Genomic DNA, 52,856 nt, shown 5'->3' with positions numbered 1-52,856 from the left:
CCGCCAAGCAGCCGGCACAAATCCCGGAGCATGGTGGTCTTGCCACTGGCGGGCGGCCCCAGCAGCAGTACACTTTGCCGGCTCTGTGCAAAAAGCTTCTCATAAAGAGCCTGTCCGCAGCCAAGCACCTGTTTTGCAATCCGGATATTCAAACTGCTCACATACCGAATGGTTTCCACTTCCCCGTCCCGGATCACCCCATTGCCGCAAAACCCGATCCGGTTACCGCCTTCTACCGTGACAAAGCCCTGGGATAGCTCTCGCTGAAAGCTGTACAAGGAATCGGCGCAGGCAGTTTTCAGACACGCCTGAAGCTGCGCCTGCCGCAGCGGCTCACAACCCGGCAGGGGCTGCTCCGTTCTTCCGTCATATACCCGGGGCAGCTGCTGTACCCGAAGCCGGATCTCCTGGATCTGCGCCTGCTGATGCTCCGGCAGCCGCCGGATTCCCTGGGCGGTGCTCTCAGGCACATACCGAAGCCCAAGGTTCAGTCCTGTTCCTTTCTGCATGCTCATCGCCTCCTGTCACACTATATGCTGCACCGGACAAGGTTATGCCGGTTCTGTAAAGCTGCTCCGGCGCATAGAATGCATACAGAATACAGCCATTATGAGGAGGAACACTATGCCCCGTATTTTTTTAAGTCCGTCCACCCAGGAGTGGAATACCTATGTAAACGGCGGAAACGAAGAACAGTATATGAATCTGCTGGCGGATGCCCTGGAGCCCTATCTGCTTGCCAGCGGCATATCCTTTGTACGGAACGATCCGGACCGGAACGTACTCGGCGCCATCCGGGATTCCAACGCCGGATACTATGATGTGCATCTGGCACTGCACACCAATGCGGCACCGGAATCCCTGGCAGGACAGCTCCGTGGTATTGACGTGTACTATTCCCCGGTCAGCTACAACAGCGAACGGCTGGCAACTATTATGGCAAACAATTTCAAGAGCATCTATCCCCTGCCCCAGCGGAGCAATGCGCTTGCCACCACAAGTCTTGGGGAGGTAACCCAGACCAGAGCAGTTGCAGTGCTGGCGGAAATCGGCTATCACGATAATCCGGAGGATGTAGCCTGGATCAAAGGCAATCTGCAACCTATAGCCGCCAATATCGCCCAGTCCCTGGCGGATTATTTCGGCATCCCCTTCAACAAACCCTCCGGCATCCGTACCGGCATCGTCACGGCAGACGGTTCCGCCCTGAATCTGCGGGGATATCCTTCTATGGAAGGCAGCATTCTGGGCAGCATTCCGGACGGCAGCGCCGTTCAGATCTACGGAGCGGTGGAAAACTGGTATGTGGTGTCCTACGATGGACAGCTTGGCTATGCCAACGGGGATTTCATCACCCTCACCAACGGAGAATCCGCATAAATAAACAGCCGGCGCAGGTGCACGCACACCTGTTCCGGCTGTTTTAAGGCAACACCGCACAAAGCCCGCTTGTCGGCTTTGCGCAGCATCTGCTGACGAAAAATCTGTTGGTACATCTACCACGCATTCTTTGTGCGGTGTTACCTTAAAAAAAGAAAGCGCCTCAAATGAGGCGCTTTCTTCGTTGGTTGGTATTACTTGAATACCGGCAGTTCGTTTTCGTCCGGATCAAACGGATCGCTCGTGGTGATCACATCGTCACATGCAAACTCTACGATTTCCAGTTCCGGCTTGCTGTAAGCTTCCTTCATGCTTATTCCCCTCCTTTATTCAGATTGTAGGTGTATACCTCATTATCATACATGTAAAGAGATTTTACCAATGCGATCAGTTTTTCATCCTTAGACTGCTCGCACGCCGCCTGTACATAGCTTAACGGCATGCAGGCAATGCCCCAGTCTCCCACAACGATTGTTTTGTCTGTCCGCAGCTCGGACATGCTGTAATCCACTTCAATCATGTAGTACTTGCCACTTCTATGCTTCATGTTATACTGCTCTGCAAGGGCGGGGTCCTCCACAACGAAGTAATGACGCATGGTCACCTGGGAATTCAGCACCAGACTGAAGCCGTAGTAGGAGATGCCCTCCGGCAGATCGTTCAGTGTATAAGGCCGACAATTCGGAATGGATAAGTGCTCCATTTCCTCCGTCATGGGAATCGGATCCGCATCCGGATCAAAGTACGCCTTTGCATAAGTACCGTAGTTGGACAGTGCCTGAACCAGGTCTGCTGCAGCTGCGTATTCTGTATTGTTGTCTTTGTTTTTCAGGATTGTGTTCAGATAATCCTCAACGGAGCAGTGATAAATCTTACCCTCTCCCTTGGCTGCGAATATCTGTACCGTGTATTTCTCGTGAATGTACTGTGCTGGTACCATGCAGTAGAAGGTATAGCTGCCGTCTGTATTTAGTATTGCATCGCGCAGGTATTGCTTTTCCACCTTGCCATCTGGCGTGGTAAACTGCATGTAAGTTTCTTCCGGGTTCTGAACGGATTCATCCAGCCCCATATACACATTCAGTCGGATTGCACTGTTGTCGATGGTCAGGCTGTTACCCAGCAGCTGTGCACCGATGCCGTCCTCAAAGTTACCGCATACGCTGCACTTATCGTCTTGATACACATGTGCCGGGCGGACGTCCTGATTGATATTGGAATAAGCGGTAGTGGGTACGGTATCTGCCTTGCAGTCCGCATACACATTGATCTGATACACTCTGGAACCACCTACCCGAGGTCTGCTTTCCTGACCCAGCACCTGTCCCCAGGCTTCTCCCAGCCGATAAGCCGCTTCACCGCCGGAAAGCTGCTCCTCAGTCAGTCCATTACCCTGCTCTCTGGTAAATGTCAGACCGGAGTCGTAATAAGATGCCAGCGTACTTGTGCTGCAGAATCCATAAAACGCAGAGGTTTCATCTCCCTCATTCCCCTGCACCGTACCAAGCATCAGGCAATTGGTCAAATAAGGACTATATGTTGAACAGCCAGAGAATCCTGCCAGATATGCCAGACTATTCTCCATGCTTTCATGGGTCACCGTTCCGTCAAACAGGCAGTTGGTAAAGTACGCTCCGGTATCTGAACTGCCCACAAAGCCGCCTGCTTGTACCGCTACGACACTGGATCCTGATTGTGTGCTGTTACCCAGCAGCTTAACATTCACACTGCTGGTGCAGTTTTCAATCAATGCGTTATTATTAGCAGACAAAGCAATACCGCCCGCACATCCAACTGCCGTCACATCACCATCTACATGCAAATTACGGATCACACCACCGTTACTAAGAGCACCAAAGGGTGCTGCTGCATTTGCGCTTTCATCCGTATATGCCACCGTCATGGTATATCCGTTCCCGTCAAAGGTTGCAGTGTATGTATTGTTCCCATTGCCGATTATAAGATCCGAAGGCATGGTCACATCATTCAGCAGCAACGCATTCGCATTGACATCTTTGTTCAGCAGCGCATTATATGCCCGGATATCCTCCTGGTTTTCAATCGCAACGTAGGATTCATTTTCCTTCACCGCTGCCTTAACCGTATACAAGGTCATAGGCCCCTGTATCACCAGACGTTCCGTGTAGACCTTGCCGTTCTGATCTGCATAACCCTGTCCATCCGGCAAGGTAAACACCGTGCCATAAAGCACCGGCTCCTGAACCACACCGTCGATGACGATCGGACAAAACTGCTGAACATTGACTGTATAGTCCTTGGTGATGTTCTGTCCGTCAAATTCGCCGTCCTCAGTGGAGTATGTAACGGTACAGCCCTCCGGCACTGCGGGCAGCTCCACGTTGCCACCGTCATAAATCTGAATCAACCGGGTAGAACCATCCGGCATATTGAAGGTTACAGTATGTACTGCTGCATCCAGCTTTTCAGCAGCAACCCCAGAATTTACCATTGATAGCTTGTAGCAAGTATCCTCAGTGTAGAAGTAATAAGCCTCGTCATAAGTAGTGAATGTCTCCGGCGTCCACAGGGTCACCTTACCTGTTTCGTCCGTATAAAGTCCTGACCAGGAAGAACCGCCCACCTGGGTAATGGCTGTGGGAGCGGTGATATCCGGCAGGGTAACCGTGTAATTGTGCAGCTCCTGTCCTGCTGCATTTCTCGCAGGTCCACCCCAGTCATACGTAACATCATTGATCAAATTCCCGCCAGTGAGCACAAAGTTCGTGGGAAGATAGAATGCTTTTAAATAGAGCGTTCCGCCGGACATATTGTACTTTGTATAAAACGGTAAATTATTATGACTGCCCACATCAAATGCAACGTTGCCTCCAAACATGTTGAACAATGGGCCATTCATGTCTTCATTGAAGCTTATAGCTGCACCGTCAACATTCGTCAGAGTCAGCTTTCCGCTCTGCTCCCCGTAGCTTTGAAAATTCATTACACCGGCAAAGGAGCAGGCTCGGAATGCCAAGGTGGAATCCGCCTTGGTGTACACGTTCATAGTACCTGCAATGTTCAACAGATCCACCGTGCCGTAATTTCCGCCGCAGCCGATTTCTCCGTCATCATTTTTTATGTCCACACCGTCAAAAATCACATGGACTGTTGTGCGACCTGGTACAGTAATCGTTGTGTCCACATAAGCGTCATTGATGTAGTTGCTGCCGGAGATGACATAGGTTGCCCCGTCCTGATCCAGGTTCAGACTGATCTGGTTGTTTTCGATCAGATCCGCTCCCAGGGTGATCTGGATGGCGTTTGCCTCATCCATCACAGAGGTGGACGCATACTGAGGCAGAGAAACAGCCTCAGTCACGATTTCCGGAACTGATGTCTGTTCCGGCACAGCCATAACAGACATCGCCATGCCGGTAGCAAGACTTGCTGTCATAGCGGCAATACAGAGAATGCCGACGATCTTTTTTCTGAGTGTGCTGCGTTTATTTTTTTCCATTCTCATACGCTTCCTTTTCTTTTTGATAATTATGGTAAACATCTCCCAGTGGAACTTCAGCATTCCAGGGTTTGTTCGCACTGATGTAATGCACGATTGAGTAGTTATCCCGCAGATAGGGTGCCACAATTGCCTGTCGTTCCGGATCCCTTCGCTCCATGGCTATGTTATTGGTGTAGTTCCAGGACACATCCAGCAGCTTTACATGCTCATGAAACAGAATGTTCAGCACATCCTGGTCATTATAGTATAACTGGTTGCTGTGCAAAGTCCGGCAAACCTGTTCAAAGGTCACAAGCTCCCGGCATGCGGCAAGATCCAGCAGCAGCACCCCTGCGTTGAAATATCCGTCCGTCCCGGGCAGATGCAGCACCTGCTTGACATAATCCGTGATATTGTAGGGCATATTGCCGCAGAACACCGCCCGCTTGGTGTGCTTTAAGATCTGCACGCCCACATCCGGTGCCGCACCCAGCGCACAGCCCTCCAGCGGAAGGTCAAACAGCCTGGAAATATCCCCGGTAACCACCGTGTCCGTATCCAGATAGATCATACGCCGATAGGATGCAAACAGCTCCGAAAGCAGGAACAACCGGTAATTGGTTTCAATGGTGTAATAGCTGCCCAGGTCAGAACGCAGCGCTTCGTCATACCGGTTGAGATTCACAAACCGCAGCTTGACATTCGGATACCGGCGGGCAATCTGACGGATCATGACCCGGTTGGACGCCTGAATCTCCCGGTGGAGAACCAAAATATCGTACAGCCGCTTGGGGTTTGCATTACGCAGCAGAGAATATAAACTGACCCCCAGATAGGGTGTGTAGTGATCGCTGCATGCATAGCAGATATTCACTGGCGCAAAAGATGGTTGTATCGCTTCCATTGCTGTCACCGCCTTATCAAGATATAAAATTGGAGCATATTCTGATAACCTATTGTAACACATTCTATTAAAAAATGCAACAGCATCCTGTGAATTTTTCAAGCACTCCCCTATATGATAAAGCATATAAAAAGTCCTGCATCTGAGGATGCAGGACTTTTTTCATCATTATGAATCCAGCTTCTTTCCGCACTTAATGCAGAATTTCTGCACGCCGGGCTGGAGAATCTGTGTTCCGCATTCCTTGCAGAATACAGGGGCAGGCGCCTGTGCTGGAGTTGTTTCATCTGGAGATGCTGCTGCCGGCTCAGTGGGCAGTTCTTCCGCCGGAGCAATCGGTTCCCCTGTCGGAGCGGCCGCCTCCTCTGACACGGATGTGCCCCCAGTGGGTGCATCGTCAAGCATCTCAGCAGGCGATTCCTCCTCTGAAGCCGTAGACGTTAGCGCTTCCCCAGTCGGTGTCTCAGATGCAGCGGACAGAGGCGCAGGCTCATCGGATACTCCGGCTGCAACAGGCACAGACTCCTGCACCGGTGCTTCCACACATTCAGGTGCTGCTGTCGGAATCTCAGAAAGGATCTCCGGCTCTGCCGCAGGCTTCTTGGTCAGTGACAGAATCATGGAAGCCAGAATCAGCATAAACACGGCAGCCAAGACGCCAATGCCGCCGAACATCAGCAGGGGTGCTGATGCACCGGAGGTGATGTCCGCCAGAACAGGCAGTTCCTGAAACAGATACTTTGCAGCCACATATCCGCCAACGCCGCCCAAAGTATATATGCCGGAAGGAACCAGCAGCGTGATGGCAAACGCACGGATACCATGTGCTGCCCGGCCTCTGCCGCTGCAAAACAGCACGCACCAGCGAACCAAAATCACAACCAGCAGCACCAGTTCACCCAGCATGAACCAAAGATTCAGCTGCAACCGGTTCCAGAACCTTCCGATTCCGGTGTTGTAGTACCGCACCACACCTTCATTGTATGCGGTACAGGAATCCTGCATTTCTGCCACCAGCGTATCCTTGTCCGCCTGGGTGATTTCAATCTGTAGCTTCTCCTGGATCATTGCCTGATTCTTGTCGAGTATATCCACGATCTCCTGGGGCGTAATGGTCTCCAGCGTATCTTCCGTCCCCCGGTAGTAATTCTGATAGTTGTCCAGCTTGCGCATCGCCAGGGCTTCCAGGTTCATCTGGTTCAGCACAGCCTCCACATCTCCGGTGGTGACTGCCGGATCTGTTACATATTCCCGGCGTATGTACTCTGCCAGAGTCATTTTTTCTTCATCATGCATCACATCCACCGTAGAAAACTTCACATTCTCCAGCGCTTTGTGGATTACATCCTTATTCAGCAGCACCCGTGCAGTGGCACATGCGATCAGATGATTCACCAGGATCAAAGTTGCCAGCACCAGCAAAAAGGAATGCCCTACAACGTACCCCTTTGAACGTCGTTTCTTTTTGCCGCACACATGGCATCGGCCCTTCTCATTCAGTTCACCACCGCATTTCTCACATTGCATATTGTTCCCTCCAAGCATTATTTAATTTATTATATCATACCTCTCCCGCAAAGTCAAACGAATCCAGGCAAGCAAAACGGATACAATGTAAACTTATTGCTTATAATCTGTGAACACAAAAAAAGCGGAGAGACCCAAAAAATCTCTCCGCAAATTGAGACGAATTAATCAGAGAATGATGGACTTCCCGGTCATTTCCTCCGGCTGTTCCATATTCAAAAGCTTGAGCATGGTGGGAGCAATGTCCGCCAGTACGCCGCCTTCCCGCAGCTTTACATCATTTCTGCCCACTACGATAAAGGGAACCACATTGGTAGTATGCGCAGTAAAGGGAGAACCGTCTGCCTCATACATTTTGTCTGCATTGCCGTGATCCGCAGTGATCAGTGCAACGCCGCCGTGATCGGTCACAGCCTTCACAACAGCTCCAACGCAGGTATCCACAGCTTCCACAGCTGCCTTTGCCGCATCAAACACGCCGGTATGCCCAACCATATCGCAGTTTGCAAAGTTCAGAATGATCACATCCAGCGTATCTGCATTGATGGCATTGATCGCCTTCACTGCAACCTCATAAGCGCTCATGGACGGCTTCTGATCGTAGGTTGCAACTTCCTTCGGAGAGTCAACCAGAATCCGGGACTCACCGGGATACTGCTTTTCCACACCACCATTGAAGAAGAAAGTAACATGTGCATACTTTTCAGTTTCTGCAATCCGCAGCTGGGTCAGACCATGCTCGGATACATATTCACCAAAGGTATTCTTCAAGGACTGGGGCTTGAATGCGATCTCCACGTTGGGCATGGTGGCATCATACTGGGTAAAGCATACGAAATACACACCCAGCTTCTCCCGTGCAAAGCCGTCAAATGCCGGATCAACGAAGGTACGGGTGATCTCACGGGCACGGTCGGGGCGGAAGTTGAAGAAGATCACGCTATCACCGGAATGCACCATCCCATCCTTGTTGATGACGGTGGGCACAACGAATTCATCGGTCACCTCAGCAGCGTAGGAATCCTCCATCGCCTGCTTTGCACAGGGGCACTGGTTGCCCTTGCCGTTAACCATGGCGTCATATGCCTTCTGCACACGATCCCAGTTGTGATCCCGGTCCATTGCGTAGTATCTGCCGCTGATGGTTGCGATCTCGCCCACGCCGATCTCCTGCATCTTCTCCTGCAGCTCCACAATGAAATCCTTGCCACTGGAGGGAGGAACGTCACGACCGTCCATGAAACAGTGTACATACACCTTGGTCAGACCTGCACGCTTTGCAAGCTCCAGCAGACCATACAGGTGGGAGTTGTGGCTGGGCACGCCGCGGAGTTGTGGCTGTGCACGCCGCCGCTGGACAGCAGACCCATCAGATGCAGAGCGCTGCCGTTCTTCTTACAGTTCTCCACCGCTCCGGTAAGAGCCTCGTTGGTAAAGAAATCACCATCCTGAATGGACTTGGTGATCCGGGTCAGCTCCTGGTACACGATACGACCGGCGCCAATGTTAGTGTGACCAACCTCAGAGTTGCCCATCTGCCCATCCGGCAGACCAACACACATGCCGGATGCGCCGATGGTGGTATTAGGGCAGTTTGCAAAATAGCTGTCCAGGTAAGGGGTTGCAGCTGCCTTAATGGCATTGCCGTAGGTGTCCGGGTTGATGCCGAATCCGTCCATGATAATCAGTGCAATAGGTTTTTTGCTCATACTTTCCATCCTTTACTCAAATGGGGCGAACAACGTCCGCCCCACTGCAAATTTACTTAGAAGCCTCAGCCAGCAGAACGCCGAACTTTTCAGCCACCAGGGAAGCGCCGCCGATCAAACCGCCATCGATGTCCTCCTTTGCCAGCAGCTCAGCGCAGTTCTTTTCGTTCATGGAACCGCCGTACTGAATGGTCATGCCGTCTGCAATCTCCTTGCCGTACTTATTGGCTACCACCTTGCGGATGAAGCCGCAAACCTCCTCTGCCTGGTCAGCAGTTGCGGTCTTGCCGGTGCCGATTGCCCATACAGGCTCGTAAGCGATGATCACGTTCTTTGCATCCTCAGCGGAAATGCCGGTGAATGCTGCAACAGTCTGGAGCTCTACCACATCCTCTGTAATACCATCCTCACGCTCCGCCAGCATTTCGCCAACACACAGAATCACCTTCAGACCGGCAGCCAATGCAGCCTTAGTTCTTCTGTTGACAGTCAGATCCGTTTCAGCAAAGTACTGTCTGCGCTCGGAGTGACCGATGATTACATACTCCACGCCCATTTCCTTGAGCATATCAGCGGAAATTTCACCGGTGAATGCGCCACTCTTCTTGAAGTGGCAGTTCTCAGCGCCGACCTTGATATTGGTACCCTTGGTCAACTCCAGTGCGGTTTCCAGATTGGTGTACGGAACGCAAATGATTACACCGCAGGTCTTGTCAGCAGCAATGGGCTTGAGTGCGTTGATCAGCTCAGCAGCCTCTGCTCTGTTCTTGTTCATCTTCCAGTTACCGGCAATAACTGCCTGTCTCAATGCTTTATTCATGATGATTATGACTCCTAATCTATAGATTCATCCAGCAAGGGATTACTTGTCAGCGATTGCTGCAACGCCCGGCAGAACCTTGCCTTCCAGGTATTCCAGGGATGCGCCGCCGCCAGTGGAAATGTGGCTCATCTTGTCAGCAAAGCCCAGCTGCATAACGGCTGCTGCGGAATCGCCGCCGCCGATGAGAATCGCCGCCGCCGATGATGGTAGTAGCGTCAGTTTCAGCCAATGCCTTAGCCACTGCAATGGTGCCCTTTGCCAGTGTCGGGTTCTCAAATACGCCCATCGGTCCGTTCCATACAACGGTCTTTGCGCTCTTCACTGCGTCCGCAAACAGCTGCTGGGTCTTGGTGCCGATATCCAGACCCATCTGATCAGCCGGGATCTTGTCAGCGTCAACCACTGCAACCTCGATCTCAGCATCGATGGGATCCGGGAAGCTCTTTGCAATGGTGGTATCAATGGGGAGCAGAAGTTGCTTGCCTGCCGCTGCAGCCTTGTCCATCATATCCTTGCAGTATGCAACCTTCTCATCGTCAACCAGAGAAGTACCAACCTCGTAGCCCTTTGCCTTCAGGAAGGTGTAAGCCATACCGCCGCCAATGATCAGAGTATCACACTTTTCGATCAGATTGGAAATTACGTTCAGCTTGTCTGCCACCTTTGCGCCGCCCAGAATTGCAACGAAGGGACGAACCGGAACCTCGACAGCATTGCCCAGGTACTGAATTTCCTTCTGCATCAGATAGCCTACAGCGGTCTCCTTCACAAACTTGGTCACGCCGGCAGTAGAAGCATGCGCACGGTGCGCAGAACCGAATGCGTCCATGACAAACACTTCATCATTGACCAGATCAGCCAGCTCCTTAGAGAAAGCTTCCCCGTTCTTGGTCTCCTCAGCACCGCGGAATCTGGTGTTCTCAAGCAGAACGATCTCCCCGTCCTTCATTTCTGCAACAGCCTTCTTGGCATTTTCGCCAACAACGTTGTCGTCCTTTGCAAAGATCACCTTGGTATCTACTAGCTCAGCCAGACGCTTTGCAACCGGTGCCAGAGAGAACTTATCCTCCGGACCGTTCTTCGGCTTGCCCAGGTGGGAGCACAGTACAACCTTACCTCCGTCAGCAATCAGCTTCTTGATGGTGGGAAGAGCAGCCTGAATCCGGTTGTCGTTGGTGATAACCCCATCCTTAAGGGGAACGTTGAAATCGCAGCGCACGAGAACGTGCTTGCCCTTTACGTTGATATCATCCACGGAAACCTTGTTTAAACCTGCCATTGTAAGACATCCTTTCTGTTTATGATTGTGAATAGCCGCTGTTAGTTTTTTAACAACCCTACCCCATATTTTACACTATTCCATTGGAATTTACAAGACCCCGACGCGAAATTTTCTGAAAAAAAAGCAGAAAAACAACGGACGAATTTGTTCAATTCGCCCGAAGTCTCCGGCATATGCTGCATCGGAATCCGGACTCAGATGCCCGAACCGTTTAGGCAACACCGCACAAAGAATGTGTGGTAGATGTGCCAACAGATTTTTCGTCAGATTGCATAGAAACGACGCAGGAATACTGTCGTATTTCAAGGAATTTTTGTGTGATATGACGGAAAATTCGTCAGCAGATGCTGCGCAAAGCCGACAGGCGAGCTTTGTGCGGTGTTGCCTTTATGCCTCCTGATTCAGGAGAATGTTCTTGAGCAGTACCAGATCGATTGCATTGATCTTGTTATCCGCATTGAGATCCGCCGTTACGGCTGCATCCCCTGTCAGATCCGGCTTGCCGATCAGATACCGCCGCAGCAGTACCATATCCGCAACGCTGACCTGTCTGTCTCCATCCAGATCTCCCAGAACAGGATCTGGGGTCGGCGGATTTGTCTGTTCCAGCTGGATTCCATAAATTACACCCTCAGTATTGGGCTTTTCGTTGATAGAATACCGTAAATAGCCGGTGTGATCCACCGTTATGCCATAGATGCTGCCCTGGTCAGCTTCCTGCTCCGTAAGCGTATAGAATGCCTGTTTGTCAGTGCCGTCCGGCAGAATGCTGTAAATGGTATTCGCTGTACCGTAATACAGCCGACCTTCCCATGTGCCAAGTCCGCTGTACACACTCAGCCAGTAGGAGCCTGCGTTCCCGCTGACATACCACTTTTCGTCAATGGTGGTGCAAAGCGTTTCCCCGGCTGTGTGATCCTCGCTGTTGTAACGATACAGATTCAGCTTACCCTCATAATTTGCCGAATCATACAAAACTGTCGCCCAGCTGCCGTTGATGGGCACGATGGGTGCAACGGAGTCATCCCAGAAGGAATCCACAAACCGGGTGTCGGAGGCCTTCGGCGGGACATCAAAGCCGGTGACCTGCCAGTCGGAAGCGTCATGCTCCAGTGCCCGGATCTCCTCGTCCGTACACAGGAAATTCTTGTGGCGTACATACCCTAGCTGATCCGGCGTCGGATCGTCCCAGGTGGCATCTACATGATAGTAGCTCCCATCGATCTCCACCATATTCCAGGCGTGATTCAGTTCATCGCTGGCAAGGTAGTAGCAACCCACGCCAGCCTCCCGCATCAGATCCATATACGCCAGTGCATATCCCTGACAGACGGCTTCATGGCTCACCAGCACATCATAGGCATCATAGTTGCTGTAGGTCAGATCATAACTGGTGGTGGCAACGATGGTATCGTGCAGAAACAGTGCCTTCTCCACATCAGACCAACCCGGATCCACCTGATTCAAGATTGCCTGTTTTGCATCATCGTACTCTGCACGCTTCTTGGCAACCTCATCCTCTGTGCAGTTGTAAGTAAAATACACCTTTGTGATGCATCCGCTGGAAGAAGAATAAGAAAATTGATAGCTGTGCTCTACAAAAAAGTATGCAGGCGTGTCCATCATCAGCTGTCGCATGGCCGGTTTGAAATCATCCCGGCGGATCTTCAGCTTGGTCAGATCTGCTGACTCCTCCATGGAATCCCACGCAGCAGTCACGATCTGCCGCATGGCATCATAGCTGTCCGAATCCACAGCCTTTGCTGATTCAAAGCCTGTTACACGGATCACACCACTGGTTTGTAAGCCGAACGCCTGCATAGGCATACAAACATTTAACACACACGCTGCCGCTCCCACAGCAGCGATCCGGGCAAATTGCTTGGTCAATCGCATAAATTACCCTCCCCATCAAGGTTCATTCCGCATCAATGCGGGGCTCCGAACGAATGATAATGCCAACCACATCCGGACCGGCATTACAGGATACTGTCGCGCCGATATGGAACAAATGCTCCGGCTGATAGCCCAGCTTCTTCACCAACTCCTTTTTCAATTCATTTGCAAAGGTATCGTCACAACCCGCAACCAGCGAATAAGGGGTCCTGGGAATCATCCGCTGCTGGATGTATTTAGACATGGTGGGAATGATATTCTTGTCCCCCCGGATCTTGGTTTCCACCTTGGAAACCCCGTCCGTAATGCGGATCAGGGGCTTAAGTCCCAGCAGCTCACCGGCAAAGGCTGCTGCTGCCGAGATTCTGCCGGATCGCTTTGCATATTTCAGCGTCAGAGGCACAAACAGCACCTCTGCGCTTTGAAACCATTCGGTCAGATAATTCAGCACTTCTTCCACAGAGGCGCCCTTCTTGATTTTAGCGGCTGCCTGCATGACCGGATACCCGTACACACCGGTATAATTCTTAGAATCCACTACATGAATCTGCAGCTTTTCCGCATCAGGCACCTGGGCGTAAAACGCATCCCGTGCCATGATGGCATTACTGTATGTGGCAGAGCCCTGGGACGCAATGGTCACATAAATTAAGTCGGTATACCCTTCCTGTAGTGCCTGCTCATAGGCCTCCTGGATCTCAAAGGCGGTCAACTGTGCCGTAGTCGGAAATTCCACGGCATGCTCCAGCATCTGATAAAATTCTGTATTGGTAAAATCCTGTCGTTCCCGATAACCGACTCCATCCACCGTTACCGGGAAGCACAGGATCTGAATGTCCAGGGACTGTTCCAGCTCCGGATCGATATCACTAGTAGAATCTGTCATCAATTTGATTTTCTGCATACTACACCTCTTCGCAGTTGGTATCTTCCCAACGGTACGCCCGCAGGCTCCCCGTCCGGGTAAGATCAGGATAATCCCACTGCCGCAGCGCTTCATATACTGCAATGGCAACGGAATTGGAAAGATTCAGACTGCGCAGCTCATTGCGCATCGGAATCCGCACACATTCCTCCGGATGTGCAAACAGCAGATCCTCCGGCAAGCCCTGATCCTCCCGCCCGAAAATCAGATAGGCGTTGTTGGGATACACGGCATCGCTGTGAATCTTTCTGCCCTTTGTGGTAAAAAAGAAATACGCGCCCGGATTCCTTGCAGAAAACTCCGCAAAGGAATCGTAATATGTAATATCAAGCTTATCCCAGTAGTCAAGCCCCGCCCGTTTCAGATGCTTATCCGTTACAGTAAAGCCCATAGGACGGATCAGATGCAGCCTGGCACCGGTCACCGCACAGGTTCGGGCAATATTGCCGGTATTCTGGGGAATCTGGGGTTCAACGAGTACAATATTTAACTGGTGCATGATTTACTCCATTATAGCACATTCCAACCAGAAACGCAACTGTTTTCTATAAGCAACACCGCACAAAAATTGTATATCCTTGCGTTTCCGGGCACATGTCCGGGAATACGAGCATGGCTTTTATCTATTATAGCGCAAAACCGGAAACATTGCAAGGGCTTATGCACAAACAAAAAGCCTCCGGGATCCCAGAGGTTAAGATGATAAAATAACGTGCATATTTCACGCATTCGGTCAGATACTAACAGCAAACCCATCAAAGGAGGTGGAAACATGCAGATCAAAGCAATGGTCACCGGCATTGCCGCCGGGGCAGCAGTGGGCACTGTCTGCTATATGCTTACAGGCTCCAGTGCCCGGCAGCGCCGTCATCTCCGGCATGCCACCGGCCGTGCCCTGCGGGCTGTGGGAGGCATGATGGAAGGCATGTCCGATATGTTGTTCAGATAGCTGTATTTTTACGATAGGCAAGATAGCTTTCCAGAATGATGGTTGCCGCCACCGCATCCACCACTGCCTTTCGCTTCTTTCCTCTGGTATTGGTCTGGTTCAGATAACGGTGTGCCGAAACCGTGGTACACCGTTCATCCCAGAGCACAGTTTCAATTCCCGCCAGTGTCCCCAGTTTTTCTGCAAACAAGGCGCATTTTTCTGCCCGCTCCCCGATGGTGCCATTCATGTTCTTCGGATACCCCACCACGATCTGCTCCGCACGATGTTCTCTGGCAGCCTCTGCGGTTTTTTGGATACATACTTCAAAATCCGTTTCACTGATAACGCCTGCCGGAGAAGCCAGCAGCTCAGAACGGTCGCAGCATGCAAGCCCGGTGCGTGCATCGCCGAAATCTACTGCAAGAATGATCATGCCTGCGCCTCCTGTTCCCGGTGTATCCCCGGTGTATAGGTCTGATCCGTCAGATACGACTTACCGTCATGTCTGCACCACCTGGACTTTGCCAGAGTGGAAAGCTCCGGCGGCAAATGGGATGCATCATTCTTAAAAATCAGCCGACAGTGTCCGGATACGTCAAATTCCACCTTGGACACGGCGGTATTGTCCGCCCAGCCCACCTGATCCAGGTGACTGATATCCTCACCTGCTGCATAGCAAAGGAAATTCCGGATGGCACAGCCGTGGGATACCACAGCAATGGTCTTGCCGCAATGCCCGGCAGCAATGCCGCATACTGCCTGCCGCATCCGGTCAAATACCTGTTGCATGGACTCCCCACCCTGTACATGAAACAGATGCATCTGCTCCTGCCACAGCCTGTAGGACTCCGGATACAGCCTGGGTAGATCCGCCCAGGGTTTGCCTTCCCACACGCCGCCGTTGATCTCCATCAGCTCGTCCAGATACTGTACCGGCAGTTGGTGATACCGATTCACTGCCGCAGCAGTGACACGGGTGCGCTTCAAGGGACTTGCATACAGCACCTGAATGGGAATATCCCGGAACCGTTCTGCCAGGCAATCCAACTGCCGCATGCCCTTTTCCGTGACCTCCGTATCCACTCTGCCCTGGAAGGTTTCGTTCACATTGCCTTCTGCTTCCGCATGCCGCACCAGATAGACGGTGGTTACCACGGCTTCACACTTCCTGTCAGTTCTCTTGCAGTGGCAATGTGGTTTTCATCCAGCCACTGGTTCATTTCCCGGATGATCCGGATGGGCGCATAGGGATCTGTAAAGATGGCTGCACCAACCTGTACGGCGGATGCCCCTGCCATCATCAGTTCAATGGCGTCCTTGCCGGTGGTAACGCCCCCCATGCCGATAATGGGGATCCGCACCGCATTGGCACACTGCCACACCATGCGAACTGCAATGGGGAAAATCGCTGCACCGGACATGCCGCCCATATTGTTTTTGAGGATGGGACGACGGCTGCGGATATCGATCCGCATGCCCAGCAGGGTGTTGATGAGGGAAAGCGCATCCGCACCGGCTGCCTCCGTTGCCTTTGCGATTTCCGCAATATTGGTCACATTGGGAGAAAGCTTGACCACCAGGGGCTTGGTGGTTGCCTTCCGCACTGCCCGGGTAATGGACTCGGCTCCGGCACAGCTTGCGCCGAACGCCATGCCCCCCTGCTTTACGTTGGGGCAGGAAATATTCAGCTCGATCATGTGTACATCCGTCTGCTCCAGCTGCTGTGCGATGGTCACGCATTCCTCCACCGTAGAGCCGGCGATATTTGCCAGGATCACTGTATCCTTCTGCATCAGATAGGGCAGCTCCTTCTTGATGAAGGCATCGATACCCGGATTCTGCAAGCCAACGGAATTCAGCATGCCCCCTGTGGTTTCCGCAATCCGGGGTGCATCGTTGCCGTTGCGCTTTGTGATGGTGGTTCCCTTTGTAGCGATACCGCCAAGCTCCGACAGGGGGAACAGCTCCTCGTATTCATGGCCATAACCGAATACACCGGAGGCGGGGATAATGGGGTTCTTGAAGGATAACCCTGCTACATTTACAGACAGATCAGCCATTCCAAGCCACCTCCTTTGCATTGAATACCGGGCCGTCCTTGCACACATGGGCTGCATGGATCTCTCCGTTTGCCAGCTTCATTTTGCATGCGCATACCAGGCATGCGCCTATGCCACAGCCCATACGTTCCTCCATGGAAACCTCACAGAAAATACCCTGCTCCTCTGCGATCCTTGCAATGGCACGAAGCATGGGGGTAGGGCCACAGGCACAGATCATGTCCGGCTTCTCCTGTCGGATCTCCTCCAGCAGAGGTTCTGTCACCATGGCATGCAGACCCGCAGTGCCATCATCGGTACAAAGAATGGTTTTCGCTCCGCTCTTTGCAAATTCCTCCTGGAGCATCACTGCCGGCATGCTCCGGAAACCGGAAATGACAGTTGCCCGCTTCCCGTAAATCTCTGCCAGTGCCAGCATGGGAGGTACGCCGATGCCGCCGCCCATTAAGATCACCCGGTTTGCATCCGGCTGGATCGTGAAGCCATGTCCCAAAGGAGCCAGCATATCCACATAATCCCCTGCACGAAGATCCGCCAGCACTGCGGTGCCTTCCCCACGAACCGCAAACACCAATGTCAGAGTGCCTGCCTGTCTGTCGATCTGGCATATGGAGATGGGGCGGCGCAGGGTGCTGCCCTTGGGAAGAATGTGTACGAACTGACCCGGTGCAGCAACGGCCGTGATCTCCGGGCACTCCAGTACGAACCGATACAGATCCCGACCCAGATTATCCTTGCGGATCAGCCGGTATTCTCCTTGCGTATATTTCATAGGATACCCCTTTCCAAACACAACGGGGCGGGATGTGCCCGCCCGTTGCCGTAAGGCTGCATTGCACAATCTCTCTGCGATGCCGCCTTAAATCTTTGTAATATCTACCAGTTCCACATCGGACATCTGACGGCCGGTTTCCAGCACATTTGCCAGTGCCCGGGCGGTATCGATCGCCGTTACGGAGCAGATGGAACGCTCCACCGCTTTCCGGCGCATCTTTACACTGTCTCTTGCAGGCAGTCTGCCGTTTGCAGAAGTGGAGATCACATAGTGGATCTTTCCGCTTTCCAGCAGAGTCAGCACATTTGGCTCCGGCTCGGAAATCTTGTTGATTACATTCGTAGCAATCATATTCCGGTTCAGCACGCTGGCTGTACCCTCCGTACCGTAGATCTCAAAGCCCATACGGCTGAACTTATCCGCAATGGGGATCAGCTCTTGCTTGTCCGTATCCCGCACGGAGAACAGCACGCCGCCCTCGCATTTCAGATCATAGCCTGCTGCAACCAGTCCCTTCAGCAGTGCATCCTCAAAGCTGGTGGCAATGCCCAGGCACTCGCCGGTGGACTTCATTTCCGGTCCCAGCATGGTATCCACGTCCTGCAGCTTTTCAAAGCTGAATACGGGAACCTTGACCGCAACGTACTTGCCCTCCGGATACAGACCACTCTGGTAGCCCAGCTCCTTGAGGGTATGTCCCAGCACCAGCTTGGTGGCAATGTCCACCATGGGAATGCCGGTCACCTTGCTGATATAGGGCACCGTTCTGGAGGAACGGGGGTTCACTTCAATGACATAAACCTGGTTGTTGTATACCACATACTGAATATTCACAAGGCCCTTCACATGCAGTTCCATTGCAAGACGGCGGGTATATTCCACGATCGTCTCCCGGATCTCCTTGGAAAGGGTCTGTGCCGGGTATACGGAAATGGAGTCGCCGGAGTGAACACCTGCACGCTCAATATGCTCCATGATGCCCGGAATCAGGAAGTCGGTACCGTCGCAGATAGCGTCTACCTCAACTTCAGTACCCATCATGTACTTGTCGATCAGTACCGGGTTTTCGATCATGGTGCGGGTGATAATGCCCATGTACTCTACCACATCACTGTCAGAGTGGGCAATGATCATATTCTGTCCGCCCAGCACATAGGAGGGACGCAGCAGAACCGGATAGCCCAGATCATTGGCGGCTGCAACCGCTTCCTTCATGGTCATAACCGTATGTCCGGCCGGACGGGGAATCTGGCAGCGCTCCAGCAGCTCGTCAAAGCGCTCTCTGTCCTCTGCCGCATCAATGTCATCCGCAGAGGTACCCAGAATATTCACGCCCATATCAGCCAGGTGACGGGTCAGCTTGATGGCTGTCTGTCCACCGAACTGTACCACAACGCCATAGGGCTGTTCAGTCTCGATGATGGATTCCACATCCTCCTTGGTCAGCGGATCAAAGTACAGTCTGTCGGCTGTATCAAAGTCAGTGGAAACCGTCTCCGGATTGTTGTTACAGATAATGGCCTCATAGCCCATTTCCTTCAGCGTCCACACGCAGTGTACGGAGCAGTAGTCGAACTCGATGCCCTGTCCGATCCGGATGGGGCCGGAGCCGAATACGATGACCTTCTTCTTGCCCTTTTCGTTCCGCTCAATGAATTCCTTTGCTTCATTTTCCTCATCAAAGGTGGAGTAGAAATAGGGTGTCTCCGCCTTGAACTCTCCGGCACAGGTATCAACCATCTTGAATACTGCACGGCGGCGCAAAGGGCACTTCTGCCCGGAGAAACGCTCGATGGTGCTGTCCAGATAGCCGTACTGCTTGGCAATATTGTACTTTTCCTCGGTGAGTTCTCCCTCTGCCAGCCACTTTTCCAGATTCACCAGGTTCAGCAGCTTGTTCAGGAACCAGTTGTCCACCATGGTCAGCGCATGGATCTGCTCTACGGAGATGCCACGCTTCAGTGCCTCGTAGATCTGGAAGCAGCGCTCATCCTCCACCTTGCCGTCCAGCATTTCCAGGATCTCATCCGTGCTGTAGGCTTCATACTTCTTCATGTTCAGAGAATCCAGACCCAGCTCAATGGAGCGAACCGCCTTCATCATCGCCTGCTCAAAGCTGGTGCCGATAGACATGACCTCACCGGTAGCCTTCATCTGGGTGCCCAGAGTTCTCTTGGCGTATACAAACTTATCGAACGCCCACTTGGGGAACTTTACAACCACATAGTCGATTGCCGGCTCAAAGCATGCATAGGTCTTGCCGGTAACCTGGTTCAGGATCTCGTCCAGGGTGTAGCCGATGGCGATCCGGGTGGCAACCTTTGCAATGGGATAGCCGGTGGCCTTGGATGCCAGAGCGGAGGAACGGGATACACGGGGGTTTACCTCGATGACCGCATACTCAAAGCTGGTGGGATGCAGGGCAAACTGACAGTTACAGCCGCCCTCTACCTTCAGCTCCTGAATGATGTTGATGGCAGCGGTACGGAGCATCTGATACTCCCGGTCGGACAGCGTCACAGCCGGAGCAATTACGATGCTGTCACCGGTGTGTACGCCAACCGGATCAAAGTTCTCCATGGAGCAGACAGTGATCACATTGCCCTTTCGGTCCCGAATCACCTCAAACTCAATTTCTTTCCAGCCGCTGATGCACTTTTCGATCAACACCTGGGTAATGGGGGAAAGCCGCAGACCATTCTTTGCAATATCCCGCAGCTCCTCCTCATCCGCAGCAATTCCGCCGCCGGTGCCGCCCAGGGTGAATGCCGGACGCACGATCACCGGATAGCCGATTTCCTCGGCAAAATCCACCGCATCCTCAATGGTCTCTACCACCTTGGAGGGAATGCAGGGCTCCCCGATCTTTTCCATCGTGTCCTTGAACGCCTGGCGATCCTCCGCCTTGTGGATGGTTTCCGGATCTGCACCAAGCAGCTTTACGTTGTGAGCATCCAGGAAGCCCTCCGCCGCCAGCTGCATGGACAGGGTCAGACCAGTCTGTCCCCCCAGGGTGGACAGGACGCTGTCCGGCTTTTCGATCTCAATGACACGCTTTACGGTTTCCAGGGTCAGAGGCTCGATGTAGATCTTATCCGCCATGGCCTTATCCGTCATGATAGTCGCCGGATTGGAGTTGATGAGCACAACCTCCAGTCCCTCCTGCTTCAGCGCACGACATGCCTGTGTGCCGGCGTAGTCAAACTCTGCCGCCTGTCCGATTACGATCGGGCCGGAGCCGATTACCAGTACCTTTTTAATATCACTTCTCAGCGGCATTTCTGTGCTCCTCCTTATAGTTCATCATCTTTGCAACAAATTCATCAAAGGCATACGCAGTGTCCAGGGGACCGCCGTGGGCTTCCGGATGGAACTGTACCGTGTGTGCATCGCAGTCCCGATACCGTACGCCCTCACAGGTCTTGTCATTGGCGTTGATATGTGTCAGCACTGCAACCTTGGGATCCAGGCTGTCCGCAACCACTGCATAGCCGTGATTCTGGCTGGTGACATAGGTTCTGTCATGCTCCAGGTCGATCACCGGCTGGTTGCCGCCCCGGTGACCATACTTGAGCTTTTCGGTTCTCGCACCATGTGCCAATGCCATGAGCTGATGCCCCAGGCAGATGCCGAAAATCGGGATCCCCAGCTTGCAGATCTCCTTCAGATTCTCAATCACCTCTACATTTTCCTCCGGATTGCCGGGACCGTTGGACAGCATGATTCCGTCCGGATCGATCTCCCGGATCTGCTCCGCTGTGGTGGTGGCAGGCACTACATACACCTGGCAGCCACGCTCGATCAGCATTCTGCGGATGTTCCGCTTATAGCCAAAATCAAACAGCACCACACGCAGGGGCGCATCTTCGTCTCCGTACACCCGGATCTGGGTATCAGTCACGGCCTTGACAGCGTCCTTGATGGAGAAAGCCCGGATCTGCTCCAGGTATGCCTCCTTGTTGGCATACACATCCTCCGTGGTGATCATACCATTCATAACGCCGGTTTCCCGGATCATTCTAGTCAGACACCGGGTGTCAATGTTGTGAATACCGATCACGTTGTGCCGGATCAAAAAGTCATTGATATTGCCCTCGCAGCGGAAATTGGAGGGGGTATTGCACCATTCCCGGATGATGTAGCCGCTCAGGTATGTATCGTTGGATTCTGCGTCCGCCTCATTCACACCATAGTTGCCGATCAACGGAAAGGTCTGGGTTACGATCTGTCCGTAATAGCTGGGATCTGTCAGCGTTTCCTGGTATGCAGTCAAACCGGTGGTAAACACCACTTCGCCGATGACGGTGCCCTTTGCGCCGCAGCTGCGGCCCTCAAAGACTTTGCCGTTTGCAAGGAGCAGATACGCTTTTTCGCCCTGATTAAATAATGACATCTGTTTGCTTCCCCTCTCACTTATTTGATATCGATGTAGGAGGTCAGATCCTCCCGCATGCGGATCGCTTCTCTTCTGGCAGCCTGAGCAAACTCATGCTCATCGCAGCCTTCCTTCTGGTATGCACACATAATGGCACGGGAAGAATTCACAATGGCACCTAAGCCGTTTGTGTCGAACGCACCAGCCACACCGGCTGCGCCGCCTCCCTGCGCCCCGTAGCCGGGAACCAGGAACATGGTGTGAGGCAGGCGGGCACGCAGCTCCCTGAGCTGTTCCGGATAGGTAGCACCTACCACCGCACCTACGGAGGAGTAGCCGTACTGTCCGATCTGCTCCCTGCCCCAGGCTTCGCACATATCTCCCATAATGGCATAAACCGGAACTCCATCAATCAATCTGTCCTGTAGCTCACCGCTGGAGGGATTGGAGGTCTTGACCAGTACGAAAATGCCCTTGTCATGCTCCTTGCAGGTGCGCAGCAGAGGGTTGATCCCGTCGGAGCCCAGATAGCCGTTTACGGTCAAAGCATCCGCACCGAAGGGGGTGCATTCATTCTCCCCCACCATGGTGGTGCCCAGATGTGCCGCTGTGTATGCTTCCATGGTAGCGCCAATGTCGTTCCGCTTGCCATCGGTGATGACAAACATGCCCTTAAGCTTTGCATAGCGAATGGTTCGCTCCAGTGCCTTGATGCCGTGATGCCCATACATTTCATAGTAAGCAGCCTGAGGCTTGATGGCAGGAACAATATCACAGATTGCATCAATGATCTCCTGGTTGAACCGGAAGATCGCCCGGGATGCAGCCTTCAGACTCTCCCCATCCACATCCATATAGGTTTTCTGAATGTAAGAGGGCACATAGGCAAGCTTCGGATCCAGTCCCACAACGGTGGGGTTCTTCATCTCCCGGATTTTCGTAATCAGTCTGTCAAATGACATGGCACATCCTCCTTAGTTCTTGTTGTATTGAAAACGGATCTCTCCGCCGATTATCGTAGTGTGCACACGGCCCCGGAGGGTCATGCCCTTGAATACCGTGTTGTGGGATTTGGAATGCAGCTTGTCCGGATCCACTGTCCAGCTTTCATTCAGATCCACCAGGATCAGCTCTGCATCCGCTCCTTCATGCAGCCGGGGCACTGGCAGTCCCAGCAGCTTCCGGGGGGTTTCAGCCATCAGCCGGACAATATCCGCCAGCGTCAGTTTTCCGGTATGGTACAGCCCTGTCAGGGCTGCTGCCAAAGAGGTTTCCAACCCTACCACCCCGTTGGGTGCCGTTTCAAAGTCCGCCTTTTCCTCCGCACTGTGAGGAGCATGATCCGTTACTATGCAGTCGATGGTGCCATCACACACGCCCTGTTCCACAGCCAGCCGATCTGTCTCCTCCCGGAGAGGGGGATTCATACGAAAGTCCGCATCCCGGGCCAGCAGCTTTTCCTCCGTCAGCAGGAAGTAATGGGGGCATGTCTCGCAAGTCACCTTGACACCCCTTGCCTTGGCTTGTCGGATCAGTTCCACACTGCCTGCCGTGCTGACGTGCGCAATGTGGATCCGGGATCCGGTTTCCTCCGCCAGGCGAATCTCCCGGGCGGTGATGCTGTCCTCGGACGCCCGATCCATGCCCTTTACGCCCAGCTGTTCGCTGATTTTCCCCTTATGCATGATGCCGCCATTGATGATTTTCAAATCCTCGCAATGGGAAATAATCAGCAGTCCGTTCCGGATGCTCTCCTCCATGGCTTCCCGCAGCAGTCGGTCGGATTCCACCGGTCTGCCATCGTCGGAAATCGCCCGAACCCCTGCATGGATCAAGGCATCATACTCGCAAAGCGCCTTTCCCTGCATACTCTGGGTGATACACCCTACCGGATACACCTTTACGCCGGTATCCGCTGCCTGTTCCAGGATGTACTGCACCGTTTCCGGAGAATCAATGGGAGGCTTGGTGTTGGGCATGCATGCCACACCGGTCACACCTCCTGCCAGAGCTGCCGCCGCTCCGGTGTGGATATCCTCCTTATAGGTCAGCCCCGGATCCCGGAAATGCACATGCATATCAAACAGACCCGGCAGTGCTGTCAGGCCGTCAGCCCAGATTACTTGATCCGCAGGCTCCCGGATGTTGCCGATTTTCTGGATCTTTCCATCCCGGATCAGCATGTCGCATACTGTGCCGTTCAGGGTCACATTCTGAATCAGAATCCTATTCATTCAGCCCTCCTCCGCATACAAAAAAACACCATCGGCATTGTCAAGCTCCGTCATTTTCACCCGCACTGTTTCCTCCCCGGAGGTGGGAAGATTCTTTCCCACATAATCCGGACGGATGGGCAGCTCCCGGTGTCCTCTGTCCACCAGTGCCGCCAGCTGGATGCAATCCGGTCTGCCCCGAGTAATGAGGGCATCAATCGCCGCTCGTGTGGTTCGCCCGGTGCAGATCACGTCATCCACAATGACTACTCGCATGCCGTTGATGTCAAAATCGATCTTTGTTTTTTCCGGTAAATCAGAGTCCTTCTTGTCGTCCCGATAAGGAGTGATGTCCAGTGCGCCGCAGGGCACGGTCACATGCTCCAGGGACTGGATCTTGGCGCTGATCCGCTTGGCAAGTACTGCGCCTCGGGAGAAGATCCCCACCAGGCACACGCCCTCCGTTCCCTTGTTCCGCTCCAGGATCTCGTAGGTGATCCGGGTAATTGCACGTTCCATGGCGCTTGCATCCATAATCACACGGGTCTTCAACCAAACCGCTCCTTTCAACAAAAAACGTGCACCGACTGACCGATGCACGTAGCTTGCAGAAAACCAGGGCTTACACTGCCCCCGACTCCGATTCTATTGCACCTTGTCAACCTCACAGGATCAACTTAAAGGTTTCTTTTGTACTAGTATATCATACTTTGCAGCATTTGTCCAGTATTTTTTCAAATTTATGACCGCATCCGCCGAAAAAAACGGAGAAGCCGGACGAATCCCATGCAAGCAGCGATCAAAATGCAGGGAATGGTCATCAAATATGCGTTTTTCGCAAGCTGCACCTGCTGGGGCTTTGGTGCACCGATGGTGAGAAATCTGCCGCAGCCGAACACTACTTTCATGCTTCACCCTCCGGCTGGGCAATCAAAAACTTGATGCGCTTGCCCTCATCTGTGAACATTTTTTCGTGCTCTGTTTCCAGATTCTCTGCAAATCCGCTGGCATGCAGATCCCGGGTCTGATAGGTAATCTGATAACCGCACGCCGGCAGATATTCCAGCGTTTCCTCAAATAGCTCATCATCATCCGTCTTAAACCACAATTCCCCGGTCAGAAACGCCTTGTACTGCATCAACTGTCTTGGATGGGTAAGTCGGCGTTTTTTATGCTTCGGGCGAGGCCAGGGGTTGCAGAAATTGATGTAGATCCTGTCCACCCGATCCTCCGGCGCAAAGGCATCCGAAATATAGGAAATATTGAAAATGGCTATTTTCACGTTCTCCGCCGGCTGCTGTGCTGCCGCATATGCCGCTTCCAGTTTCCGCTTTGCAAGCCCCAGCATCTCATTTTTGATATCCAGAGCAATCAGATTCACCTGGGGGTATTGCAACACCGCCTGGGAGATCCAGCCCCCCTTACCGCAGCCCAGTTCCAGATACAAAGGGCATCCCGGCTGGGAAAACTGCTCCCGCCAATGCCCCCGCATGGTCTTTGGCTCCGGCACATAGAAGGGGCATGCCTCCAATTCCGGCTTCGCCCACGCCTTATGTCTGATCCGCATAGTCCCTTACTTTCCGCATGCCAGCGCACGCTGACCAATGTCCTTCCGGTAATGCGCACCCTCAAACCGGATCTGCTCCACCGCCGCATAGGCACCATCCAGCGCCTGCTGTAAGGTGTCCCCTGCTACAGTCACACCAAGCACTCTGCCGCCGGCAGTCAGGAAGGTACCGTTTTCATACCTGGTGCCAGCATGGTACACAAAGGCAGAATCCAGCTGTCCCTTTTCGTTCAGCCCGGAAATGGGCAGACCGGTAGCATACTTCTTGGGGTATCCGCCGCTTGCCATAATGACACATGCCACACAGCCCTTTTTCCACTGGATATCCAGTTGGTTCAGAGTACCTGCGTGAATGGCCTTGATAATGTCCACAAAATCCGTTTCCAGCAGGGGCAGAACCACCTGGGTCTCCGGATCCCCGAACCGACAGTTATACTCGATCACCTTGGGACCATTGGGGGTCAGCATCAGACCAAAGTACAAACAGCCCTTGAAGGCTCTGCATTCCTTTGCCATAGCATCCACCGTAGGCAGGAAGATGGTTTTCATGCACACGTCCGCAATTTCCTCGGTATAGTAGGGATTGGGAGAAACTGTACCCATACCGCCGGTGTTCAGTCCCTGATCCCCATCGTTTGCCCGCTTGTGATCCATGGAGGAGATCATGGGGCACACGGTCTTGCCGTCTGTAAAGCACAGCACAGAAACCTCCGGTCCGGTGAGGAACTCCTCCACCACGATCTGTGCGCCGCTTTCGCCGAAGATCTTGTCCTCCATCATGGAGCGCACCGCAGCTTCTGCCTCGGCAAAATCCTGCGCCAATACCACGCCCTTGCCCAGCGCAAGACCATCCGCCTTAATCACAGTGGGGTATGTATTCTTCGCCTTGATGTAGGCAATCGCTTGATCCGGCTGGGTAAAGACCTCGTATCCGGCGGTGGGGATGCCGTATTGCTTCATCAATTGCTTGGAGAACACCTTGCTGCCTTCGATGATGGCAGCAGCCTTGCTGGGGCCAAAGGTCATAAAGCCCTCCGCCTCCATGGCGTCCACCATACCCAGTACCAACGGATCATCCGGTGCCACAAACACAATATCCACTGCCAGTTCCTTCGCCAGCTTTACCATGCCCTCAATATCCGTTGCCTTCACCGGATAACAGGTTGCAAACTGCGCAATGCCCCCATTGCCCGGTGCGCAATACAGAGCATCCACCTGCTTGCTTTCCGCAAGCTTCATAATAATGGCGTGCTCTCTCCCGCCGCCGCCAACTACTAAAATCTTCATTTCTTTCCTCCAGCTTGTTTGTGACGCTCCATCAATGGTGGAACAGACGGATGCCGGTAAACGCCATGGCAATCCCGTACTTATTGCAGGTCTCGATCACGTTATCATCCCGGATAGAACCGCCGGGCTGTGCAATGTATGCAACGCCGCTCTTTTTAGCCCGTTCGATGTTGTCGCCAAAGGGGAAGAATGCGTCAGAACCCAAGCATACATCCGTATTCTTTGCAAGCCATGCCTGTTTTTCTTCCTTGGTAAATACCGCAGGCTTTACCTTGAAGATCTGTTCCCATGCGCCGTCTGCCAGCACATCCATGTATTCATCGGAAATGTATACGTCAATGGCATTGTCCCGGTCTGCCCGACGAATGCCGTCTACAAACTGCAGACCCAGCACCTGGGGAGACTGACGGAGCCACCAGTTGTCCGCTTTATTTCCAGCCAGACGGGTACAGTGGATTCTGGACTGCTGCCCGGCGCCGATGCCGATGGCCTGTCCATCCTTCACATAGCATACGGAGTTGGACTGGGTATATTTCAGCGTAATCAGAGAGATCAGCAGATCCCGCTTCTTGTCATCAGGAATGTTCTGATTGTCCGTTACCACATGCTCCAGCAGTGCATTATCGATTTTCAGATCATTTCTGCCCTGCTCAAAGGTCACGCCGAATACCTGCTTGCGCTCAATGGGGGCAGGCTCATAGCTTTCGTCAATCTGAATGATGTTGTAGGAGCCCTTCCGCTTGGACTTGAGGATCTCCAGCGCCTCCGGCTCATAACCCGGGGCAATGATGCCGTCGGATACTTCACGCTGGATCATTTTCGCAGTGGGCACGTCGCATACATCGGACAAGGCGATAAAATCCCCGTAGGAGGACATGCGATCAGCGCCTCTTGCTCTTGCATAGGCACTTGCCAGAGGAGAAAGCTCTCCCAGATCATCTACAAAATAGATCTGCTTGAGGGTGTCAGACAGGGGTGCACCCACTGCTGCTCCGGCCGGAGATACATGCTTGAAGGAGGTTGCGGCACACATGCCGGTAGCCTGCTTCAGCTCCCGTACCAGCTGCCAGCCGTTGAAAGCATCCAGCAGGTTGATATAGCCTGGCTTGCCGTTCAGCACCGTAATGGGCAGCTCCCCGGATTCCATATAGATTCTGGACGGCTTCTGGTTGGGATTGCAGCCGTATTTCAAAAACATTTCGTTCGCCATGATGTTCTACCCCTCTCAGGAATTTTTGTTGATGATCTTGGAAATGGTGTCCCCGGTGTGCAGGTCAATGTACCGCACAAACAGGGAAACCTTATTGTCCGGATTCAGGCTGTCCCAAAGCTGACGGGCAAATTCCGTGATGTCATTCGGGACTCCTACCAGCTTGGGTTCGCCCTCAAAGCTGGGCAGCGGATTGCCGTCCCCCTGATAGGTGTGAATGAAGTGACCCTGCCCGCTGATGGGATTTTTATAGGTAAAGGTGAAACGCTGACAGGAGGACGGATCCCCGTTTGCACTCTTGAGGATGGACAGTGCGTAATTAAAGTCCTCCTTGTCGTGCTTGATGACGCCGGAAATACGGGGTGTATAATTGGGAGCATCCGGTTCAAACTCCCGGCTGCGCAGAGACTGTTCAAAGGTAAGCTGGTTGTTCATGCCATCATAAATGGTGTCGGTCTGATCCCCATTGGTAACGATGGTTTTATTACCCAGAACACGCACCGGTGCGTAAATAATCAGACTGGGATCGGTAAGCTTGCTTTCGTCAAACGCCTGGGTACGGATCCCCAGCCCCTCGTTGACAAAGACCCGGTTCCGGCTGTTTTCGCTGCGGCCCATGATAAAATAAACCGCAACCGCATGCTTGCCGTCCTGGCTTTTGCCCAGCATAATGCCCCGGCCAGGGTACGCATTGTTCTTCAGTTCCTCAAAAATTGAACGCATTTCCATTGTCAGCATCTCCTCTTATCAAATTGATCCGTGAATCACGGTACGGCCGTCCCGCACCTCAATTTTATCCTGGCAGAACAGGGATACAGCCTGGGGAAGGATCTTCCACTCTGCCTGTTCCATGATCCGCCGCTGCAGCGTCTCCGGTGTGTCATCGTCCTGCACGTCTACTGCTTTCTGCAAAATAATGGGGCCTCCATCGCAGACCTCGGTTACAAAATGCACCGTTGCGCCGCTGACCTTCACGCCCGCTGCCAGTGCAGCCTCGTGTACATGCAGCCCGTAAAAGCCCTTGCCACAAAAGCTTGGGATCAGTGCCGGATGCACATTCATCATACGGTTCGGATACGCCCGGCAGACGCTCTCGTCCAGAATGGTCATAAAGCCCGCATACACCACCAGATCCGCCTGTTCCTCCTGCAAAGCTGCGAGAATTGCACGGGAATAGGACGCAACATCCGGATACTCCTTCCGCACCAGCACACGAGTCGGAATCCCGTTTTCTCCGGCACGGGTCAGAGCATAGGCATCTGCCTTGGAGGAGATCACGCAGGTGATCTTTCCCCCGATGATCTCTCCCCGGTTCTGGGCATCGATCAGAGCCTGGAGATTGGTGCCGCCGCCGGAAACCAGCACAACAATACGCTTGTCAGTATGCTGCATACGCTGTCCTCCTTGCATCAGCAGATGATGACGCCTTCCTCGCTCTCAACCAGCTCGCCCAGCACGTAAGCATGCTCGCCGGCTGCATTGAGAATGGAAATGGCTTTGTCCGCATCCTGCTTGTCTACGGAAACGATCATGCCCACGCCCATATTGAAGGTGTTGAACATATCACGCTCCGGAATGTGACCGGTTCTTGCAATCAGATCGAAGATGGGCAGCACCTGCACCGCACTGCGTTCGATCTTTGCGCTGATGCCCTTGGGCAGGCTCCGGGGAATGTTCTCGTAGAAGCCGCCGCCGGTAATGTGGGAAATCGCCTTGACATTTACCTGTTCCAGCAGGGACAGAATGGGCTTTACATAAATCTTTGTGGGGGTCAGCAGGCATTCGCCAAGGGAAGTACCCAGATCCGCAAATTGTCTGCCCAGCGTCTCCTCATTTACAGTAAATACCTTTCGTACCAGGGAGAAGCCATTGGAATGTACACCGCTGGATGCCAGTGCAATCAGCACGTCCCCTGCCTTCTGGGTATCCGGCTTCAGGATCTTGTCCTTGTCCACAACGCCAACGGAGAATCCGGCAAGGTCGTACTCATCCACCGGATAGAATCCGGGCATTTCTGCGGTCTCGCCCCCTACCAGGGCGCATCCGGACTGTACACAGCCCTCTGCAACACCAGAAACGATATCAGCAACCTTTTCGGGATAATTCTTGCCCACAGCAATGTAATCCAGGAAAAACTGAGGCTTTGCGCCGCAGCAGATGATATCGTTGACGCACATTGCCACGCAGTCAATGCCCACGGTGCTGTGCTTGTCCATCAGAAATGCGATCTTCAGCTTCGTGCCAACGCCGTCTGTTCCGGACACCAGAACCGGCTTGCTGATCCCGGTCATATCCAGTTCAAACAATCCGCCGAAGCCGCCGATGCCGGACAGCACGCCGCTTGTCATGGTTCGTGCCACATGTGCCTTCATCAATTCTACCGCACGGTAGCCGGCAGTCACATCCACGCCTGCCTTTTTGTAACTTTCAGAATAGCTATTCATCAGAACCTCCGTTATTCTCCGATTTTACGTTCAAATTTATCCTTGGGCATCTCCTTGGGCACCGGGATCGGATATTCACCGGTGAAGCAGCCCGTACAGAAATCACAGTGATCGTTTGCAGCAATTGCCTTTACCCCATCCACGCTCAGGTATCCAAGAGAATCCGCTCCAAGCTCCTTGCAGATGCCCTCCACAGGCAGTCGGCAGGCGATCAGCTTATCCTTGCTGTCGATATCCGTGCCGAAATAGCATGGATTGGTAAAAGGTGGACTGGAAATACGCACATGCACTTCCTTTGCCCCAGCCTCCCGGATCAGACTGACAATCCGAGCAGAGGTGGTACCCCGCACAATGCTGTCATCCACCAGAATCACACGCTTGCCGGCTACCACATCCCGCACCACATTCAGCTTGATGCGCACTGCATCCGTCCGCTCCTTCTGGGTGGGCTGGATGAAGGTTCTACCCACATAGCGGTTCTTGATGAATCCCACTCCATAGGGAATGCCGGATGCATGGGACAGACCCAGTGCTGCGTCCAGACCGCTGTCCGGCACGCCGATCACCACATCCGCCTCTACAGGATGCTCCTTCCAGAGGATCTCCCCTGCCCGAAGCCGGGCACGGTGTACGCAGACGCCTTCAATCACGGAATCCGGCCGGGCGAAGTATACATACTCAAACACGCAGATATTGCACCGCTTGCCGCAATGGGAACGGATGGAGCGAGCCCCCTCCTTGTCCACCACCACGATCTCCCCCGGGTCAAGATCCCGGATAAAAGCAGCGCCAATGCTGTCCAGAGCACAGCTTTCAGAGGTGAACACCAGAGAGCCGTCCGGACACTTGCCCATGCAAAGCGGTCGGAACCCATTGGGATCCCGTGCGGCAATCAGCTTGGTAGGAGACATGATCACCAGGGAGTATGCCCCCTTAAACCGGTACATGGCCTGCTCCACCGCCGTTTCGATGGAGGGAAACTTCAGCCGCTGCTCCGTAATGGCATAGGAAATCACTTCCGTGTCATTGGTTGTATGGAAAATGGCGCCCTTCAGCTCATATTCCTCCCGAAGCTCTGCCGCATTGACCAGATTGCCGTTGTGGGCAATGGCCATAGGACCTTTTACATGCCGCACAACCAAGGGCTGCGCATTGGCACGGTTATTGCCGCCGGTGGTGCCGTAGCGCACATGCCCGATGGCAATGTTTCCAAGCCCCAGCTTTTCCATATGGGACTGGTTGAATACCTCCGGCACCAGCCCAAGATCCTTATGATAGGAAAACACACCCTTGTCATTGACTACAATGCCGCAGCTTTCCTGTCCCCGGTGCTGCAGCGCATACAGCGCCATATAGGTCTTGGCTGCCACATCTCCAGTCTGCTGACTGAAAATACCGAATACGCCGCATTCCTCATGGATACCTGTTACCAATTGCATCTCATTCCCTTCCGTTCCAGCAGTATGTACAAAGCTCACACTGGGGCCTGCCCACCGCCTTAACAGTACCCTCCAGCGACTGGAATTCCAGAGAGGTCAGCTTCAGACGTCTGCAGATTTCGTCCCGCAGCAGTTTCCCTCGTTCTGTGGTCGAATCGCTGTATTCCTCAATGTACTTTACGCCTTCCGCACCCTCCTGCTCGTCAATGATCTGCCGTGCGATCAGTTCCAGCTCGGAGGTGCTTCTGGAGAAGTTCAGATATTTGCAGCCGTACATGATGGGCGGACAGGCAGAGCGCATATGCACTTCCTTGGCACCGTTTTCGTACAGAAATTCCACGGTCTCCCGCATCTGGGTGCCCCGGACAATGCTGTCATCCACAAACAAAAGCTTCTTGCCTTCAATCAGTTCATGTACCGGGATCAGCTTCATTTTCGCAACCCGATTCCGCATGGACTGGTTTGCAGGCATAAAGCTTCTGGGCCAGGTGGGCGTATATTTGATAAAAGGTCTTGCAAAGGGAATGCCGCTCCGGTTTGCGTAACCAATGGCATGGGGCACACCGGAATCCGGGATGCCGCAAACATAGTCCACCTCCGGCAGCCTGCCGTTTTTCATATCGTTTTCCGCCATGATCTCCCCGTTCCGGGTTCGCATGACTTCTACATTGACTCCCTCATAGCATGCAGTGGGATAGCCATAGTACGTCCACAGGAAGGTACAGATTTTTTTCTGTTCCGTACCGGGACTGAGAATCTCAAACCCATCCTTGGTAATCCTGGTGATTTCCCCTGCCTGTAACTCATGGCAGGTGGAATAGCCTAGCTTCTGATAGGCAAAGGATTCAAAGGAGAAGCAGTAGCCGTCCGACCTTCTGCCAATGAGAATGGGCAGACGACCGTCCTTGTCCCGTGCCACTATAATGGAGTGTTCCGTCATCAGCACCAGGGACATGGTACCCTGGATTTTGCCTTGGGCATAGCGGATGCCCTCCACAAAGCTGTCCTTCTGGGCGATCAGCGCACCGATCAGCCCGGCAGAGTTGATGGCGCCGCTGCTCATGGTCTCGAAATTCGCACAGCCCCTTTCCAACAGCTCATCCGCCAGTGCGGCAGCGTTGGTAATGATGCCGATGGAGCACAGGGCATACAGCCCAAGCTTGGAACGAACCATAATGGGCTGGGGATCCGTATCGCTGATACAGCCGATACAGATATTCCCCCGCATTTTCTCCACGTCTTTTTCAAACTTTGTCCGGAAGGGAGAGCTTTCAATGCTGTGGATATTTCTCTGAAAGCCAAGCTCCGGGGCATAGGAGGTCATACCGCCCCGACGCGTACCCAGATGGGAGTGATAGTCCGTGCCGAAGAACACGTCCTGGATGCAGTCATTGGCAGATGCTGCTCCGAAAAAACCGCCCATACGCCTTATTCTCCCATAACCCGCTTAATCATTTCCTGATAAGCTTCTTCCACGCCGCCCATATCTCTTCTGAATCTGTCCTTATCCAGCTTTTCGTGGGTCTTGGAATCCCAGAACCGACAGGTGTCCGGAGAGATCTCGTCCGCCAGCAGGATCTGACCGTGGAACCGACCGAATTCGATCTTGAAATCAATCAGGTCAATGCCAATGTTCTTGAAGAAGCCCTTCATAAATTCGTTTACCTTGAAGGCATACTTGGTGATATCCTCGATCTCCTGCTCCGTTGCAAGGCCCAGACCCAGTGCATAATACTTGTTGATAAAGGGATCCCCCAGCTCATCGCACTTGTAGCTGAATTCCAGGGTAGGCTGCTTCAGAGGTGTACCCTCTGCAATGCCCAGCTTCTTGGAAAAGCTGCCTGCTGCCACGTTTCTGACGATAACCTCCAGGGGAACGATCTCCACCTTCTTGACAATGGTTTCCCGGTCAGAGATCTCCTCTACCAGATGGGTCGGAACACCCTCCTTCTCCAACAGCTTGAGCATATAGTTGGTCATCTTGTTGTTGATAGCACCCTTGCCAACGATGGTGCCCTTCTTCTCTCCGTTGAATGCAGTGGCATCGTCCTTGTAGTCCACGATCACCAGATCCGGATCATTGGTGGCATACACCTTCTTTGCCTTGCCTTCATAGAGCTGCTCAGTTTTCTGAATGTTCATTGTCATTTCCTCCATATATCTCAAACTTTGGGTTCCCATGATTCCGTGCAGGATTACAGTGCTGCAACCCGCTCCTGCATCGCCTTGTCCTTTTCCAGAACGCCAGCCTCCATCTTTGCTTTCCGGGCAATGAGCTGTTCCTTCAGTGCCGGATCCGAAAGTGCCAGCATCTGTACTGCCAGAATCGCAGCATTGGCAGCCCCATCAATGGCAACTGTCGCCACCGGAATACCGCTGGGCATCTGTACAGTCGCCAGTAAAGCATCCAGCCCATCCAGGGTTGAGGATTTCACCGGAATGCCGATGACCGGCTTGACCGTATGGGCTGCCAGTACCCCTGCCAGGTGAGCTGCCTTGCCTGCCGCCGCAATGATCACATCTACATCATTGTCACAGGTCGCCTTTGCAAAAGCAGCTGCCTGCTCGGGAGTCCGGTGTGCGGACATCACATGCACCTCATATGCCACACCAAATGCCTTCAATTCTTCAATGGCTGCCTTGACAACCGGGAAGTCACTGTCGCTTCCCATAATAACTGCTACTTTACTCATACTTTCTTCCGGACGATTGCTCGTCCGCTCCTTTCGTTGAATCCATAATCACCTGACCGGTCTGCATATCCACCGGCTGCTCCTCCACGCTGTACAGCAGCAAAAGCCCGTCCGCATCCCGCCGCATCCGCAGGATCAGGTTAGAAGCCTGGGGCACCACTCCCGAATCCGTTTTCAGCCGATAGCAGAACCGGAAGGTGCAGGCGTAGCGCAGCACCGGATCGCTTTCGTCCCACTCCGTATCCAGCAGGGTCATGGAGGTAAAATACCGGTTCTGCATCCGGTGTTCATCGATGACCGCACTGTAGGAATCCGCCGCAGTAATGCTGTAAACATCGCTGTAATCCTGCCGCAGCATCGCTTTCAGATACTGGTGAGAAAGCTGCGCCAGCTGCGCCAGCACCGTATAGCTTTCCACCCCTGCCAGATCCTCAGCGTCAAAGGAAAAGTACAGTGGCTCTCCTGCCAGTACCGTGCGCATGGTAACTGCCGTCATGCGAATGGTACTGCCGCTGACTTCTGCGGTATACTGTGCCGTGCCGGACATGAGACGCAGAACTCCATCCTCAGCCACGCAGCTGTCCCATGCCTGAGAAAGCAGCTGCTGTCCTTCGGTGTTATAAAGAATGGTTTTTTCATCCTCTGCTGTCACTGCCGCAAGGATCTGTCCGGTCAGAGGCGTGATGGAGCTGTATGCAAAGGGAATCCGCACGTTTTCGTTGATCTGGATCATGCCGTACCGCAGGGCACCGCCTGTTCTGCGAGAAACAAGCAGCGTCTGCTCTCCGGAAAAAGACAGAGAATTCCATTCCGCATCCACCAGCACACGATCGTTTTCATTCCGCACACCATACAGTCCGGTGTCATCGTCCTGAAAGATGTAATATCCCTCACGGCCGGCAGGCTGTGTGGTTTTGCTGTCACCGGTATCCTGGGTGGTGTCCAGATTCAGTTTGATCAGTCCGGTTCCCAGCGCTACGATCACGACTGCCAGCACCAGCATCAGAAGCCGTATCCGCCGTGTCACACCCGTTCCTCCTTTGCCCCATGCCCATCATGCAAAACACCCATCAGCTGTGTCCTAATCCTGGTGCTCTGCCTTTCTTTCCTGATAGATCTGCTCCGTTTCACGCACGATGTAAATAGGACGCTGCTTGGTTTCCAGGTAGGTCTTGGACAAATACTGCCCCAGCACACCAATGCAGAACAGCTGCAAACCGCCCAGCAGAAAGATCGCACACATGATGGACGGGAAACCTGCTACAGCTTCTCCGAACGCCAGAGTCTTGATAATGATCCAGATCATCATCAGAAATGCGATCACACAGCTGACAAGCCCCAGCACCGAAGCGATCGCCAGGGGGGCTGTGGAAAAGGCAAAAATGCCCTCCAGAGAATACCGGAACAAGCTCCAGAACGACCACGCCGTTGTCCCGGCGGCACGCTCTACGTTCTCGTACTCGATATACTTGGTCTTGAAGCCCACCCAGCTGAAAATGCCCTTGGAGAAACGATTGTACTCCCGCATGGACAGAATGGCATCCACCATCTGTCGGCTCATAAAACGGAAATCCTGCGCTCCGTCCACGATCTCTGTCTGGGAGATCTTGTTCATGATCCGGTAGAATTTCCGTGCGAACCAGGAACGCACCTTGGATTCGCCCTTCCGGCTGACCCGTCGGGTAGTGGCGCAGTCGTATTCTCCGTCCCGTACATAGCTGTACATCTCAGGCAGGAAGGACGGCGGATGCTGCAAGTCCGCATCCATCACCACAACAAAGTCCCCTGTTGCATTCTCCAGACCGGCAAACATACCGGCCTCCTTGCCGAAATTGCGGGAAAAGGATATGTACCGTACCCGCTGGTCCTTGGTGGCAAGCTCCCGCAACTGCGTCAGCGTCTTGTCCCTTGAGCCGTCATCGATGAACAGCAGTTCAAACGTCAGTTCGGCGTAAGTGCGCTTCATTTCGTCCATCACCCTCGTGATCTCTGCGTAAAATAGAGGAAGCACCTCTTCCTCATTGTAGCAGGGCACGATGATCGAAAGCTTCTTCACACGATTCCTCCTTACTGCTGGATGCGCCGGAACGCAGACAGCCCACCCATAAAAATACTATTATATAATACCCCAAAACGGACAAAAAAGCAAGGGCTTTTTTGTTTTTTGTCAAAACCTACGGTCTATTTGCTCATCTGATCCGAACTCCGCTTCCTTTTCCGAACGGAAAATCCGAAATCTCCCAGTTTTCTGCCCAATGCAAAGTACTCTCCGTGCGCATATGCCGCAAGACCACACTGCTGCAAATTCAGCCCGCCCTTACTATCCAGATATTGTTCATCCACGTCCACCCCCAGAATCTCTGCCAGAAACAGCTCGTGGGTTCCCAGCAGACGGCTTTCCGTCACCCGGCACTCCAGCGCCACCGGACATTCCTCCAGAATGGGCGCAGAGATCCTCTGTGCCGGCAGCGGATGCAGACCGCACTGCGCAAACTTGTCCGCCTGGGCACCGCTGCGTACTCCGCAAAAATCCGCAGCCTTCACCAATCTGGAGGGAGTCAGATTGATGGCAAACTCGCCAGTCTGCCGGATCAGTCCGTAGGAATACCGGCTTGGCCGGACGGATATATAGGTCATAGCCGGCCGGGTGCAGATGATCCCCGTCCAGGCAATAGTCAGCACATTTGGTTCCTCCATAGTACCGCAGGTCACCAATGCGGGAGGCACCGGTGCCAGCAGCGCACTGCCCTCCCAAAATACTTTACCCATCTAGTTCTCCTTTCTTTAGACAGCATGCAGCCTCAAAACAAGGACAGCTGCACCCCTGCCTGTTTGTCTTCAAATGCATGCAGATATGCAAAGATCTGCTGCTGATCCGTACAGATTCCATAGCGGCGGCAATCCTCCCAGAAAATCCGATACAAGTCATCCGCATGGGGACTGGGCAACTCATAGACGTTGCCGTAAACACGCTGATACTGCTCCTTCAGACCCGGAAAATGCTGATTCAGCTTCCGGTAATAATATTCCCGGTTCCCCTCCCGTAACGTCAGACCCATGCCAAAGGAAAGAATTCCCCACACCCCTGCATCCCGGCAGGCTCGCAAAATTGAGCGCAGATTCTCCGGCGTATCATTGATGTAGGGCAGCAAAGGCGTCAGCCACACCACTGTGGGGATCCCCCGTTTCCGACATGCATGCAGCGCCGCCAGTCTGGCACTGGTGGGGGCTACACATGGCTCCAGAATCCGGCAAAGGGCATCGTCGTAGGTAGTAATGGTCATCTGTACCACACATTTTGTAACATGGTTGATCTGCTCCATCAGGTCAATATCCCGGAGAAAATCCGGTGACTTTGTCTGAAAAGTAACACCGAAGCCGTAGCGCTGGATCAGCTCCAGGCAACGGCGCATATGGCATAGCTGCTGCTCCAGGGGAATATAGGGATCCGACATACTGCCGGTTCTGATCATACAACGATGTCGTTTTCTGCGCAAGGCATCTTCCAGCAGTTCTACCGCATTCTCCTTGACCTCCACGTCCTCAAATGGGTGATCCATCTGATAACAGGTACTTCTGGCATCGCAGTAAATACAGCCGTGGGTACAGCCCCGGTACAGATTCATCCCGTTTGACTGAGACAAAATTCCCTTGACACGCCGCATGTGCATACACAGACCCCCTCTCCATTTAAGCTTACACTATTTTTTGAAAAATCACAAGCATCTGAAAAAAATCTAAAAATTATAAGCGCTACGTGCATAATAATAGTCTGTATGTTGAAAATAACATACAGACTATATAAATTCAAGAAAGTATGCACAGAAGGGTTGACTTTTGACGCATCGTGTAGTATAATAACATAGTCGCAGTTACAAAGAACGTGCGGCATAGTAAAAATGGCGGCATAGCTCAGGTGGCTAGAGCACTTGGTTCATACCCAGGGTGTCGTTGGTTCGAGTCCAATTGCCGCTACCATGGCCCGTTGGTCAAGAGGTTAAGACACCGCCCTTTCACGGCGGAATCATGGGTTCAATTCCCGTACGGGTCACCATTATGCATTCTCGGAAACAGCGTAGATACGTTGTTTCCGAGTTTTTCTTTTACAGTGAAAATAGGGTTTGTCCGCTACTTGTCCGCTATTCGGATATTTTCAACGGACAAAGCTTTTTTACATTTCTCAACTACACTATTCTCAAACACATCGCCCGGTTGGTGCGTTTGCTTTCGAGTTAGATTACCATCTTAAACTGCACTACAAGTTCAAATAAGCTTTCAGCGAACGTATCGCTACGGCGAATTCACAGTGTGTGAAAAAATAAAGCCTCTTCGGAGGCTTTATTTTTTTGTAAAATCCAACTCTATCTTCCTATAATGTGTTCGTTTTCCAGTATTATAACACGTCACAAGGAAAAATGCAATAGAAAATGCGAAAAATTCTGAGAAAAAATACAACATATGCACAAAGCACCACCCAAAACCGATCCATTCGATCGATTTCAAGTGGTGCGATTTGCTTTTATTATGGTTTTACATGCAGCTGAAAACTGCTTGCCACGGGCATGCTGAACGAAATCTTACTCAAGACTCGGTCTTGAAAATGGCCCTTACAAAATTGTACATATGCGCATGAATGGAGTTATCCCCATGATATCCGCCGTTCACATAGTGCCAGATGTGGGGTACACCGTTTTTGGTAAAGTTGTTATGATAGTTCTCCGGGTTGGAGTAAACCACCGTGTCATTGCTGCCGGCGGTAATAAACAGCAGGTGAGGTGCTTCCTCGTCACTGTTCCACTTGAATGCGCCGGTTACACCAGGAGCCGGGCAAATTGCGCCTACATAGCCAAACAGATCGGAGCGCTTCATACCAATCAACAGAGATTCTCTGCCGCCCATGGAGAAACCGGTAATGGCTGTGTTGTCCCGACCGGTTTTCACACTGTAGGTGCTTTCAATGTGGGGCATCAGATCCACCACCAGATCGTTGATAAAGTTGTCGTATGCCGCATTGTTGGCATCATCCATAGCGGAGCAGCTATCCTGGGTTGCGCTGGAGTAAATGTAGGGGAACACCACAATCATATCCTCAGCATCACCAGCTGCAATGGCGTTTCCAATGATCTGTCTGGTATACATGGTACCGTTGCCCTTGATAATCATTCTGTCCTGATTCTCCCAGTAACCGTGCATGCAATACAGCACCGGATACTTCTTGCTGGAGGAATAATTTGCAGGCAACAAAATGTTGTAAGGCTTGTTGCGCTTGCAAGTTGTGGAATAATAGCTGCCGGATTTTACTGTACCATACTGTACGCCAGCTTGTTCATTGTGGGATGCATCCGGCTCTTTTTCTACAACCATTTTAGAAATCATATCCGTATATTCCTGCATGGTGTATGCCTTCTTTTCCGGCTCCGGCGGAGTCTGGTCAGTAAAAGCAGTGGTCTTTTTCAGCAGAAAGGAAGAAAGCTCCTGAACATCCTCTGCATCGAATACTGTGCTCTTGTTTACGTCAGCCACCTTTGCGGAGAATACATTGTCAAATCCGCCTGCTGCCAAACCACGCTTTGCAGCAGCCAGATCAAAGCCGTCAATGACTCCATCCAGGTTTATATCACCGGGGATCAATGTCTCCGGCACATCGATTGCGCCTGCACCAGGAATCACCGTGCCTGCAACAGCTCCAATAGCTTCATCAATGTAGAAATTGTTAGTGGTATCTGCTGTTTCCACATAGATCTGCATATCCTTTGCGCCTGCTGGAATGGTGTAATTGGTGTTGGCAAGCTGTACCCACTTGCCCTGTACACCTTTTGCCGTTGCAATACTGTCATACTGGGTATCTCCGTTGGCATCTGTATACTGGAGTTTTAAGTAAAATGTATCCGTCAGATCTCCGTCAAAGTAGGACACATTGGCGCTGAAGCTATACTCCTTGCCGGGAACAAATGCTTTAGCGTTCAATGCCTTGGTCGCACCGTTCCATGCAGCGGTTCTGTCCTGTACCAACAGGGCTTCCTTGCCAGCATAGTTGGTTCTGCCGCTGGTCATAACGCCGGCAGCGCCTCTTCCCTCCCAGGAGCAGGTGTCCGCTTCAAATTCATCATGGAAGTACCAGCCGTTTTCATCCGGATCCGTATTTGCAGAGCCCAGGTCTACAACAAAGGTGGACACACTCTGTGCAGGCAGCTGCGCCGCAAAACCTGTGCCGTTAAAGCTGATCTCGCTCTTTGCCAGATTCTCAGAACCGGAACTGCGGTACCGGGTAACGCCGGAGATGCTTTCACCGGAGCCCATGGAGAAACTCTGGTTGTATTCGCTGGTTGTCTTATTTACTGCAACGATGGTAACCTGATCCGCATCGTTCTTGTATGCAGAGACAAATACGTTCTGGGTAGGCTGCTCGGTTGCGTCAATCCGCACATCCCCGGGACGGACAAACTTAGAATACTGTGCCATCATATAGCCCCGCTTAGAAATGTTTCCATTTTCCTTCATAGGGCCATAAGAGCGGCGGATATACCACCAAACATACGCACTCATATTGCCCACAGTCATGCCGTTGTGGATATTCTCAGCCACATCCAGCGCCTCCGGCCAGGTATCTGCATCGGAAGAACTGTTGGGTACATAAACCTCTGTCATCCAGATAGGCTTCCCGCAGCTCTCCAGTGCCGGGAAATCCATCCAGGCTCTCTGGGTGCCATAGAAATGAGTTCCGAACAGATCACAGTTTGCAAATGCTTTCTGGTTGTTCAAGATCTTGGTATAGTACTTCTTGCCTCCGTCTTTGACCCAGGATGCGGTCTCAGGCGCATACTGAAAGGACTCCGGAGACATGACTCTGGTGCTGGTGATCTTGTCCGCATAGTTTGCCAGGAAGTCCGTGGTTTCGTCCGTTGACCATCTGGTCCACTCGGATGCGTAATCCGGCTCATTCTGAACGGAGATCGCATACAGATCCACGCCCTGGTTCTTCATATAGTTGCCGAAGTTGTTCAGATGCTGGGCATAGGCGGTATAGTTGGACTTGGGCAAATGCAGCTTGCCCCCATTGCTGTCGGATTCCGCCAGGTTGGAAGGCGGCTCCCAGGGTGACGCAAAAACCTTGACACCATGCTGAGAAGCGAACTTCGCAGTGGGTGCTGCCTTGTTCCACTGATTGCTGTCCGGGTTTACGAAAATACGCAGGATCGTAAAACCCAGCTCGTCTTTCCCATTGCCGAATGCCTTCTGACGCTGTGCATCGGTCAAGTCACTGCCAGTCCACTCCGGATGATTCATGCCGCCAAAACCGTCAATGGTCTGATACTCCTTGCCGGTGTTCACCACAACGGTATCCGCCGCATAAACGCTTGGTTCTGTTTCAGGCATGACCGCCAGAGCCGATGTCAGCATAGTTGCCGCCAGCAGAACTGACAATGATGCCTTCAGTTTCTGTTGCATTGACATAGATATACTCCCCCTCAACTTATATGTGTATCTATTGTAAACAATTTATGAATGTTTGTAAACCCACAAAACAGCGAAATGGTGGACAAAACGCAGATTCTTGTATAAAAATATGGCTATGATCTGCATAGATTCATAGCCATTTATGCATAACTTATAAAACCTTGGACAGAAACTCCCGGAGTCTTGGATTCTCCGGATGATCAAAGAATATCTGAGGTGTATTTTCCTCCATGATCTTCCCCCCGTCCATGAACATAACACGGGAGGCAACCTCCCGGGCAAAGCCCATTTCGTGGGTCACGACCACCATGGTCATGCCATCCTCCGCAAGCTCCCGCATCAGCGCCAGAACCTCGCCAACCATCTCCGGATCCAGAGCAGAGGTTGGCTCATCAAAAAGCATCACGTCCGGGTTCATAGCAAGAGCACGGGCGATGGCGATCCGCTGCTTCTGACCGCCGGAAAGCTGCCCCGGATACTGCTTTGCTTTATCAGAAAGCCCCACCTTTTTCAGCAGCATGGATGCCTTCTCGTCTGCCTCGATCTGGGTCATAAGCTTGAGCTTGACCGGCGCAAGCGTAATATTCTTCTGGATGGTCAGATGAGGAAACAAATGGAAGTGCTGAAACACCATGCCCATTTTTTCCCGGACCACATAAAGCTGCTTATCAGACATGGCAGTCAGATCCTGTCCCTCAAAGAGAATCTGTCCGGAGGTAGGCTGCTCCAACCGGTTCAAGCAGCGTAAAAATGTACTTTTACCGGATCCAGAGGGACCGATGATGACAACTTTTTCACCTTTTTCAATGGTGGTGGTAATGCCCTTGAGGATATGCAAATCTCCAAAGGATTTTTCCAGATTCTTAACCTCGATCACTCTTTGCCAGCCTCCTTTCCAGCTTGGATACCATAGCGCTCAGAAACATAACCATTACCAGGTAGATAATTGCCACGGCGATCAAGGGCAGGAACGCCTCATAGGTCTGACTGCGGATAATATCTCCGCCCTTGGTCAGATCCACCAGAGCAATATATCCGGCAACGGAGGTCTCTTTCAGCAATACGATACACTCGTTGGCAAGCGCCGGCAGAATGTTCTTAAACGCCTGGGGCAGGATGATGCAGAGCATGGTTTTGGAATAATTCAAGCCCAGGCTTGCGCCGGCTTCAAACTGTCCGTTGTCAATGGACATAATGCCGGAGCGGACGATCTCCGCCACATAGGCGGCAGAATTCAGTCCAAATGCAAGGATCGCCACCAGAGTTTTGTCAATGTTGACCGTTGCAAAAATAATGAAATACAGGATCAGCAGCTGCACCACAACCGGCGTGCCCCGAATCACCGTTAAATACACCTTTGCAAAAAAATTCAATACGCCCAGCTTCCCGTTTTTGTCGTGGGTGGCACGGACAATGGCAATCAGAAATCCCAGAACCATGCCAAGGATCACGGCAAAAAACGTGACGATCAGCGTAGTGGACAAGCCATCAGTCAGATACTTCCATCGATCATCCTTTAAGAAGGTATTCGACAGGGCATCCGGTAAATCTCCAAAAATATGCATGCCGCCTTACTCCCTGCGTTTTATTAGTCCTTGCGAACGATAATAACCTGTGTGGAGGTTGCATAGCCCTGTGTAAAGGATACGCTCTTTTCCCGATCCGGTGTTACAGAAAGACCAGCCACGCCTACGTCAGCTTTACCGGATTCTACAGCAGCGAGCACCGCATCAAAGTCCATGTTCTCGATCTCCAGAGTCATGCCCAGCTCATCGCAGACAGCCTGCATAATATCCGGATCAATGCCTACTACCTTGTCGCCGCTCATGCTTTCATAGGGCGCAAACTCAGCGTTGGTAGCCATCTTCAAAGTACCGTTGTCCCGGGAAACGCTGGAGTCCGGTGTGTAAGAAACACGGTCAGCCTCATCGCCGATCCAGTGCTTCACGATTTCGTCCAAAGTGCCGTCATTCTTGAGCTTGGTCAGTGCATCATCCAGCTTCTTGCCCAGTTCATCGTTGCCCTTCTTGTATGCGATTGCGTAATCCTCCTGGACAAATGGATCGTCCAGGATCCGCAGGGTATCATTCTTTTCTACGAAGATCTTCGCCGGCTCGCTGTCAATGAGGACTGCATCCACCTTGCCCTGCTTCAGTGCCTGCACCGCATCAGCGCCCTTGTTGTAAGGCTCAACCTTGGCATCCTTGACCTCAGTTTCTGCAAAGGTATAACCAGTGGTACCCAACTGTGCGCCAATGGTCTTGCCCTCCAGATCCTCAGCCTTAAACACCGTGTTCGCAGGCACACCGCAGCCTGTCAGGGAAAGTACCAGCAGCATGCCGGCAGTCAGAAGTGCAGTTGTCTTTTTCATGTGAAACATTCCTTTCAATTTTTCGTTGAACATGCCTATTGTTTTATTATAACGCACACAGCAGAAAAAAGCAATATAAACTTGCTGATTTTTGCAGGTTTATCGCAACAGCCGGCATAAAAAGAAGGATCTGCCCATCAGAGCTGATCCTTCCTCAATCCAAATGCGCCTAGGATTTTGCCTTTTTCTCTGTCTGCTTCTCAGTGGACTTTTCCTCAGGCTTTGTCTCCGCTTCCGGCAGTTTGCCCTTCTCCAGGCGCAGACCGTATATAAACGCTGCACACAGGTATACCAGCAATGCCACAGCCTCCAGAATGACCGCCGGCTTCATAGCCCCGTTGATCAGACTCCGGATAAAGCCCATAGCAGAACTGGATGCAGGAACCAGAACGTTATAAGCGTTTCCAAAGGCAACGTTTTCGTAGTATTCATCCGAAGTGGCATTGACATCATCCAGCAGCTTATTGACCTTTTCGTTCAGGTCAGCCAGATCCTTTTCAACCCGCTCCATCTTTTCCCTGGATGCAGCTGAACGATCCTCCAGCGCTTCAATCCGAGTTTCAAAGAAGTCGATCTGCTGTGTAGCAGTGGACACTTCCTTCTGTGCGGAGATCTTCTGGCTGATCAGCTTGTCATACTGCTCAGATGCTTGGGTATAAGTGGTGTTTACATTGTCCGTGCCATTGCCGAAAATCAGAATGCTGTCCTTTTCGTACTTGTCGATGGATTCTGTAATGGTATCCAACCGCTCCTGGGAAATGTTTCTCTTCCGCCTGAGTGAATCCACCCGGTACTGATAATAGGTCATCAGCGCCTGCCGATCCTTGGTTACATTGTTGACTGTAATGTAGGAGGAGATCAGATCCAAATCCATGCTTTCAATGGTCTCCACGGCAGAAGACAGGTCAGCAAAGGTGTAGCCGGTCTTGTTGGAACGGAACCGGGTGGTATCCTCCTCAGCCAGCTGATCCAGATAATCTGCCAGCGTAGTCAGTGTGGTGCTGAACACATCTACTGCTTCTGCATAGTCGTATGTGCTGTAATCAATTGCTGCAATGGCGCTGCCCAGCGCCTTGTTGTAGCCGTAAACCTCAAAGAAATAGCTCCGGTAGCAATCCAGCATCTGATTCAGAACCTGTACAGCCTCATCACTGCTGTAGCTGGTATCGCTATAGTCAAAAATAACCTGGTACTGTGTGGAATAATAGGATACATCCAGCATAGCCTGTGCAGCAGCCAGTGCACCATTGGTTGCATTTTGGTACACATTCTGGTAGGTGATGATCCGATCCATCGCATCTGATGGAATGATACCATTTACGCTCAGACCGGCACGAACGGACTCCAGCTCATCAGTCGGGCGACCAAGCTGGGTCAGGGCATTCTGGATCACCTCCGGATTGCAGAGACTATCCTTTACATTAAAATCCTTTCCAGCAGGATCCTTGCCCTGTTCGATGCCCTTATAGGTAAAGCTCACCAAAGCAGAGGTGCGCTTATTCTGGTCAGAAGCAAACAGTGCGCTGAACAGAATAGAGAAGATGCCCAACAGAATGGCAGCGGCAATCCAAAGAATAAAGAACCGCTTGAGTCCTCTCCAGATACTGAACACGGATATTACAACCTCGGATTTTCCTTCCTGTTCCATTTGAAGTGTAACGTTAATATCTTTTTTTTCATCCATATCTCCGATTCCTCCTAAATCGACGTGATAAGCAACAAACAAAGTAATTATAGCATACGTCGGATGAAAAGTAAAGCACTTTTCATGAAAAATCCAGATGAATCCTCCATCAGAGCCACTGCACAAAGCCGGTCTTATCCGCTGCGTTATAACCGGCACGCCGATAGAACTCCAGGGTACGCTCCTGCTTGGAGCCGGTCATCAGCATGAGCTTATAGCAATGGTTCTCGATGGCAATTTCCCTTGCATATGCAAGGCAGGCGGAAGCGTATCCCCTGCCCCGGAATCCATCCAGCGTCACCACATTTTCGATCAACCCATAGGGGCGCAGTCCCCGGGTGAGATTCGGCACGATCAGACAGACGCAGGAGGACACGATTCTGTCCTCCGCATCATACACCAGCACATGATGCATAGGATCCCCCAGGATCTGCTGCCAGACTGCATGCAGTCGTTCCGATTCCTCCGGTACTGCGGTTTCATGCAGACACAGGTACAATTGCAGCAGCCCCTGCAGATCCTCCTGTTTTGCCTCCCGCACCATAATCTCATCTCCTTTGTCGCCATTATAGCATGTCCGCCGCAGGATGTCAACGAGGAAGATTTTTCTTGTGGTTTCTCCTGCGCATATCCGTTTATGAAGGATACGACAGAGCCATACTAAGACCGTGCAGTATCCTGCAATGCGCGCAGGATACTGCCCAAAGAAAGAAAACGGAGGGTTCGGCATGGCGTATCAGAAGGTTATCATCTCCGGAATCAACACCTCGAAGCTGACAGTACTCAAGGAAAGCGAAAAAATCGAACTGCTGCGGGAGATCCAGCGCACCGGCAGCAAGGAAGCACGGGACAAGCTGATCAACGGCAACCTGCGGCTGGTGCTCAGCGTGATCCAGCGCTTTGCCGGCAGAGGGGAAGATATTGATGATCTGTTCCAGATCGGCGTGATCGGTCTGATCAAAGCCATCAACAATTTTGACCTGTCCAAGGAGGTGCGGTTTTCCACATACTGCGTACCCATGATCAGCGGAGAGCTGCGCCGATTCCTGCGGGATTATAATCACATTAAGGTCAGCCGCTCTCTGCGGGATCTGGCATACAAAGCCATGCAGGCCAAGGAACAACTGACTGCCGAGCAGCAGAAGGAGCCCACCATGGATGAAATCGCAAAGCGCATTGACGCCAAGCGCAGTGATGTGGTACTGGCACTGGAAAGCGTAACGGATCCGGTTTCGCTGTACGAGCCGGTTTACTCAGATGCCGGAGACACGCTGTATGTACTGGATCAGATCAGCGATCAGAACAGCGTGGACAGCTGGCTGGATGAAATCGCACTGCGGGATGCCATCAAGGCATTACAGCCCAGGGAAAAGCGGATCCTGTATCTGCGTTTCTTTCAGGGCAAGACCCAGGTGGAGGTCGCCCAGGAGATCGGCATTTCTCAGGCGCAGGTATCCCGGCTGGAAAAGGGGGCGTTGAACCAGATCAAGGGAGACGTTTAAGGCACGCCTTAACCCAGCGCCACATCCAGCACCATCATGCAGGAAAAGCCCACCATAGTAGCAAGCGCCATGTAGTTTTTGTTTTCATTGGTCTGGCTCTCCGGGATCAGTTCTTCCACCACCACATAGATCATAGCCCCCGCAGCGAATGCCAGCAGAAAGGGCAGCGCCATGCGCACCTTCAGCACCAGCAATGCGCCCAGCACGCCGGAAATGGGCTCCACGATACCGCTGAGCTGACCAAGGAAAAACGCCTTACCCCGGGACAAGCCCTCCCGGCGCAGGGGAACGCTGACTGCCATGCCCTCCGGCAGGTTCTGAATGCCGATGCCCAGTGCCAGCATGAAGGCAGTGAGAATGGTTGCCCCCTCCAGATCATAGGTCAGGGAACCGAAGGCAACCCCCACTGCTAGCCCCTCCGGAATGTTGTGCAGGGTAATGGAAAACACCAGCATCAGACAGCGTTTCCACTTGCTAGAACGATTAAGCTTGCCGGACAGCTTGGGAGAACGCTCCAGCCTGCTGTACAGCTTATCTCCCCCAAACAGCAGCAAGCCGCCTCCTAGAAACCCTGCCAATGCCACAAGCCAAGGGGTCATCTCCAGGCTCTCCGCCATATCAATGGCCGGGGAAAGCAAGGACCAGAAGGATGCAGCGATCATAACGCCCCCTGCAAAGCCAAGCATGCCGTCCATCCAGTTTTTATTTACATTCTTGAAAAACACAACGCTGACAGCACCCAGAGCAGTCAATGACCAGGTAAACAGGGTCGCAAACAATGCCAGGGTTGTGTATGAAAAATTCTGCACAGCCTTCACTCCTCTCAATTCTGCCGGATACGCCCGGCACTATTCCAGTGTATGACACACCATGAAAACTGTGCAGAAAAGCCGCCTCCCATGTGGGAAGCGGCTTTGTTTCTGATTAGCAATTATAGTCTTGGATCCACCGGCTCACTCTCCAGCGCCAGCACGCCGAATACACAGGCATGCACCTGATGCAAAGGCTCCTTCGCCACAAATCGGTTCAAAGATTCCATGCCCAGGGCAAACTCCCGCAGTGCAAGGCTCCGCTTTCGGCTCAGTGATCGCTTTTTCAGCCGCTCCAGGTGGGCGGGTGTCCGGTACTCCGGTCCATAAATGATACGCAGGTACTCTGCGCCCCGGCATTTCACCGCCGGCTGCAGCAGCGTGTGCTCCTGCATAGCCGTAAATGGCTCCGGCTTCACCACCATGCCTTCTCCTCCGCTGCCGGTCAATGCCACCCACCAATCCACTCCGGCCTGGATGCTGTCCGGGTCCTCCGTATCCACCTGCAAATAATCCGTTGCAATGAAAATCGGATCCACCCCGGTACAGTATTGCTTCAAAGTTTCCATATGCCACAAATTGGTTCGATCCGAGAACACATGCCCTTCACAGGCAAGCAAATGAAAGGGTGCGATTTTCAGATCCTCCACGCTGTTCACCTGCCAGCAGTACTCCCGGTATGCCGTCGTATACCGACACAGCGCATCCTGCTTTTCCCGGTACTGCTCCAGCAATGCCCGTGGGTCTGCATTCTGTCCGGAGGTCTGCGAATCCACACGAAAGGCATGATTCTGTCGGCAGCAGGTCTGCTCCAAAGCATCCACTGCTGCTGCCAGACCATTCCGCCCCGCAACCCCTACCGGTGCATACTGCCGCTGCAGCAGAGTCTGGGCCTTCTCTGACCAGGGCATCAGCTCTGTGTCCAGGCATACCCAATCCGTTGCAAAATCCATCCAGAAACCGGTTTTCATCAGCACAGCATCCAACCGATCCAGTACCGCCTGCTCCATTTGTACATTCTCAAAAAAGCGCCTGCCGGTACGGGTATAGATAATGCCTCTGGTACCATCCTCCACGCCAAAACGGCTGGATGCAGTTTCTGCGTTCCGGCACAGCACGATTACCGCCCGGGAACCCATGTGCTTTTTCTCACAGATGACCTGCCGGATGCCATGCTCCCGGTAATAGGAAAACGCCTCCAAGGGATGCTCCAGATACTCCGGCAACTGACTGGTCTTGCAGGGGGACATGGTGGGCGGCAGATAAATCAGCCACTTGGGATCCGCCGCATACCGGCTCATGGCCTCCAGGGCTGCTGCCGCCTGTGCTTCACCGATCACGATGGAAGGGATCAACCCGGTGGTCAACTGCATACGCCCCTGCACATCCTGCACCATAAGCGTATCCGTTCCCGGCTCCACCGGCTCCGGCTGTAAAGCTCTCAGAGGCTTTGCATACTGCTGCAATGCAGGTACAGAAATGGTTTCCTGCTCCGGATACCGAAGCGCTGTCAGCATGCCGCCGAATACACAGCCCGTGTCAATACAACAGGTATGATTTTCCCAGCGCACCTGCTCCCCGGGCACATGCCCGTACACTACAAGTGCCTTGCCCCGGTAATCCACCGCCCAGTTTCCCCGGACGGGCAGTCCGTATGCATCGGTTTCTCCGTTCACATCTCCGTACAGGCAGAAATCCCGGATCCTGCCGGAGCCTCTGCCGATATACTTCTCCTTGATGCCGGCATGGGCGATCACCAGTTTTCCACCATCCAGCACATAGTGGCTCACCAGTCCCTCCAGGAACTGCTGCACCTGACTGCGGAAGGCATCGCTTTCCCCATCCAGCTGGGCTGCTGTGATCTCCAGTCCGTGGGTCAGCTGCACCCGACCGCCCTGTAAATATTTGAGTAATTTGACGTCATGATTCCCGGGTACCGCCAGGGCTGTTCCTTTGGATACCATGCCCATCACCAGCCGCAGAACTCCTGTATTTTCCGCCCCCCGGTCACACAGATCCCCCAGAAAGGCAGCCATTCTGCCCTGGGGATGCACATATATACCATCTGGATCCGGCACATAGCCCAGCTGATCCAGAAGGAGTTTCAGCTCTGCCAGACAGCCATGTACATCTCCGATGATATCAAAAGGACCATGCAGTTCCTTCTTGTTGTTCCACAGCTTGGTGCGGATGACCTCCGCCTGGTCGATGGCTTCCTGGGAATCCAGCACATACACGAACCGGAAGCCCTCTTTTTTCAAAGAGCGGATGCTTTTGCGCAGCTGCTGCACATGCTGCCGGATCACACGCTCTGGATATCCCCTGCCGGGATCTGCGGCATTCCGCTCCAGCAGGGTCTTTTCCGGCAGATTCAACACAATGGCAACGCTGTGAACATGCTGTTCCCTGGCAAGGGACAAAATCCGTTTCCGGGCAAACTGCTGCACATTGGTGGCATCGATTACAGTGGTTTTCATCCGGCTCAACCGCTTCTGTGCTGCATAATACAATAGATCAAAGGCATCCTCCGTTGCAGACTGATCGTTGCAGTCATCGGACACGATTCCCCGGCATACGTCCGAGGACAGTACCTCCGTGGGCAGAAAATGCTTTGCCGCAAAGGTACTCTTTCCGCTGGAGGTGGCGCCCACCAGGGCAACCAGGGAAAACTCTGGTATCTCTATACGCATTTTGTAAACACTCCCATCTGTGTCGGTGCTCCCACCTGGGGATCTTCCTCCCCGATGCCGCTGCACACCACTTGATATCCATAACTGCGACAGACATGCGCCGCCCAGTCTGCAAACTCCTGTCGAGTCCACTCAAAGCGATGATCCCCATGCCGAAGCGCGCCAGTCTTCAGTGCCGGATACTTTACATTATACTCCCGGTTGGGTGTGGTGAGGATCACTGTGCCCGGAGCTGCATGCGCAAACAGTACCTGTTCAAACGCCGGGATCCGGAACGGATCCAGATGCTCCAGCAGCTCCACCACACAGGCAGCATCAAAGCCGGAAAACCGGGGATCCCGGTACACCGCCGATCCGTGCATCAGAGTCAGCTTCTCCCGCTTTGCCTGTGGCATCCGTTCCAGCCGCAGCCGGGACTTGCCACGTTCCAGTGCCTGTATGGACACATCCGCAGCGGTGATCCGCCTAATCTGGGACTCCTCCAGCAAAAGCTTTGTCAGCTTACACTCTCCGCAGCCCAGATCCAATACGGTGGCTGCCCCGCTTTCCAGCACTGCCTTGCGCACCGCCTCCAGCCGCTTTGTATTCAGGGACACACAGGGCATCTGCTCCGGCTCTGATTCTTCAGCATCCACCGTAGGATGCTCCTCCAGCAGGCTCATGGCCTGCCGGGCATAGCTTTTGTGCATACTGAAATACCGGCTTGTAATCTTCTCCCGTGCCGGGTGAGTTTCCAGCCAGCCTTTGCCATGCGCCAATAGCTTACTGATCTCATCCTCTCCCACAAAGTAATGCTTCTGCCGGTCAAACACCGGAATCAGTACATACAGATGATTCAGCAGCCGGGACAACGTTACCTGCCCGGTGATCTCCAGATCCAGATAGCTGCTCATGCCCCACTGCGGAAACTGCTCATCCAGCAGATAGCTTTTGGTCATTACCTGATAGCCCAGTGGCTCAAACAGTTCCCGTGCAAGCGTCTCTCCACCCCGACAGGGCAACATATGAATCCAGGCACTGAGTGCCAGTCTTTGCTGTACCAATTCCGGTTTTTTGTCGCAGACCCCATGGATGGCGGAGCCGAACACCCGGGCAATAGCGGTACTCAGAAAGGATGAGGACACATAGGGACGGTCGTTCACATAGTCAAAGAGTCCGCCCTCCATTGAGCCTGCCTTTCCACGGGCAAGGTCAATGGGATCTATATCCAGCAGCAGTGCCGCCGTTGTCCGGTCATCGGACGCCTCCGGATAAAATACATAGACTTTCCCAAAGGACAGGGTAAATTGTTGTGTCCGATCCGGATGCTTATACAACAGATATCCCAGATCCCTGGCATTTTGCCCGGTATATGTAATCGTCAATAGCATGATTGATTCCTCCTTTTCGTCTGTAGACAGTATAGCATACTGCCGGGAGGAAATCACGGAAAAAAAGCTGCG

43 protein-coding genes, 2 tRNA genes and 3 pseudogenes are annotated in these 52,856 nt (G+C 52.7%); 5 read left to right on the top strand and 43 right to left on the bottom strand.

Features of this window, described 5'->3' with window-relative positions; genetic code table 11:
- A pseudogene (locus QVO51_RS08220) lies at nucleotides 1–509 on the bottom strand (stage III sporulation protein AB); the annotation flags it as partial.
- A 115-nt stretch (nucleotides 510–624) separates the two neighbouring features.
- Between QVO51_RS08220 and QVO51_RS08215 the strand changes: the two are divergent.
- Nucleotides 625–1,380: an N-acetylmuramoyl-L-alanine amidase gene (locus QVO51_RS08215; RefSeq protein ID WP_022358004.1), complete on the top strand. Its 756-nt coding sequence runs from the start codon at nucleotides 625–627 to the stop codon at nucleotides 1,378–1,380.
- 313 nt (nucleotides 1,381–1,693) lie between these two features.
- Here QVO51_RS08215 and QVO51_RS08210 read toward each other — a convergent pair whose 3' ends face one another.
- The 9 genes and pseudogenes from QVO51_RS08210 to trmL all read right to left on the bottom strand — a co-directional run bounded on the left by QVO51_RS08210 (nucleotide 1,694) and on the right by trmL (nucleotide 14,405).
- Nucleotides 1,694–4,858, bottom strand: coding sequence for a hypothetical protein (locus QVO51_RS08210; protein WP_288168025.1), 3,165 nt, complete (start codon nucleotides 4,856–4,858; stop codon nucleotides 1,694–1,696).
- Entirely contained in the window at nucleotides 4,845–5,744 is a 900-nt protein-coding gene (locus QVO51_RS08205) for a glycosyltransferase family 8 protein (protein WP_022358002.1), read from the bottom strand. Before QVO51_RS08205 ends, QVO51_RS08210 begins: the two co-directional genes overlap by 14 nt.
- A gap of 168 nt (nucleotides 5,745–5,912) precedes the next feature.
- On the bottom strand, nucleotides 5,913–7,271 hold the full coding sequence (locus QVO51_RS08200; RefSeq protein ID WP_022358001.1) for a zinc ribbon domain-containing protein: 1,359 nt from the start codon (nucleotides 7,269–7,271) through the stop codon (nucleotides 5,913–5,915).
- A 168-nt stretch (nucleotides 7,272–7,439) separates the two neighbouring features.
- Nucleotides 7,440–8,980 (bottom strand): annotated as a pseudogene (gene gpmI, locus QVO51_RS08195) (2,3-bisphosphoglycerate-independent phosphoglycerate mutase).
- A gap of 52 nt (nucleotides 8,981–9,032) precedes the next feature.
- On the bottom strand, nucleotides 9,033–9,800 hold the full coding sequence (tpiA, locus tag QVO51_RS08190) for a triose-phosphate isomerase (RefSeq protein WP_022357998.1): 768 nt from the start codon (nucleotides 9,798–9,800) through the stop codon (nucleotides 9,033–9,035).
- Between the two features lie 42 nt (nucleotides 9,801–9,842).
- Nucleotides 9,843–11,082 (bottom strand): annotated as a pseudogene (locus QVO51_RS08185) (phosphoglycerate kinase).
- Between the two features lie 390 nt (nucleotides 11,083–11,472).
- Complete coding sequence (locus QVO51_RS08180; protein ID WP_022357996.1) at nucleotides 11,473–12,981, bottom strand: dockerin type I repeat-containing protein; 1,509 nt, start codon at nucleotides 12,979–12,981, stop codon at nucleotides 11,473–11,475.
- Nucleotides 12,982–13,003: 22 nt separating this feature from the next.
- Complete coding sequence (locus QVO51_RS08175) at nucleotides 13,004–13,885, bottom strand: DegV family protein (protein WP_022357995.1); 882 nt, start codon at nucleotides 13,883–13,885, stop codon at nucleotides 13,004–13,006.
- 1 nt (nucleotide 13,886) lies between these two features.
- Nucleotides 13,887–14,405 (bottom strand): tRNA (uridine(34)/cytosine(34)/5-carboxymethylaminomethyluridine(34)-2'-O)-methyltransferase TrmL, encoded by a 519-nt coding sequence (gene trmL / locus QVO51_RS08170; protein WP_015558830.1) that lies wholly within the window; start codon nucleotides 14,403–14,405, stop codon nucleotides 13,887–13,889.
- A gap of 273 nt (nucleotides 14,406–14,678) precedes the next feature.
- Between trmL and QVO51_RS08165 the strand changes: the two genes are divergently transcribed.
- On the top strand, nucleotides 14,679–14,855 hold the full coding sequence (locus QVO51_RS08165) for a hypothetical protein (protein WP_022357994.1): 177 nt from the start codon (nucleotides 14,679–14,681) through the stop codon (nucleotides 14,853–14,855).
- Here the strand turns inward: QVO51_RS08165 and ruvX are convergent.
- The 24 genes from ruvX to QVO51_RS08045 form a co-directional block, all read right to left on the bottom strand.
- Complete coding sequence (gene ruvX / locus QVO51_RS08160) at nucleotides 14,848–15,270, bottom strand: Holliday junction resolvase RuvX (protein WP_022357993.1); 423 nt, start codon at nucleotides 15,268–15,270, stop codon at nucleotides 14,848–14,850. The genes QVO51_RS08165 and ruvX overlap by 8 nt on opposite strands.
- The gene (locus QVO51_RS08155; RefSeq protein ID WP_022357992.1) at nucleotides 15,267–15,992 is read right to left on the bottom strand and encodes a histidine phosphatase family protein; all 726 of its coding nucleotides are present in this window, start codon (nucleotides 15,990–15,992) and stop codon (nucleotides 15,267–15,269) included. Before QVO51_RS08155 ends, ruvX begins: the two co-directional genes overlap by 4 nt.
- Entirely contained in the window at nucleotides 15,986–16,897 is a 912-nt protein-coding gene (locus QVO51_RS08150) for a dihydroorotate dehydrogenase (protein WP_022357991.1), read from the bottom strand. Before QVO51_RS08150 ends, QVO51_RS08155 begins: the two co-directional genes overlap by 7 nt.
- Nucleotides 16,890–17,669 carry a dihydroorotate dehydrogenase electron transfer subunit gene (locus tag QVO51_RS08145; RefSeq protein ID WP_022357990.1) on the bottom strand — a complete coding sequence of 260 codons (780 nt, stop codon included), beginning with the start codon at nucleotides 17,667–17,669 and terminating at the stop codon, nucleotides 16,890–16,892. Before QVO51_RS08145 ends, QVO51_RS08150 begins: the two co-directional genes overlap by 8 nt.
- Before the next feature lie 87 nt (nucleotides 17,670–17,756).
- Nucleotides 17,757–20,951 (bottom strand): carbamoyl-phosphate synthase large subunit, encoded by a 3,195-nt coding sequence (carB, locus tag QVO51_RS08140; protein ID WP_015558825.1) that lies wholly within the window; start codon nucleotides 20,949–20,951, stop codon nucleotides 17,757–17,759.
- Complete coding sequence (locus QVO51_RS08135) at nucleotides 20,935–22,065, bottom strand: carbamoyl phosphate synthase small subunit (RefSeq protein WP_022357989.1); 1,131 nt, start codon at nucleotides 22,063–22,065, stop codon at nucleotides 20,935–20,937. The genes carB and QVO51_RS08135 overlap by 17 nt, the downstream gene beginning before the upstream one ends.
- A gap of 20 nt (nucleotides 22,066–22,085) precedes the next feature.
- On the bottom strand, nucleotides 22,086–23,009 hold the full coding sequence (gene pyrF / locus QVO51_RS08130; RefSeq protein WP_022357988.1) for an orotidine-5'-phosphate decarboxylase: 924 nt from the start codon (nucleotides 23,007–23,009) through the stop codon (nucleotides 22,086–22,088).
- Nucleotides 23,010–23,021: 12 nt separating this feature from the next.
- Nucleotides 23,022–24,281 carry a dihydroorotase gene (locus QVO51_RS08125; protein WP_022357987.1) on the bottom strand — a complete coding sequence of 420 codons (1,260 nt, stop codon included), beginning with the start codon at nucleotides 24,279–24,281 and terminating at the stop codon, nucleotides 23,022–23,024.
- Entirely contained in the window at nucleotides 24,282–24,812 is a 531-nt protein-coding gene (gene pyrR, locus QVO51_RS08120; RefSeq protein WP_022357986.1) for a bifunctional pyr operon transcriptional regulator/uracil phosphoribosyltransferase PyrR, read from the bottom strand. It abuts the gene before it with no gap.
- Nucleotides 24,813–25,000: 188 nt separating this feature from the next.
- Nucleotides 25,001–25,168, bottom strand: a complete 168-nt coding sequence (locus tag QVO51_RS08115) for a hypothetical protein (protein WP_015558821.1) — start codon at nucleotides 25,166–25,168, stop codon at nucleotides 25,001–25,003.
- A complete protein-coding gene (gene trmB / locus QVO51_RS08110; RefSeq protein WP_022357985.1) occupies nucleotides 25,165–25,827 on the bottom strand; it encodes a tRNA (guanosine(46)-N7)-methyltransferase TrmB in 663 nt (220 codons plus the stop codon). Before trmB ends, QVO51_RS08115 begins: the two co-directional genes overlap by 4 nt.
- A gap of 6 nt (nucleotides 25,828–25,833) precedes the next feature.
- The gene (gene purD, locus QVO51_RS08105; protein WP_022357984.1) at nucleotides 25,834–27,114 is read right to left on the bottom strand and encodes a phosphoribosylamine--glycine ligase; all 1,281 of its coding nucleotides are present in this window, start codon (nucleotides 27,112–27,114) and stop codon (nucleotides 25,834–25,836) included.
- Nucleotides 27,115–27,145: 31 nt separating this feature from the next.
- Nucleotides 27,146–28,324: a phosphoribosylaminoimidazolecarboxamide formyltransferase gene (locus QVO51_RS08100; RefSeq protein ID WP_022357983.1), complete on the bottom strand. Its 1,179-nt coding sequence runs from the start codon at nucleotides 28,322–28,324 to the stop codon at nucleotides 27,146–27,148.
- Nucleotides 28,325–28,339: 15 nt separating this feature from the next.
- Entirely contained in the window at nucleotides 28,340–29,053 is a 714-nt protein-coding gene (locus tag QVO51_RS08095) for an IMP cyclohydrolase (RefSeq protein WP_022357982.1), read from the bottom strand.
- A gap of 18 nt (nucleotides 29,054–29,071) precedes the next feature.
- Nucleotides 29,072–29,716 carry a phosphoribosylglycinamide formyltransferase gene (gene purN, locus QVO51_RS08090; RefSeq protein ID WP_022357981.1) on the bottom strand — a complete coding sequence of 215 codons (645 nt, stop codon included), beginning with the start codon at nucleotides 29,714–29,716 and terminating at the stop codon, nucleotides 29,072–29,074.
- Nucleotides 29,717–29,733: 17 nt separating this feature from the next.
- The gene (gene purM, locus QVO51_RS08085) at nucleotides 29,734–30,768 is read right to left on the bottom strand and encodes a phosphoribosylformylglycinamidine cyclo-ligase (RefSeq protein ID WP_022357980.1); all 1,035 of its coding nucleotides are present in this window, start codon (nucleotides 30,766–30,768) and stop codon (nucleotides 29,734–29,736) included.
- A gap of 11 nt (nucleotides 30,769–30,779) precedes the next feature.
- On the bottom strand, nucleotides 30,780–32,207 hold the full coding sequence (gene purF, locus QVO51_RS08080) for an amidophosphoribosyltransferase (RefSeq protein ID WP_022357979.1): 1,428 nt from the start codon (nucleotides 32,205–32,207) through the stop codon (nucleotides 30,780–30,782).
- A 1-nt stretch (nucleotide 32,208) separates the two neighbouring features.
- Complete coding sequence (locus tag QVO51_RS08075) at nucleotides 32,209–33,630, bottom strand: amidophosphoribosyltransferase (protein WP_015558814.1); 1,422 nt, start codon at nucleotides 33,628–33,630, stop codon at nucleotides 32,209–32,211.
- Between the two features lie 5 nt (nucleotides 33,631–33,635).
- Nucleotides 33,636–34,349, bottom strand: coding sequence for a phosphoribosylaminoimidazolesuccinocarboxamide synthase (gene purC, locus QVO51_RS08070; RefSeq protein ID WP_015558813.1), 714 nt, complete (start codon nucleotides 34,347–34,349; stop codon nucleotides 33,636–33,638).
- Nucleotides 34,350–34,402: 53 nt separating this feature from the next.
- Complete coding sequence (gene purE / locus QVO51_RS08065; protein WP_022357978.1) at nucleotides 34,403–34,900, bottom strand: 5-(carboxyamino)imidazole ribonucleotide mutase; 498 nt, start codon at nucleotides 34,898–34,900, stop codon at nucleotides 34,403–34,405.
- Nucleotides 34,893–35,927 carry a hypothetical protein gene (locus QVO51_RS08060; RefSeq protein WP_022357977.1) on the bottom strand — a complete coding sequence of 345 codons (1,035 nt, stop codon included), beginning with the start codon at nucleotides 35,925–35,927 and terminating at the stop codon, nucleotides 34,893–34,895. The genes purE and QVO51_RS08060 overlap by 8 nt, the downstream gene beginning before the upstream one ends.
- Nucleotides 35,928–35,981: 54 nt before the next feature.
- Complete coding sequence (locus QVO51_RS08055) at nucleotides 35,982–36,956, bottom strand: glycosyltransferase family 2 protein (protein WP_022357976.1); 975 nt, start codon at nucleotides 36,954–36,956, stop codon at nucleotides 35,982–35,984.
- Between the two features lie 125 nt (nucleotides 36,957–37,081).
- Nucleotides 37,082–37,669 (bottom strand): flavin reductase family protein, encoded by a 588-nt coding sequence (locus QVO51_RS08050; protein WP_022357975.1) that lies wholly within the window; start codon nucleotides 37,667–37,669, stop codon nucleotides 37,082–37,084.
- Nucleotides 37,670–37,701: 32 nt separating this feature from the next.
- Complete coding sequence (locus tag QVO51_RS08045) at nucleotides 37,702–38,571, bottom strand: SPL family radical SAM protein (protein ID WP_022357974.1); 870 nt, start codon at nucleotides 38,569–38,571, stop codon at nucleotides 37,702–37,704.
- Between the two features lie 230 nt (nucleotides 38,572–38,801).
- Here QVO51_RS08045 and QVO51_RS08040 point away from each other — a divergent pair.
- Nucleotides 38,802–38,878 (top strand) — tRNA-Met (locus QVO51_RS08040).
- 1 nt (nucleotide 38,879) lies between these two features.
- A tRNA-Glu gene (locus QVO51_RS08035) sits at nucleotides 38,880–38,954 on the top strand.
- 527 nt (nucleotides 38,955–39,481) lie between these two features.
- Here the strand turns inward: QVO51_RS08035 and QVO51_RS08030 are convergent.
- From QVO51_RS08030 to QVO51_RS08005, 6 genes are all read right to left on the bottom strand, one after another.
- Nucleotides 39,482–42,349: a carbohydrate binding domain-containing protein gene (locus tag QVO51_RS08030; RefSeq protein ID WP_288168023.1), complete on the bottom strand. Its 2,868-nt coding sequence runs from the start codon at nucleotides 42,347–42,349 to the stop codon at nucleotides 39,482–39,484.
- A 160-nt stretch (nucleotides 42,350–42,509) separates the two neighbouring features.
- On the bottom strand, nucleotides 42,510–43,235 hold the full coding sequence (locus QVO51_RS08025) for an amino acid ABC transporter ATP-binding protein (protein WP_022357972.1): 726 nt from the start codon (nucleotides 43,233–43,235) through the stop codon (nucleotides 42,510–42,512).
- Nucleotides 43,222–43,923: an amino acid ABC transporter permease gene (locus QVO51_RS08020; protein ID WP_022357971.1), complete on the bottom strand. Its 702-nt coding sequence runs from the start codon at nucleotides 43,921–43,923 to the stop codon at nucleotides 43,222–43,224. The genes QVO51_RS08025 and QVO51_RS08020 overlap by 14 nt, the downstream gene beginning before the upstream one ends.
- A gap of 23 nt (nucleotides 43,924–43,946) precedes the next feature.
- Nucleotides 43,947–44,729: a transporter substrate-binding domain-containing protein gene (locus QVO51_RS08015; RefSeq protein ID WP_015558807.1), complete on the bottom strand. Its 783-nt coding sequence runs from the start codon at nucleotides 44,727–44,729 to the stop codon at nucleotides 43,947–43,949.
- 169 nt (nucleotides 44,730–44,898) lie between these two features.
- Nucleotides 44,899–46,413 carry a hypothetical protein gene (locus tag QVO51_RS08010; RefSeq protein ID WP_022357970.1) on the bottom strand — a complete coding sequence of 505 codons (1,515 nt, stop codon included), beginning with the start codon at nucleotides 46,411–46,413 and terminating at the stop codon, nucleotides 44,899–44,901.
- Between the two features lie 109 nt (nucleotides 46,414–46,522).
- Entirely contained in the window at nucleotides 46,523–46,957 is a 435-nt protein-coding gene (locus tag QVO51_RS08005; protein WP_022357969.1) for a GNAT family N-acetyltransferase, read from the bottom strand.
- A 184-nt stretch (nucleotides 46,958–47,141) separates the two neighbouring features.
- Between QVO51_RS08005 and sigG the strand changes: the two genes are divergently transcribed.
- Complete coding sequence (gene sigG, locus QVO51_RS08000) at nucleotides 47,142–47,915, top strand: RNA polymerase sporulation sigma factor SigG (protein ID WP_015558804.1); 774 nt, start codon at nucleotides 47,142–47,144, stop codon at nucleotides 47,913–47,915.
- Between the two features lie 8 nt (nucleotides 47,916–47,923).
- On the opposite strand, the gene QVO51_RS07995 is transcribed toward sigG, so the two are convergent.
- The 3 genes from QVO51_RS07995 to QVO51_RS07985 form a co-directional block, all read right to left on the bottom strand.
- Nucleotides 47,924–48,733, bottom strand: a complete 810-nt coding sequence (locus tag QVO51_RS07995) for a ZIP family metal transporter (protein WP_041326745.1) — start codon at nucleotides 48,731–48,733, stop codon at nucleotides 47,924–47,926.
- A 113-nt stretch (nucleotides 48,734–48,846) separates the two neighbouring features.
- Nucleotides 48,847–51,414 carry a polynucleotide kinase-phosphatase gene (locus QVO51_RS07990; protein ID WP_022357967.1) on the bottom strand — a complete coding sequence of 856 codons (2,568 nt, stop codon included), beginning with the start codon at nucleotides 51,412–51,414 and terminating at the stop codon, nucleotides 48,847–48,849.
- Entirely contained in the window at nucleotides 51,405–52,784 is a 1,380-nt protein-coding gene (locus tag QVO51_RS07985) for a 3' terminal RNA ribose 2'-O-methyltransferase Hen1 (protein ID WP_022357966.1), read from the bottom strand. The genes QVO51_RS07990 and QVO51_RS07985 overlap by 10 nt, the downstream gene beginning before the upstream one ends.
- Nucleotides 52,785–52,856: the final 72 nt, after the last annotated feature.

Source organism: Ruminococcus sp. CAG:379 (assembly GCF_000434255.1).
Classification (GTDB): Bacteria; Bacillota; Clostridia; order Oscillospirales; family Ruminococcaceae; genus Ruminococcus_F; species Ruminococcus_F champanellensis.
This window is presented reverse-complemented; position numbering and strand designations above follow the sequence as displayed.

Coding starts and splice junctions, on each gene's coding strand:
- QVO51_RS08215 (WP_022358004.1), top strand. CDS start 625: ATGCCCCGTATTTTTTTAAGTCCGTCCACCCAGGAGTGGAATACCTAT.
- QVO51_RS08210 (WP_288168025.1), bottom strand. CDS start 4,858: ATGGAAAAAAATAAACGCAGCACACTCAGAAAAAAGATCGTCGGCATT.
- QVO51_RS08205 (WP_022358002.1), bottom strand. CDS start 5,744: ATGGAAGCGATACAACCATCTTTTGCGCCAGTGAATATCTGCTATGCA.
- QVO51_RS08200 (WP_022358001.1), bottom strand. CDS start 7,271: ATGCAATGTGAGAAATGCGGTGGTGAACTGAATGAGAAGGGCCGATGC.
- tpiA (WP_022357998.1), bottom strand. CDS start 9,800: ATGAATAAAGCATTGAGACAGGCAGTTATTGCCGGTAACTGGAAGATG.
- QVO51_RS08180 (WP_022357996.1), bottom strand. CDS start 12,981: ATGCGATTGACCAAGCAATTTGCCCGGATCGCTGCTGTGGGAGCGGCA.
- QVO51_RS08175 (WP_022357995.1), bottom strand. CDS start 13,885: ATGCAGAAAATCAAATTGATGACAGATTCTACTAGTGATATCGATCCG.
- trmL (WP_015558830.1), bottom strand. CDS start 14,405: ATGCACCAGTTAAATATTGTACTCGTTGAACCCCAGATTCCCCAGAAT.
- QVO51_RS08165 (WP_022357994.1), top strand. CDS start 14,679: ATGCAGATCAAAGCAATGGTCACCGGCATTGCCGCCGGGGCAGCAGTG.
- ruvX (WP_022357993.1), bottom strand. CDS start 15,270: ATGATCATTCTTGCAGTAGATTTCGGCGATGCACGCACCGGGCTTGCA.
- QVO51_RS08150 (WP_022357991.1), bottom strand. CDS start 16,897: ATGGCTGATCTGTCTGTAAATGTAGCAGGGTTATCCTTCAAGAACCCC.
- QVO51_RS08145 (WP_022357990.1), bottom strand. CDS start 17,669: ATGAAATATACGCAAGGAGAATACCGGCTGATCCGCAAGGATAATCTG.
- carB (WP_015558825.1), bottom strand. CDS start 20,951: ATGCCGCTGAGAAGTGATATTAAAAAGGTACTGGTAATCGGCTCCGGC.
- QVO51_RS08135 (WP_022357989.1), bottom strand. CDS start 22,065: ATGTCATTATTTAATCAGGGCGAAAAAGCGTATCTGCTCCTTGCAAAC.
- pyrF (WP_022357988.1), bottom strand. CDS start 23,009: ATGTCATTTGACAGACTGATTACGAAAATCCGGGAGATGAAGAACCCC.
- QVO51_RS08125 (WP_022357987.1), bottom strand. CDS start 24,281: ATGAATAGGATTCTGATTCAGAATGTGACCCTGAACGGCACAGTATGC.
- QVO51_RS08115 (WP_015558821.1), bottom strand. CDS start 25,168: ATGAAAGTAGTGTTCGGCTGCGGCAGATTTCTCACCATCGGTGCACCA.
- trmB (WP_022357985.1), bottom strand. CDS start 25,827: ATGCGGATCAGACATAAGGCGTGGGCGAAGCCGGAATTGGAGGCATGC.
- purD (WP_022357984.1), bottom strand. CDS start 27,114: ATGAAGATTTTAGTAGTTGGCGGCGGCGGGAGAGAGCACGCCATTATT.
- QVO51_RS08100 (WP_022357983.1), bottom strand. CDS start 28,324: ATGGCGAACGAAATGTTTTTGAAATACGGCTGCAATCCCAACCAGAAG.
- QVO51_RS08095 (WP_022357982.1), bottom strand. CDS start 29,053: ATGGAAATGCGTTCAATTTTTGAGGAACTGAAGAACAATGCGTACCCT.
- purN (WP_022357981.1), bottom strand. CDS start 29,716: ATGCAGCATACTGACAAGCGTATTGTTGTGCTGGTTTCCGGCGGCGGC.
- purM (WP_022357980.1), bottom strand. CDS start 30,768: ATGAATAGCTATTCTGAAAGTTACAAAAAGGCAGGCGTGGATGTGACT.
- purF (WP_022357979.1), bottom strand. CDS start 32,207: ATGCAATTGGTAACAGGTATCCATGAGGAATGCGGCGTATTCGGTATT.
- QVO51_RS08075 (WP_015558814.1), bottom strand. CDS start 33,630: ATGGGCGGTTTTTTCGGAGCAGCATCTGCCAATGACTGCATCCAGGAC.
- purC (WP_015558813.1), bottom strand. CDS start 34,349: ATGAACATTCAGAAAACTGAGCAGCTCTATGAAGGCAAGGCAAAGAAG.
- purE (WP_022357978.1), bottom strand. CDS start 34,900: ATGAGTAAAGTAGCAGTTATTATGGGAAGCGACAGTGACTTCCCGGTT.
- QVO51_RS08050 (WP_022357975.1), bottom strand. CDS start 37,669: ATGGGTAAAGTATTTTGGGAGGGCAGTGCGCTGCTGGCACCGGTGCCT.
- QVO51_RS08045 (WP_022357974.1), bottom strand. CDS start 38,571: ATGCACATGCGGCGTGTCAAGGGAATTTTGTCTCAGTCAAACGGGATG.
- QVO51_RS08030 (WP_288168023.1), bottom strand. CDS start 42,349: ATGCAACAGAAACTGAAGGCATCATTGTCAGTTCTGCTGGCGGCAACT.
- QVO51_RS08020 (WP_022357971.1), bottom strand. CDS start 43,923: ATGCATATTTTTGGAGATTTACCGGATGCCCTGTCGAATACCTTCTTA.
- QVO51_RS08015 (WP_015558807.1), bottom strand. CDS start 44,729: ATGAAAAAGACAACTGCACTTCTGACTGCCGGCATGCTGCTGGTACTT.
- QVO51_RS08010 (WP_022357970.1), bottom strand. CDS start 46,413: ATGGATGAAAAAAAAGATATTAACGTTACACTTCAAATGGAACAGGAA.
- QVO51_RS08005 (WP_022357969.1), bottom strand. CDS start 46,957: ATGGTGCGGGAGGCAAAACAGGAGGATCTGCAGGGGCTGCTGCAATTG.
- sigG (WP_015558804.1), top strand. CDS start 47,142: ATGGCGTATCAGAAGGTTATCATCTCCGGAATCAACACCTCGAAGCTG.
- QVO51_RS07990 (WP_022357967.1), bottom strand. CDS start 51,414: ATGCGTATAGAGATACCAGAGTTTTCCCTGGTTGCCCTGGTGGGCGCC.
- QVO51_RS07985 (WP_022357966.1), bottom strand. CDS start 52,784: ATGCTATTGACGATTACATATACCGGGCAAAATGCCAGGGATCTGGGA.